Below are 57,671 nucleotides of genomic sequence, written 5' to 3' on the forward strand. Positions count from 1 at the left end.
CCGATAAATGTAGCAATACCCGTCGCTGGTGGGTAGATCAGAAACACAGATTCCGGGACTGGGTTCCGCTACAGACCAGGCTTCCGCCCACCTCGGCGTATCCAATTCCGGCAGACTCGGGCTCACTTGTAGCAAAAACGATCGTTTCCGGGTCAGAGTGCCAGTTGAGCCTCACGCACAAACTTGCGCTGCCAGGGGGTTTCAACCGCACGACGTCTGTAAGCAGTGCGGACCCACGCCACGGCCTCGTCGGCCGGTAAGCCGTCGTATCGGGCAAGGATGGCCAGAGCTGTTCCTGTTCGCCCTGTGCCCCCGTCGCAAGCGATTTCCACTCTCTCAGTCAAGGATCGATCGTAGGCATTTCGGAGGGCGGTCATTGCGTCCAATGGTTCTCTGGGTAGACGAAAGTCCGGCCACGCGACCCACTGCGACTGCCAGTCCTCCTGGTGCAGACGCAATGTGAGGTAGAGCCCGAAGTCGGGTGCGTCATCGTCGCCAATGGGACCGTTTCGCAGGCCGCGGCCGCGCACGAGTCGACCACTTGGGAGCGTCACTACGCCCCTTCGCTCGGCCGTCCACGGTTCCATTTCCCAATTATCTCATCGACGATCGGGCGTCAACACCGCCAAACAATGCTGCGAAATCCCGCCAAACGAAGTTGAGAGTCATACCATCGCTGCTGTGTCACAGGATCAGGTTCGATACTTATGAAACGTATTCCCGTTGGGTCTAAGATCTATTGGTACAGATTCCGGGCGAAGGGGTCTTTCGATGGCTGATCGGATCGGGACGCTCTTGAACCGTTCGGGTGATGGTGGCGAGGAGGTGCTCATCGTCAGCCGCGGGAGCGTGCGGACTCGGTTCCGTCGCCGCGACGAGTTGGGCTGGAACTTTCGGGTGGAGTCGACGGACTCGGAGAACATCATCGAGCGGAAGTCGCAGCCAAAGCCGGATCCGATGCCGGCTCGCCGGGCCTCGCGTCCTCGTGGGCAGCGGGTGGCGTACGTGCGGGTATCGACCGCGGATCAGAACGAGGCGCGTCAGCTCGAGGCGGTGGGGGAGTGCGACCGCATCTATGTGGAAAAGCAGTCCGCCCGCTCTCGCGCTGATCGCGTGAAGCTCGCCGAGTGCATCAGGTACCTGCGAGATGGTGATGAGCTGGTGGTCGCGTCGATGGATCGGCTTGCCCGTTCTCTGGTTGATCTCAAGCAGATCGTCGGCGAGATCACTGCGAAGGGCGCGAGCGTGGTGTTCGTCCATGAGCGGGCCACCTACGCTGCCGGCGCCCAGGATCCGCGAGCGGATCTGATGCTCTCGCTGCTGGGGGCGTTCGCCGAGTTCGAGCGGGCCATCATTCGCGAACGCCAGGCTGAGGGCATCGCCATCGCCAAGTCGAAAGGTAAGTACAAGGGGCGCAAGCGCGTCCTGACTGACGAGCAGATCGACAAGGCCCGTGCCCGCGTCGAAGCGGGGGAGGGGCCGTCGGCGATCGCCCGAGACCTCGGAGTGGGCCGATCGACGCTCTATCGGGCTCTCCAGAGAGCTGGCGAAGGGGCCACTCGTGTTACGCCGTAGCTAGACTGCTGGGAAGGTCGCGAAGTGTCGGAGAGCTTTACGACTCCGAGATCATGCGTACAAGCAGTTCTGCGCTCTCCGACCCCAGCGTGCCTGAGACAGCGGTGCTCAACGCATTGAGCTGAGCCCTGACCCACTCAAGGCCACGCCTAGGTCCGCGGCTCTCGATCGCCCCAATCTCCTCGAGCAGATCTTGTTTCTCGTCCGCCGGCAGGTCCGCGTCTTCAACGTGATTCCGGAACTGGCTCAGCGCCGCGAGGATGTCCTCTACCGACACCTCAGAGCCGATATGGGCAGTCATTGAGTGGCCCTGTCCGCCAATCGCCTGGTTCCCAATATGTTGGGTTCCATAGTTGTCAGCCGAAACGTTCATAGTCGTCATTCCTCCGGACAGTTGAACCTGGTCGAGACTCATCTGGTTTCTAAGGAGTCGCTGGCCCGCTGCGGTCAGACGCGCTCGGATCATTGATCCACCCCAGGCTTTGGTCCCCTCGAGGTAGCCGCCTGACTCGAGTTCCTCGACTGCCAGACTGACCTCTCGCTCGGAGAGCGACCCGGTGAAGTCCGCAGCGTTCTCACTTTTTATCAGCGCTTCTGGAGATGTCTCGGGATGGGCCGCCAACCACTCCAGGACCCGCCTTTGCGCAAGTGAAGAGCGGTAGCTTTCGCGCATCCGGTTGGCTTCTACACGGCCACGCGCAGTCAGAATGAAGTCGAACTGACCATCTAGGGTCAGGGTGGCGTGGACTAGATCGGCAAGTTGAAGCTCGCTGTAAACGGTCTCCGCGAGTGAAGGGGAAACCAGGGGCTGGTGCACGGGCAGGTGACATCTGATCTGACTTGCCCTGCCGGGCGGGCTGGAAGGATGCCAGCTGTGCCCAAGCCCTATCCCCCAGGAGTTCCGCGACGACGTTGTCCGCGTCGCCCGGAACCGTGAAGACGGTGCGACTCTCGAACAGATCGCTGCCGACTTCGGTATCCACCCGATGACCCTGAACATGTGGATCCGCAAGGCCGACGTGGAAGCCGGGATCAAACCCGGCACCACGTCGGCCGAATCGCGTGAGCTGCGCGAGGCCACACGGGCCCTTCCGGATTTAGAGTGCATTGATCCGGTCCTGAAGCTGGCCGGAGTGGATCAGTGGCCGCAAGATGTAGTGCCCCGAGGTTTCGGAAGCCCAGGGCGATTCCGCGGAGGTGTTCGAGGCGGCCATTGATGGCCTCGACCGGGCCGCCTGCAGGCGCCCACGTCGAAGTAGGCGAGGATCTCGCGATGCCGTTTCCACAGTGACCGGCCGAGCTGCGCGAGCTCCGGGAGTTCGGCGGGTACACCGGCCCGGATCGACTTGAGGAGCTTGTACATCGCGATCTTGCCCTCCCGCTTGCCGGAGGCTTCGTAGGCGGCGATGAGTCGCTGGTAGACGCCGTACGTGACCTAGCCCGCCGCGTGCGCATCGTTGGCGGTGAACGCTCTGAACAGGCGCACCTTCTGCTTGTCGGTCAGCAGCTCGGCTCGGGTGCGCAGGATGCGGCGGATCCCGTACAGCGGATCGCCCGTGCGGCCCCGGTGCCCGGTAGTGGCCTGCTGGACGCGTTGGCGGCACACGGTGAGCTTGTCGGCGGCCAGGTGCACGACGTGGAAGGGGTCCATCACCGTCCGTCCTGCCGGCACGGCCTTGGCGGCGGCGGCGTGGTAGCCGGCGAACCCGTCCATCGTGACCACCTTGACTCGGTCTCGAAACACCCGGTCACGGGCGTCGAGCCACTCGGTGAGCACCTTCGCCGAACGCCCCGGGACCATGTCCAACAGGCGAGACGGGCCGGTGCCGTCAACGACCGGGGTCAGGTCCACCAGCACGGTGACGAACGAGCTGCTGCCGTCACCGCGCACGTGCTTCCACTTGTGTTCATCGACCCCGAGGACACGGACGCCGTCGAAATCTCCGGGCTGGTCGTAGACCATGGCTCGGGTCTCAGAGGCTGCCAGGTCATTGACTAGATCCCACCCCAGCCCGAGGGCCTTCGCGACCGCGGACACGCTGGTGCGGTCGACCGCCAGACGCTGCAGAATCCAGCGGCTGCAGCGACGCGTGGTCTTGGCCCTCGGCTCGGCCAACGCCGGCATCCGCTGCTGGAAGATGCGCGTCTCGCATTCGATGTTGTCGCAGGTGAAGCGCGGTACCCGCACATGCAGTCTGGTGGGGTGACCGACGATCGGCAGATCGGTCACCTTCCGCTCGACGTGGTCGCGCAGGCACCCCGCCATCCCGCACCCGGGGCAGATCGGGTCCAGTGTGACCGGGGCGCAGAACAGGTGCGTGAACTCGTCAGCCACCGCGGCGTCGGTGATCGTCACCCCGAGCTCGACCGTGCGGCAGATGGTGTCGGCGAGCAGGCTGGCGGTAGCGCTCAAAGCGGGTCCTGGGGATGCGAAGTGCTGGTGTAGGAACTTGCATCTTCACACGCCCCAGGACCCCTACATCTGGTGCCTCACCGCATCACCGGCGAACCCCAACCACGCACTCCAAATCCGGAAGAGCCGGTAGACAGCCGCATCATCTTGCCTCCCACGGTCGATGAACCTGCTTACCACGAGACCCGCTTGGTACTGTTCCGAAATGGATCACCTTTCCTCAGTGTCCACCCACGTCCAGCCCGATGTCCGGGTGCGTGGTGCCCGCGAACACAACCTCAAGGACGTCGATCTCACGGTTCCGCGAGACGCGATGGTTGTGTTCACGGGCGTGTCCGGATCCGGGAAGTCATCCTTGGCCTTCGGCACGTTGTACGCGGAGTCGCAGCGGCGCTACTTGGAGTCAGTTGCCCCGTACGCGCGGCGACTGATCGACCAGGCGGGTGTCCCCGACGTCGACTCCATCACCGGGATGCCGCCCGCAGTCGCCTTGCAGCAGCAGCGCGGAGGGCGCAGCGCGCGCTCCTCTGTAGGCAGCATCACCACGCTGTCGAGTGTGGTTCGGATGCTCTATTCGCGAGCCGGTGAATACCCAGACGGTCAGCCGATGCTCTACGCCGAGGACTTCTCCGCGAACACCGTGCAGGGCGCGTGCCCCGAGTGCCACGGCATCGGGCGAGTGTACGCGGTGACCGAGGAGCGGATGGTTCCCGATCCCTCACTCACCATCCGGGAGCGCGCCATCGCCTCGTGGCCGACCGCCTGGCACGGCCACCAGTTGCGCGACGTGCTCGTCGCGCTCGGCTACGACGTCGACGTACCGTGGAAGGATCTGCCGAAGAAGGATCGGGACTGGATCCTCTATACCGACGAGACCCCCTTCGTTCCCGTCCACTCTCGACTCACACTCGCCGAGGCGCGCCGGGCAATCCGAGCAGGAATCGAACCGAGCTACTCGGGCACCTTCGTCGGCGCGCGGCGGTACGTGCTCGACACTTTCGCGAACACGAAGAGCGCGTCGATGAAGCGCCGCGTAGCCCAGTTCATGAGCGCGGCGGTCTGCCCGGTGTGCCATGGGAAGCGGCTCAAACCCGAAGCACTGACGGTGACGTTCGAAGGACTCGATATCGCGGACTTCTCAGCCTTGCCACTACGTGAATTGGCTGAGCTCCTCGAGTCCGTCGTCGCCGAGTCTGACCGCGAGGGCGAGACCTCCGGCGCCGTGGTAGACGTCGCGACTAGACGTGAAGCCGTCGAGCAGCGCGTTGCTGCTGGCGGCTCCGCGCACTCCGCTGCGCCGGATGTCCGTCGCACACCGAATCAGTCTGTCGAGAAGCGCGCCGCGGCAGCCCGCCTGGGCGCAGAATTACTGGACCGGCTGCGCCCCATTATCGATCTCGGACTCGGTTACCTCTCGCTAGGTCGCACTACGCCGACACTGTCCGGAGGGGAGCTACAGCGACTTCGACTCGCCACGCAGCTCACGTCGGAACTGTTCGGTGTTGTCTACGTCCTCGACGAACCGTCAGCCGGTCTCCATCCGCACGACGTCACCGCGCTGCTGGGTATCCTCGACGGGCTGAAGCAGCGCGGCAACAGCCTCTTCGTCGTGGAGCATTCCGTCGACGTCATGCGGCACGCGGACTGGCTGGTCGACATCGGCCCCGGAGCCGGGGAACGCGGCGGGCGCGTGATCTACAGCGGACCCACGGACGGGCTCGCGGAGGTCGACGAGTCGGTGACGCGCGGATACATCTTCGGGGGCAGCGGCCTTCCACCGCACCAGCCCCGTGCCGCCCACGACTGGTTGCAGCTGGAGCACGTCACGCGCAACAACCTGCGGGACGTATCTGTGGCGCTGCCGCTCGGAACGCTCACGGCTGTCACTGGCGTGTCAGGGTCGGGGAAGTCCAGCCTTGTCAGTCAAGTCCTGCCTGCCCTCATCGGCGCCAGGCAAGGGGACGCCCCTCGCGTCGAGGAGGAAAGCGCTGAGGCCGACGCCCTGCTCCTCACTGACGAGTCCGATGAACTCGGAGGGTCGGTCGAGGGCGATCTCACGACCGTCCGGCGTGTGGTGAGCATCGACCAGAAACCCATCGGCCGCACGCCCCGCTCGAACGTCGCGACCTACACAGGACTCTTCGATCATGTGCGGCGCCGGTTCGCCGAGACGTTGGAAGCTCGGACACGCGGATATAAGCCCGGTCGGTTCTCCTTCAATGTCGCAGGCGGCCGTTGCCCGACCTGTGAGGGTGAAGGCTCCGTGATGGTCGAGCTGCTCTTCCTGCCCTCGGTCTACACCGTGTGTCCCGACTGCCATGGCACCCGCTATCAATCGAGCACCCTGGAGATCACCTGGCGAGGGCGCAACATCGCGGGAATCCTCGCGATGAGCGTCGAAGAGGCTCACGAGTTCTTCGCCGGCGAGTACGACGTGATGCGCTCCCTCACCTCGCTGGTCGATGTCGGGCTCGGTTATCTGCGTTTGGGACAGCCGGCCACAGAGCTCTCCGGTGGGGAGGCGCAGCGTGTGAAGCTGGCCACCGAACTGCAACGAGCGCAGCGTGGCGACACTCTGTACGTGCTCGATGAGCCGACCTCCGGATTGCACTGTGCCGACGCAGACCGTCTAGTTACCCACCTTCAGACTCTCGTCGATGCGGGCAACACGGTCGTGATGGTGGAACTCGACATGCGTGTGGTGGGCGCAGCCGACTACGTCATCGATCTCGGGCCGGGAGCCGGTGACAACGGCGGCACAGTGGTCGCGTCCGGAACTCCAGCAGAGGTCGCCGCGTCGAGAAACAGCGCTTCGGCACCGTATCTCGCCGCCGCCCTCGCCGAGGCCGCGACGCTGACGTCAGGGGCATAACCTTCTCCCTCGAGCATGGGCCTATCGTCCCGCACCGCGTCCGTTGAGTTCGGACAGCTGCATCGGCAAACGGGCCATAATCGCTGGCCGCCGGGCTGGCACGATACGTGAGTCACCCGGCACGCCACGTGATAGACCCTGCCGATGCGCCGCGAGATTGTGGGATCAGCACCGGGATTCCCCCAGAGTTCTCGGGCCACGTTGAAAGGGACAGTTCAATGGCAAACGGAAACCGGGCCGTCGTATTCGCGAACCCGAGGGCATGCGTGCGGAATCCCTCGACTTCCCCAAACTCGAGATGCCCAATGGGGCTCTTCGCAGTTGACGGTGTAGTCGGGGTCGAGCGCGTCGGCGGCGGGTAGGGGCCGAGATCTCCCAGGATGGAGGTTCCTACGCCAGCCATCCTAGAGATACCTCGACGTGTTCCCCGCTACCTTCGCGACCCCTGACCTGACCACGTTCTGCCGCCTCGACGAGCTCGGCCTAGAAGTGGTCGGGCAGCGCCTCGAGCCAGATCGGACGGTGTTGGAGTGCCGACTGGCAGAGGCCGACCCGTGGTGCCGGGGCTGCGGCGCCGAGGGCGTTCCGCGAGGCACGGTGACGCGCCGGTTGGCGCACGAGCCGTTCGGTCACAAGCCGACGACGCTGCTGCTGCGCGTGCGCCGCTACCGCTGCTCACCGGGCGGGCGCACGTGGCGCCAAGACACCACGGCGGCGGCGCCGACGCGAGCGAAGCTGTCGCGCGGTGAACTGCGGTGGGCGCTGGAGGGGATCGTGATCGACCACCTCTCGATGGCTCGCGTCGCGGCCGGGCTGGGCGTGGCCTGGCACACGGCCAACGATGCGGTGTTGGCAGAGAGGCGGCGGCTGCTGATCGACGACCCGGCACGGCTGGAGGGCGTAACGACGCTCGGCGTTAGCGAGCACGTCTGGCGTCACACCAGGCACGGCGACAACTACGTGACGTCATCATGGACCTCACCCCGAACCGCGAGAAGACCGGCCCGGCACGCCTGCTCGATATGGTTCCTGGCCGCTCGAAGCAGGCGTTCAAGACGTGGCTCTCGGCCCGCCCGAAAGCATGGAGGGACGCGCTCACGGTGGTGGCGATGGATGGCTTCGCCGGCTTCAAGACCGCCGCCGCGGAAGAGGCGCCGGACGCGGTCGCGGTCATGGATCCGTTCCACGTCGTCCGCCTCGCCGGCGACGCGCTGGACGACTGCCGTAGGCGCGTGCAGCAGCACATCCACGGCCATCGTGGCCGCGAGGGCGATCCGCTCTACGGCGCCCGCCGCACCCTGCACACCGGGATGTGCTTCCTCACCGAATGGCAAGGCGAGCGACTGGACGCGCTGTTCGCCGACGAACGGCATAGCGCGGTCGAGGTCACGTCGGAGTTCTATCAGCGGCTCGTGACCGCCTACCGCGACCCCGACAGAGCCAAGGGGAAGCAGCTCATGCAGGCGCTCATCGATGCCATCGGCTCGCGCGTCCCGCAAGCGCTCACGGAGATCGGCAAACTCGGGCAGACACTGACACGACGAGCCACCGACGTACTCGCCTACTTCGACCGGCCCGGCACTTCGAACGGCCCGACCGAGGCGATCAACAGCCGCCTCGAGCACCTCCGCGGCTCCGCCCTCGGCTTCCGCAACCTCACCAACTACATCGCCCGATCGCTCCTCGAAACCGGAGGATTCAGACCACTGCTACACCCTCAAATGCGATGAGCCCCATAACCCGCTTCGTCTCCATTCCGCCTTGCGCGCTGCACGGTCGACACGTTTCGCCGCCGGGCGCTGCCCTTGGGTTCCGATACGCTTCCCGCATGACGAGTCGGCAGATGGAACGGCGCTTTAGTTGGCGAACGATTCGCACGGAGTCGGGTTCGGCTGTGCTCTTGGTCGTCGTCGCAGCGGCCGCCTTGCTCTGGGCGAACTCGCCACTCTCCGAGGCCTATTTCGGGCTGTGGGATGTCGAGATCGGGTTCGATGTCGGCGGGTTCGGACTGCACATGAACCTGCACCACTGGATCAACGACGGCCTCATGGTGGTCTTCTTTTTTGTCGTTGGCCTCGAGGTGCGACAGGAGTTCGCGCACGGGTCGCTCCGAGACACCAGCCGCGCGCGTCTCGCGTTGATCGCTGGCGTCGCTGGCGTGGCACTGCCCGCAGTTTTCTACATCCTGATCGTGGCCGCCGCGGGCGGCGACGGGCTCGGTGGATGGGGCGCGGTGGTCGGTACCGACACCGCGTTCCTGTTGGGTGCCCTCGCGCTAGTCGGCCCGAAACTCTCCGGCCAGTTGCGGGTGTTCCTACTCACCCTCACCGTCGTCGATGACTTCCTCGCCGTCTCCATCATCGGCTTTGTCTACAGCGACGAGATCCGGCTCGTTCCGCTGCTGATCGCAGTTGCCTGCCTCGCCGGGTTGTGGCTTCTGGGTCGTTCGCGGCAATGGAGCGCCACACCGTACGTGCTGATTGTCATTGTGCTCTGGTTCGCGACCGTTGATTCCGGAGTCCACGCCTCCCTCGCGGGCATGGTCGCAGGACTCCTTATCCCCGCCTACCCGACGCGTCGGCACAAGGTGGTCGCGGCTCGTCAGCTGTTCCGAGACTTCTGGCAGTCGCCGAGCGCGGCATCGGCCCGCGCAGTCGATCGAGGCTTGGCGCGAGGTATCTCGGTAAATGAACGCATGCACGAGGTCTTGCGCATGCCGACCGCGCTCGTCATCGTCCCGATCTTCGCCCTCGCGAACGCTGGCGTCGACCTGCGCGGCGGCCTGCTCGTCGATTCCTTCCAGTCCTCCGTGACGTGGGGAGTCATCGTGGGTCTCGTGCTCGGCAAACTTCTCGGAATCGGTCTCGCCACCTTCGTCGCTGTGAAGATTGGAGCCGGTCGGCTACCCGAGGGTGTCGGGATGGGCAGCGTGTTTGGCGGCGCGGCGCTTTCGGGGATCGGGTTCACCGTGTCGCTCCTGGTGATCGGCCTCGCGTTCGGCTCGACGTCCGACCTGGGTCGGCAAGCGACCGTCGGCGTGTTGGTCGCGATGGTGCTCGCTACCGCGCTTGGTTGGCTGATTTTCTGGGTTGCTGCGAAACGCTGGGGAGAGGAGACGGCAGATCTGCCGATGGTGCTCACACCACCCGTTGATCCTGAAGTCGACCACATCCGCGGACCAGAGGACGCCCAGCTCACGCTCGTCGAGTACATCGACTTCGAATGCGTCTATTGCGCGCACGCAACGGGTTCCTGGGAGGACCTTCGCAGCCGGTTCGGAGACGATCTCCGGTATGTCGTTCGCCAGCTGCCACATCACCCTCACGGCCCCATAGCCGCACGAGCGTCGGAGGCGGCATCGAATCAGGGGATGTTCTGGCCGTGGCTGGACTTCGTCTTCACGCGGCAAGATGCGCTCGAGCGCGAAGATCTGATCCACTACGCCGAAGAGCTGGGCCTGGATGTCGCCCAGTTCACGGCTGACCTCGATAGTGCCGCCGTGCGTGCCCGTGTGGAGCGGGATCTCGAAAGCGCCGATGCAAGCGGGGCGCACGCTACCCCGACGTTCTTCGTAGACGGCCGACGGTTGCTGGGTAGCTACGACGCTCGAACGCTCACCTCAGCCCTCGAAGCCAGCCGCCGAGGCACACGAACCCAGGAAGTGCGCTCCTAAGTCGTCAGACGTCGCGGGACCACCGTCGAGGCTCTGAACGCCGCAATCAACGAGCGCGTCGGCGAGATCAACACCGCCATCCGTCGGGCTGACGGCACCACCCGGTGGGAGCGGTTCGAATCCGACGAATACCCACTGCTGGCCGCCCTGCCCTACGACGCGTTCGCAACAGTCGAGTGAAAGCAGCTCAAAGTCGGCCGGAACTACCACGTCTCCTGCGACTCTCAGTACTACTCGGTGCCGTACACCATCTCCAGCCAGCTGCTGCGAGTCCGCCTGACCGCGCAATCGGTGACGATCTTGGGGCTGATGCACGGATAGGTGACACGGTTAGTCACGCGGCCTGAGCGGCCTCGTGGGTCATGATTGTCTCGTATTCGACGGGGGTCAATCGTCCGAGGCGGTCCTGCCGTCTACGGCGGTGGTAGGTGCGTTCGATCCAGTGCACGATAGCCGCTCGGAGCTCGTCTCTGGTGGCCCAGGCGTGTCGGTTGAGGACGTTGTTTTGCAGGAGCGAGAAGAAACTCTCCATGGCTGCGTTGTCGCCGCACGCACCGACCCGGCCCATCGAGCCGATCAGCCCGTGACGGGTGATTGCCATTTGCATCTTCTTCGAGCGAAATTGCGATCCTCTATCGCTGTGGAGGACGCAGCCGGTGACGTTGCCTCGCCTGGCAACGGCGTTGTTCAGGGCAGTCACGGCCAGGCGGGATTTCATTCTCGAGTCGATCGAATACCCGACGATTCGCCCCGAGTAGACGTCCTTGACCGCGCAGAGGTACAGCTTCCCTTCGGCCGTCCAGTGCTCGGTGATGTCGGTCAGCCACAGCTCGTTCGGGCCCTGGGCGGTGAAGTCCCGCTCGACGAGATCGTCGTGCACTGGCGGGCCGGCCTTACGGTGCCGACCCCGGCCTTTCTTGCTGATGGCGCTGGTCCAGCCGCCGGCGGAGCAGATCCGCCACGCCGTCCGCCGGCACATCCTCTCGCCTGCGGTCTCGGCTTCATCGGCGAGGTAGCGGTAGCCGAACTCCGGGTCCTCACGGTGGGCATCGAATAGAGCGTTGGCCCGGTAGGCCTCGGCTAGTTCGGCATCGGTGACCGGGTTCTTGAGCCACCGGTAGTAGGGCTGACGAGCAATTTCAAGTACCCGGCACGTTACCGCGACGGGGATCCCGTCAGCGGCGAGCTCCCACGCGGGCGGGTACCACCTTTTCCCGGCAAATTCGCCTGGGATAGGTACGCCGCCGCGCGGCGCAGGACCTCGTTCTCCTGCTCCAGCAGCCGAACGCGGCGTTTGGCCTCGCGCAGTTCCTGGGACTCCGCGGAGGTTGTGCCAGGCTTGATCCCGGCCTCCACGTCGGCCTTGCGAATCCACTTCTGCAACGTCATGGGGTGGATCCCGAAGTCAGCGGCGATCTGCTCGAGCGTCACACCGTCTTCGCGGTTCTGGGCGACGCGGACCACGTCGTCGCGGAACTCCTGGGGATAGGGCTTAGGCACAGCTGGCATCCTTCCAGGCCCGCCTCGCAGGGCAAGCCAGATCAGATGTCACCTACTCGTGCATCAGACCCTGCCTCGAGCGGTTGCCCTGTCTGGGGCGGTTGCGGTGGTGGCGTCTGTTGGGCGGCGTGAAAAGTTGCCTGATGGCCTCCATTCAGTTGACGCGGCATCGTCCCCGTGTGAGTGTGAGGAAGTCAGAGGTTTGCCAAGCACAACCATTGGAGACTCGCCATGAAGGCTGTCGTCTATCAGGGGCCCAGAGATGTCGCGGTCACGGATGTTCCGGACGCGAAGATCGAACGTCCCACCGATGTGCTGGTCAAGGTGACAACGACCAATATCTGCGGCTCGGACCTTCACATGTATGAGGGCCGTACCTCCTTCGAGCAGGGCCGCACGTTCGGCCACGAGAACATGGGGGAGGTGGTGGAGGTCGGTCAGGGCGTGGAGAAGGTCAAGGTGGGCGACCGGGTCGTGCTGCCCTTCAACATCTCGTGCGGGTTCTGCAAGAACTGCGAGCGCGGTCTCACGAATTACTGCCTGACCACGCAGCCTGACCCGTCGGCCGCCGGTGCGGCATACGGATTTGCAGACATGGGCTCGTACGGCGGAGGCCAAGCGGAGCTGCTCCGGGTCCCCTTCGGCGACCACAACGCGCTGCGCCTGGGTGAGGATGCGCAGGAGAAGGAGAACGACTACGTCATGCTCTCCGACATCTTCCCCACCGGTTACCACGCCACCGAGATGGCCGGTGTGATCCCGGGCGACAGCGTCGTGATCGCCGGGGCCGGACCGGTGGGGCTGATGGCTGCCCTGTCCGCGACGATCAAGGGGGCTGCGAAGGTCATGGTGGTCGATCGCCACCCCGACCGGCTCGCGCTGGCCGAGCAGATCGGAGCAATCGCCATCGACGACTCCAAGACTGACCCGGTGCAGGCGGTGCTGGACGAGACGATGGGGCTCGGAGCCGACCGTGGCTGCGAGTGCGTGGGCTATCAGGCCCATGATCCTCAGGGCAACGAAGACACGGCTGCCACCTTGAACATGCTCATCAACGCGGTGCGCTTCACCGGCGGAATCGGCACCGTCGGCGTGTTCGTCCCCCAGGATCCAGGTGCCAAGGACGACTTGGCCAAGCAGGGCAAGGCGGCCATCGACTTCGGCACCCACTGGTTCAAGGGGCAGACCATGGGCAACGGTCAGTGCCCGGTCAAGAAGTACAACCGCCGGCTCCGCGACCTGATCGCGGCTGACAAGGCGAAGCCGTCCTGGATCGTCTCCCACGAGATCTCGCTGGAAGAGGCCGCCGACGCCTACAGGAACTTCGACGCCAGGTCCGAGGGCTGGACCAAGGTCCTCATCAAGCCAGGTATGTCCAGCGGAAAGAAGGCGAACTGACGTGGCAGCAGATCTGCAGGGCAGGAGAGTCGCGATCCTCGCCGCGGACGGGGTCGAACGCGTCGAGCTCGAGCAACCCCGCGAGGCACTGGACCGGGCCGGAGCCCGGACAGAGATCCTCTCGGTCGGCGAGGGCGAGATCCAGGCCCGCGATAACGATCTGGATCCGGCGGGGACGTTCAGCGTCGACGGGCTGGTGGCCGAGGCCTCGGTGGCCGACTACGACGCCTTGGTGCTTCCGGGCGGGACGGTGAACCCCGACAAGCTCCGGGTCGAACAAGACGCTGTCGCCTTCGTCCGCGACTTCGTCGAGAGCGGTAAGCCAGTGGCGGCGATCTGTCACGGGCCTTGGACGTTGATCGAGGCCGGTGTGGTCACTGGTCGCACCCTGACGTCCTTCCCGAGCATCCGCACGGACCTGCGCAACGCCGGCGCCGACGTCGTTGACCAGGACGTGGTGGTCGACAAGAATCTCATCACAAGCCGCTCGCCCGATGATCTGTCGGCGTTCTGCGACGCGATCGTGTCCCAAATCGCGGGCACTTCGGTACAGGAAGAAGCACAGGAAGAGGTGTCGTCATGAGTGTGACAAAGGGACTGCTGGTCAGGTTCGACGCGTTGCCCGGGAAGGAGGACGAGGTGAGGGACTTCCTTGACAGCGGCCGTGGGCTTGTCGAGGGAGAGCAGGCCACCACCGCGTGGTTCGCGATCCGCCTCGGGCCGACCTCGTTCGGGATCTTCGACGTCTTTCCGGACGACGCCGGACGTGACGCCCACCTGTCCGGACCCGTGGCGGTAGCGCTCGGCGAAAACGCCGGCACGTTGTTCTCCGAACCCACGATCGAGAAGCTCGACGTCCTGGCTTCCAAGCTCCCCGCCTGACACCACGGATTCGGGGCACGAGACTCGAGCGGAGGGGTCGCTGCGCGGCGTCATGGGCTGACACAGCCCGCCCATGACGCGGCAGCGGCCCCTTCTCTGGGGCTTGTTGTCCGCGTACACCCTGATATGTCGGTTTGGGGACAGGATCACGTGTAGGTCGGTGTTCGGCGTTCCGAAGGTGTTTGCTGAGGTGGGTGGGCCACCCTGGGAGTCGTCTTCCGACAAGTTGACGATTTGCGCGGCTTCGCACTGCACGAATTGTCGATAGCACACCTCACTGGCCTGCTGCGGTGATCTCGGACGGTGGACCCTCCTAAAGTGAGGGGCCTACCGAAATGAGATCCAGCAGTGAGTGCATCACGCAGGCGGTTCAGCCAGGAGTTCAAGGATGAGCTGTGCCAGGAGGTCATCACGACCTCGAAGACGATCAAGGACGTCGCCGTGGCCTACGGCGTCGGCCCCGAGACGTTGCGGAACTGGTTGAACAAGTACCGCGAGACCCACGGCGGCACGGAGACCGAGGTGACGCTCGATGAGCGGGCGCGACTCAAGGAGTTGGAGCGGGAGAACTCCGAGCTCCGCGCTGAGACGGCGTTCCTGAAAAAAGCAGCGGCTTACTTCGCGCGGGAGCAGCGACCGTGAGCCGATACGAGTACATCGACTCCTGCAGGAACGACCCCGCCGAGACCAACCCGCTCTACAAGATGTGCGCCTGGCTGGCCGTCTCGACCTCGGGGTTCTACAACTGGCTCTCGCGCCCGACCTCGGCCACAGCTGCCCGCAGACAGGCGCTGACGGCCAGGGTGAGGCACTTCTTCGCCGCCACCGACGCCACATACGGGTACCGGCGGATCCACGCCGACCTGGTCGACGAGGGCACCGAGTGCTCCCCGGAGCTGGTGCGGCAGATCATGCGTTCTGAGGGCCTTATTGCCTGCCAACCGAGACCATTTCGGGTGACCACCGAGGCCGATGCCGCGGCTGCGGCCGACATGCCTGACCTTGTCGAACGCGACTTCACCGCCGATCGCGCCGGCGTCAAGTTCGTCGGAGATATTACGTACCTCCACACGTGGCAGGGGTTCGTGTACCTGGCGACCGTGATCGACTGCTACTCCAAGAAGGTCGTGGGCTGGTCGATCGCCGATCACATGCGCACCGAGCTCGTCGAGACGGCGCTGCAGAATGCTGCGGCGACGACGGTGATTGAAGGGTAAGTCCCGTGGAGTGGTGGGGTTTGGGGACCGGGGTTTCGGCTGGTGACGGAGTGGCGGCCCGCCAAGGGGGTGGGCCATCGCGTAGTGGTCAATGAGTTACCGCCAAGTAGCTCACAGTAAGGACACACCACGCGATGACCCATTCCCATTCTGGCGTACACGCCCAGCTCGATGCACTGCTGACCGCTGATCCGCAGGCGATGTTCGCCGAACTGGTCCGCGCCGGCCTGCAGGCACTAATCGAGGCCGAAGCCGCCACCAAGATCGGTGCCGACCGCTACGAGCGCGCCGAGGACCGAACGACCCACCGCAACGGCCACCGCACCAAGACGATCTCGACCCCGGTCGGAGACATCGAGGCCCGCATCCCCAAGCTGCGCTCGGGCTCGTTCTTCCCGGCACTGCTCGAGCGTCGCCGGCGGATCGATCGGGCCCTGTACGCGGTGATCATGCAGGCCTACGTGCACGGCGTATCCACGCGCGGGGTCGACGACCTGGTTCGCGCACTGGGAGTCGACACTGGTATCTCCAAGTCCGAGGTCTCCCGCATCTGCGCCGACCTCGATACCGAGGTCGAGGCGTTTCGCACCCGCACCCTGGCGCACACCCAGTTCCCGTACGTGTTCGCCGACGCCACCTTCTGCAAGGTCCGCATCGGTGCGCACGTGGTCTCCCACGCCATGGTCGTGGCCACCGGGGTCTCCGTGGACGGCACGCGTGAGGTGCTCGGCACCGCCGTCGGGGATAGCGAATCGTACGAGTTCTGGTCGGACTTCCTACGCTCGCTCAAGGCCCGCAGGCTCACCGGGGTGCACCTGGTCATCTCCGATGCCCACGCGGGCCTGAAAGGGGCCGTGGCGCAGCAGTTCGTGGGGGCTGCGTGGCAACGCTGCCGGGTGCATTTCATGCGCAACCTGCACGGAGCGGTCGCCTCCAAGCACGCTCCGGCGGTGACGGCGGCGGTCAAGACGATCTTCGCCCACACCGACCCCGCCGACGTGGCCGAGCAGTGGGACCAGGTCACCGACACCTTCGCCGCCTCGTTCCCCAAGGCCACCGCGATGATGAGGGAGGCCAAGACCGACGTGCTGGCGTTCACCGCATTCCCGCAGGCGCATTGGCAGAAGGTCTGGTCCAACAACCCGATCGAACGCCTGAACAAAGAGATCAAGCGCCGCGCCGATGTCGTGGAGATCTTCCCCAATCCCGCGGCGTTCCTGAGGCTGGCGACCTCGGTGGTGATCGACCAACACGACGAGTGGCAAGTCGGTCGCCGCTATCTCTCAGAGACCTCAATGGCCGAGCTGCGGCGCGTCATCGCCGCCAAGCAGCAAGCCCTCAACAGCGGTAGCGACTACACTCAATCAGGACTCGTTGATCACTGCGCCTGACCAGACGCCGATCCGAATCCCACCACCCCACGGGGCACTATCCTGGTCGACGGGAGCGCTGGCGAACGAAGTGATCAAAGCCGCCCGAGCACAGGGAGATTCCCGGATTGAAGCGTTCGAGGAGTGGTACCGCACCTACGGACAACCTGCTATCGACATGCGTAATGGCGTACTTCACGCCTGGCCGTACACGGCCGAGGATGGGCTCCAGGCGCTGGGGATGGGGCCACGCGTAGCCGGCAGAGCTCGGATCACCAGAGCCACCCTGGAGAGAGTTTCCGGAACGATCAGCCTGGCCTCTTGGCACCTGGACACAATCCGGTGTAGCCGCAATAACCAGAACGGACGCGGCTAGGACCAAGTAGTCCGGAGCGGGTTCGCGAACGTCACCGCTCGGCGGGCGCACGGAGGGCAACTGCCAGGGGCGGCGCGGGCCCACAGTCTCCGGGATGTGCACAGCCGCGTTCGGCGAGGACGGCAGTGCCCTCCTTGACGGCACTTGGATCAAGCGTGACGGGGCCACATGGCGACGTCTCGGTGATAGTACGTGTGCGCACGACTGCATTGGTGGCTGGAAAGATGCTGAGCGAACCCGGCCACCTTGCGAGCACGGCAATCCGGCCAGTGATTACCTTGGTCGGCGCCGTGCTGCCGAACTAGTTGGCGGCTGCGTACGCTTCCATCACTGAGGCGGGAATGCGGCCGCGGTCAGAGACGTCGTGGCCATTGGCGCGAGCCCAGTCGCGAATCGCCTTGGTGTCTCCGGATGCGGTTTTGGTCGTGGCCTTGCGCGCAGACTTGGACTTTCCGGTCACCCGCTGGCCGGCCTCGATGTACGGCGCCATGAGCTCACGGAACGTGTCAGCGTTCTCGTCGCTGAGGTCGATCGAATATTCTTTTCCATCGAATGCGAAGAAGAGAGTGTTCGCCTCGTCTCCCAGGTCAGAACCGTCGATATCATCGATGTACCGCATCTGAAAATGCTGTGCCATTGCTTCCCCCTATAGTGATGCCGTCAATGCTGAGTGACATTATGGACCAATCGGAGAAATTAGGTCCAATCACATTCCTGGCAAGCCTCAGGCGTCGATTCCGCTTGTGGTCGGCCCGGCGTCAAGGTGTCGATCAAAATCGACACGAGTTTTCGGACCCTGGTGGCCTGGCGAAACACGCTGGCACCGGGTGTGTCCCAAAACCGATCGTTATAGGATGCGCAACCTGCGTCAGGTCATGAGAGGTATTTTACCATGGGGAGAGACTTCTAAGGTGCCTGGCCCCGCGCCTCTCATGCTCAAGGAGATGAGAGACGGTAGTCGTGTTCAGCCGCGCTTCGTGCAACTGGCTCGCGCGTCATGACTTGTATGTCTGCGACCAGGGTCGCGGGCTGGTCGATCCGCTCAACGGGAAGGTTTCGTTAGAGGACCGTCAAACGCGACGTAGTGGTCACACACTGCGCAGTCTGAAATCCCTGGGGGCCTTCAACTGGGGGATGCCGAACTCGATCCTGAGCCTCTGGACTTCGCCGATCGCCATCATGCGCAGCGGTGACGACGCCGGCAGCAATCGCAAAAGATGCTCCCACATTTCAAGGTCCTCACACCCCCAGCGGGATCGCGTCCATGCCGTCAAGAGGTCAGGGTCATTGGACGCCATAATCGCGCTGCGAAGCTGGCGTTCGAGGCGATCTCGTTGTTCGTTGACGCCCGGGGCCTCCGAGTTCGGCAGCAAGGGTCCTCGGTACAGCATCACCGCGTCCCTGAGTCGGTGTTCTTCGACCGCGTTAGCCACATCAATCCAGTCGGATCGCGTTTCGACGCATAGTCGATAGGGTCGCGATTCAAGTGCGTTGGGTCCAAGAAGTGACCTCAACCTCACCATTTCAGCACGAAGCGTCGAGGGCTGAACGTCGTACTCGTACACGGCGAGGGCGAGTTGCTCGCCGGACATTCCTTCTGGATGGTCGGCGAGGACGCTCACGATGTCACTGTGCCGGCGAGACAGCCTGAGAGTCCCGTTAGGCATCTCTACTTGGCAGTCCGGTCGCCCAAGAGCCGTCAGGCGTAGCACATTTTGTACCGGTGAGGGCACGAGGAGCCCACCGTGGCGGATGCCTTGGACCATCATCAATCTGCCGATTTCCGCTTCCGCCATGCGTGCAGCCGCTCTCGTCATTGCGAGTGTCTGGGGTGATTCGACCTCTTTCCCTCCTGTGACATCCACGACGCCGATAACTCTGCCGGTGAGTGGGTCGTGGATCGGGGCCGATGCACACGACCACTTCTTGTTCTCGATGACAAAATGCTCAGACGCACTGATTTGCACTGCTGAATCAAGCCGGAGTGCGGTGCCCGGGGCGTTGGTGCCCACCGATGTCTCGTCCCATTGTGAACCCTCGACGAATCGGATGCTTTCGGCTCTTCGAACGGTGTCGCGGTCTCCGCATACCCACAGTAGAACGCCATCTGCGTCACCAATGGCCATGACGCTTTCACACGCTTCAGCGGCTCTGCCCAGCACATCGAAGAGCAGGGGGAATACGGTTGACAGGGCATGTTGCTCTCGTTGTTCGAGCAATTCAGTCCGTTCGAACAGGAACGGAACTTCGGTTGCTTCGGCGTTGACGCCAGCAGCAGCCGACCGCTCCCACGAATCAATGACCAGGTTTCTCATGTGAAGTCCGCCCCTGTTGTGCTCGCTTGGAATCCGGCCAGCCCTCTGCGGGTGTAGCGCAGCTCGAGGGCCCTCGCCGTTAGCTCTGGCTACGGTTGCTCGCCCACAGTACCTGTGTTTGAGGTCACATTGCACCGGCGTCGGCGAAGCGAGGTAGGGGTCGCGGTTGCAGCCTGCTCGCAACGTGAGGCGTGTCACAGTTTGCGTGTCTGGGGCGACGCACAGCTATCGCCTCAACCGGAATTTGATGACCCGCCGACGTGAGGGAGTTACTCATGACTGAACCACGACTCGATCCGGATGTGGATTACCCGCTGGGTGTCCACCGCCCTGAGCTGATTTTTACTCCCACCGGAAAGACGGTCGCCGACCTCACCATGGACCGAGTCATGGCTGGTGACATCGCAGCAGAGGACCTTCGGATTACGCCTGAAGTGCTGCGTCTACAGGCGGAAATTTCCGAGGAGGTTGGGCGGCCGCAGCTGGGCGCGAACCTCCGCCGTGCAGCCGAGATGACGGCTCTCTCCGACACGCGGGTTTTAGAGATCTATAACGCTTTGCGCCCGGGTGTTTCCACCCAAGAAGAGCTGCTGGCGATCGCCGAAGAGCTCGAGACAGAGTACTCGGCGGAACATTTGGCTGTGCTCGTTCGAGAAGCCGTCGACGTCTATGAACGCCGCGAGTACCTCGCGGTGCCCGAATGACCGATAGGAGCGACAAATGACTGCAACGACTAACCTGAACTCCGCAACCGCCGAATCGCAGAAGCGTCGTTCGCTTCGAACCGAGATCCTCGAGGCTCGGCCTGTCAACCTCGACGGTTTCGTCGAGGAATGGCCGGAAGTCGGCATGGTAGCGATGGACAGTGAGTTTGATCCTAAGCCCAGTGTTCGGGTGGAAAACGGCGTTATCGTCGAGATGGACGGCAAAGAACGTATCGAATTCGACTTCATCGATCAGTTCGTAGCCGATAAGTCGATCGATGTGACAGTCGCCGAGGCTGCAATGAAACTAGAACCAGCGCATATCGCTCGTATGATGGTAGACCCTAATGTGTCTCGCACGGACGTTCTAGCCGTTACTAAGGGCCTCACGCCGGCCATGCACCTCGAAGTTGCTAAGACGATGAACGTCGTCGAGATTATGATGGGTATGCAGAAGATGCGTGCTCGGCGGACTCCAGCGAACCAGGCACATTGCACTAGCGAACGCGACAACCCGCTGCAGGTCGTCTGCGACGCGGCGGAGGCTTCGCTGCGAGGGTTCGCCGAAATGGAGACCACCCTCGGTGTCGTTCGCTACGCACCTCTTGTCGCAATGGCACAGCAGATCGGCAGCCAGGTCGGAACGGGCGGACCGCTGACTCAGTGCGCGCTCGAGGAGGCTACCGAACTCGAGCTTGGGATGCGAGGCATCACTGGATACGCTGAAACGATTTCGGTATACGGCACGGAGAAAGTCTTCGTCGACGGCGCCGACACGCCTTGGTCAAAGGCATTCTTGGCCGCGGCATATGCCTCTCGCGGAATTAAAATGCGATTCACGTCGGGGACAGGTTCTGAAGTACAGATGGGTAATGCCGAGGGCAAATCCATGCTGTACCTTGAGATACGGTGCATCATGGTCGCGAAGGGCGCAGGTGTACAAGGCCTGCAGAATGGATCAGTCTCCTGCATAGGTGTGCCGGGTGCCGTCCCTGCCGGTATTCGTGCTGTCGCCGCGGAGAATCTCATCGCCGCGTGGCTCGATCTTGAGTGCGCCTCCGGAAACGACCAATCGTTCTCTCACTCGCCAATGCGGCGAATCGCCCGGATGATGCCGCAGATGCTGCCGGGAACCGACTTCATATGCTCCGGCTTCGCCGCCACGCCCAACTACGACGATATGTTCGCTGGTTCGAACATGGAGGCCGAAGACTTCGACGACTTCAACACTATTCAACGAGACATGCAAGTCGACGGCGGCCTCCGTCATGTCGACGAAGGTGAGATTCTTGAGGCTCGGGAGCGCGCAGCAAAGGCGCTTCAAGCAGTGTTTGGATACCTTGACCTGCCGCCTATTACGGACGAAGAGATCACTACCGCCGTGTACGCGAACGGGAGCAGGGATCTCATCCATCGAGATGTGCTCGAGGACCTGAAAGGTGCTCAGCAGGTAATGGATCGAAACGTGACGGGTTTGGACCTCGTCAAGGCCCTCGAATCCACTGGATTTTCCGATATCGCTGAGAACTTGCTGACCGTGTTGCGTCAACGGGTTTCGGGCGACCTATTGCAGACTTCCGCAATTTTGACGCGCGAACTTGAACCGCTGTCAGCTGTCAATGATCGGAATGACTACACTGGCCCGGCAACCGGCTATCGGCCCTCCGGTGAACGTTGGGAACAGATGAAGAAACTGCGCCATGTCACCAGCGCGTCTAACCCCGAGCAAGAACTCGGCTGAATCTGTGAGCAAGGAGCGCCAGGCTATGACCATCGATACAGCTGTTACGCAGCGGAAAATCACGTTCGAAGAAGTAGGCCCGGCCCTCCGGGGTACCCGATCTGACGAGGTGGTCCTTGCGATATCTCCCGCCTTCGGGGAATTTTTCAGCAAGACAATCGTCGACATTGCGCACGCCGATGTCATTCGTCAGCTTTTAGCCGGTATCGAGGAACAGGGCGTGTCGGTTCGTGTCATCCGAATACGACATAGTGCAGATCTGGCGCTCATTGCGCACACGGCGGCAAAGTTGTCTGGGTCCGGTATTGGAATAGGTATCCTCTCACGAGGCACAACGATGATCCATCAGCGCAATCTGCCGCGGCTGTCTAGCCTGGAATTGTTCCCGCAGTCTCCGATGATGACATTGGATACATACAGGAGCGTGGGCAGTAACGCCGCGCAATATGCGAAGGGCGAATCGCCCGCTCCAATTCCGACAAAGAATGATCCGATGGCTCGACCCAGATTTCAAGCAAAGGCGGCTCTGCTGCACTTGAAAGAAACTGAACAGATCGATAAGGGCGTCAAACCCATCGAGGTGGAATCGAAAATCTCCTCGGCGACGAGCAGTTGAGGTAAATTTAGTAATGGATCACGTAACTGGAGTTGTCGTCGGCGTTGACATCGGAAATTCCACGACGGAAGTCTGTGTCGCACGGATTGCTAGCGACGGATCGATCGACTTTTTTGGCAGCGCTCTGACTCCCACAACCGGTGTGAAAGGCACGATAAAAAACTCGAAGGGAGTCGTCGAAGCAGTATGCCGTTCGCTCCGTGATGCGCGGATTCCGCTCAGTGAAGTTGAAGCGGTACTCGTCAACGAAGCAACCCCCGTGATCAGTGGACTCGCCATGGAGACAATCACCGAAACAATCATCACCGAGTCTACAATGATTGGACATGATCCTCGCACCCCGAGTGGGTGCGGGCTGGGTATGGGCGTCACTACCCGCGTTGACGACCTCGATGAGGTCGCCGTCGATGCGGCTGTGGTGGTTGTGGTGCCTGCAGGTCGAGACTTCGAGGACACGGCAGCTTCCATTCGTGCTGCGCAGGCTCGTGGAGTCGATGTGCAGGCTGCTATTTTATGCAGTGACGATGCGGTCCTTGTGACCAATCGGTTGCTTCACTCCATCCCCGTCGTTGACGAAGTCTCTCGTATCGAAGCAGTTCCCGTCGGAATGTTGGCCGCTGTCGAAGTGGCAGCACCTGGGCGAAACATCCGAACCTTGTCTAACGCCTACGGGCTGGCTACGTTGTTCGATCTTGATCCCGACGAAACGAGAATGGTGTCGCCTGTCGCGCGAGCGCTCACCGGGAATAGATCGGCTGTAGTCGTACGCACGCCGGCCGGTGATGTGACCGACCGAAGTATCCCCGCCGGGTCGCTTGAGCTGATCGGGGAAAAGAAGCGCATCACGATCGATGTCGGAACTGGCGCGGACGCGATCATGGAGGCGGTTAACAGGGTCGCGCCTCTTTCTGACGCCATCGGCGAGTCTGGCACAAACGCCGGGGGCATGATCGCAAACGTTCGACACAGCATGGCCGAGCTCTCGAACCAATCCACTGACGACGTCCATATCCGCGACCTCCTTGCTGTCGATACCACGATCCCACAAGAAGTTCGCGGTGGGCTCGCTGGCGAGGTGGCGCTCGAGAACGCGGTGGCACTCGCTGCGATGGTGCGGACCAAGGACAGCGGGATGCAGCAAGTCGCTGACGCGATCCAACGTAATTTGACCGACGTCGGGGGCGAGAACCTCCGAGTGATTATCGGGGGTGTCGAAGCGGAGATGGCTACACGCGGAGCATTGACAACGCCCGGCACCGATAAGCCATTGGTCGTTCTCGACCTCGGTGGTGGTTCGACAGATGCTGCGCTGATCGAAATGTCCGGCGACATCACTGCGACCCATATGGCCGGTGCCGGTGACTTGGTCACTAAACTAATTTCCTCAGAGCTGGGTATCGATAATATTGAGGTTGCCGAGGAAATCAAACGGTGCCCGCTTGCTAAGGCTGAGAGCTTCTATCACATCCGACTGGAGGACGGCACGGTCCAGTTCTTCACCAAACCGCTGCCCACCAACACGTTCGCTCGAGTCGTGACGTTGAGCGAGAGTGGCCTCGAACCTATTGCCACTCGACACAGCCTCGATAAGATCAGAGATGTGCGGCGGTCGGCAAAACATCGTGTGTTCGTCGTCAACGCGCTTCGTTCTTTGGCGACTGTCTCACCGAACAGAGATTTGCGGCAGGTCGGTTTTGTCGTCCTCCTCGGCGGTTGCGCCCTCGACTTCGAAATACCGGACATGATCGCTGATGCCCTTGCGCCCTACGGAATCGTATGTGGTACTGGCAATGTTCGTGGCACGGAAGGCCCTCGTAACGCTGTTGCGTCGGGCCTCATAGCAGGCCACGTAGAGTCATTCAGATCCGAAGCCCTCACCGTGCCGGAGGCGGCGAATGCGTGAGAGTGGAAGCGTCGAGAGCCCGACCATCGTCGTGATTTGTCCTTCGCAGACTCCCCTGCTCCGTGAGGTGTTGGCTGGCATCGAAGAGGAGGGGGTACCCTACTCGACTACAGCGCTATCGGTCGCTGTGTCGCCGCCACAAGATGCTGTAGTGCTTGCGCATCATGCCGCACAACGTTCGCCACTGGATGTCGGTGTGGGAATCGATGCTTCTGGTCAAGTCTGCGTACACCATACGAAGCGTCCCGAGGCCGATCCGATCGAGCTGTCAAGGACGAACGTTGAGTTGGGCGATGCGCGGCGCTTTGGCCACAACGCCGCCCGCGTGGTAGTCGGTGTTCCATTGGACTTGGTATCGGAAGATAAATCGGTTGGCTGACTCAGCCTCGATCCACCGATGTCGAGCGTGACGCGGTGTGATTCATGGCGGAGAGCCGGCATAGGCATCCGCATGGTGATGGACATATCTGCACCGGTGGCGAGGGCGGCGCTCCTTAGACAAGAAGTATCTTTCCAAGTGGCGTCAAGTAAAAGCAGGAGGCGGACGCAGGCGCAGACGCCTCCGGGCAGTGCGAGGTCGACTTAGCGCCCGTTGCGAACCCCGCGGTTTCAGCCCGAAAACCGCTAAACACCGATGGTGGGGGCGCGAGTGGGCTCGAAATACGCGGGATGTCCTCTTGATCGCCCCCGCCGCAGCCTGGCTGCATCCGAACGCTCAACGGTGGTTCACCGATTCCGACGGCAGGAGGCTCACTGCGTCCGCAACAAGCACTTGCGGAGGCCAGAGCCTGCAACTGGAGGTCCGTCATCTCAGGCGCTGCCCGCGTCCGGGGGATCCGGCAGAATCTCCCCTCGGCAACCGGCTCACGCGACTTATCCGGCCGATGAAACCTCGAGGTTAGGGCCATCGTACGGTCTTCTTTGAGAAGTGCGGCGGGTACTTGCCAGAGCCGCTAACAGCCGCACACGATGGTCCTTCACCTACCGTCAGGCCGGGCTGGGATTACACCGCCCGAGGGGACGCCCCCGAGCCGCCGGTGATCAACTAGGGATAATTAGTGTTGGTGATCGCAATTTCTAGCGGCATTTGGCGGTCTGAACTGGAGGGTAGCCAGGTGGTTGCGGAGAACGACGAGGCGGGCCGCGCGCGCGGTCGACCCGTCGCCCAGGGCGGTCGTGCTGGCACGGGTTTGGGTCGGCGCGCCGTCCCTATCGCTGTCGGTTTTGCCCTTGACCGTCTTCTCGGTGATCCCGGCCGCCTTCATCCGGTGGCCGGGTTCGGCCGGGTCGCACTGCTCGCCGAACGCCGTCTCCTGAACCGCTGCCGGACGCCGGCAGGCCAGCGCGCGGCGGGACTGCTGTTCACCGGGGCCCTCGTGGGCGGCACCGTCGCTGCGACGGCTGTCGTCGGGCGTCTCGCCTCGCGCAGCGTTCTCGGTTCTTCGGCCTGGGGCTCCCTGGTCGTGTGGTCCTGTCTCGGTGGGTCCTCGCTGTTGTCCGTGGGGAAGCGACAGGGTGAGTTGCTGGAGCGGGATGACGTCGCCGGTTCCCGGGAACTGTTGCCGTGGCTGTGTGGTCGCGATCCACAGGCGCTCGGGCCTGAGGCTCTCGCCCGCGCCGTCGTTGAATCGGTGGCGGAGAACACCACCGATGCAGCCATCGCGACGCTGTTCTGGGCAGCGGTCGCGGGGCCGCCCGGCGCCGCGGCGCACCGCGCCGCCAACACGCTCGACGCCATGGTGGGACACCGCTCAGATCGACATCAGTACTTCGGGACACCCGCAGCACGTCTCGATGACGTCATGGGGTTCATCCCGGCCCGGATCGCCGGGGCACTGGCGGTGGCGTGGGCGGGGACCGTCGCAGGAAGCCCGTCCGAGGCGGTGCGGGTGTGGCGGCGCGACGCCCGGGCGCACCCGAGTCCCAACGGTGGCGTCGTCGAGGCGGTCTGCGCGGGGGCACTGGGGATCCGGCTCGGGGGACGGACCCCCTACCCCTATGGCGTCCAGCAGCGTGCGGTGCTCGGTGACGGCCGCGAGGTTCGGGTCGGGGACATCGACCGCGCTGTGCGGTTGCATTCCCGGGTCCAGGTGGCCGCCGCCGTTCTCGCCGTCTTCGCGCTGGTGGCGGCTGAGATGGCCAGCGGGCGATCGCTCCTCGGTACTGTTGCCTCGCGTGATGGTTGAGGACCTCCGCGCTCTGCGGATTCATGGGGACGTCCAGACCCAGTCCGGTGGTGTCGACTTCGCGGTCAACGTCCACGGTGACCGCCCGCCCGGGTGGCTGACCCGCAGATTGCGCGCCCGGATCACGGATCTGGCCGCGTACCCGTCCGTCGCGGACGACCTCCGCGCCCGCCGGGCGGTCGCCGAGTGGCATGGCACCGACGAGAAGAGCGTGCTGCCGCTGGCCGGATCCGCCGAGGGCTTCCATCTCCTGGCCAACCACGCGGCGCGGCACGGGATGCGGGCGGCGGTCGTGCATCCGTCGTTCACCGAACCCGAGGTCGAACTGCGCCGCGCACGCGTCCCGGTCACCCGGGTAGTGCTGCCGGAGCCGTACGCGTTCGATACCGCGCTGGTGCCCGAGGAGGCGGACTTCGTGGTGATCGGCAACCCGACCAACCCGACCTCTGTCCTCCACCCGCGTGAGTCGATCGCGGCGCTCTGTCGGCCCGGCCGAGTCACGGTGGTCGACGAGGCGTTCTGCGATGTCCTCGACGACGAAGCCGACTACTCCCTCGCCGGGGCTCGGCTTCCTGGGCTCGTGGTGCTGCGGTCGATCACCAAGACCTGGTCGTTGGCGGGCCTGCGGGCCGGATACGCGGTGGGGGATCCGGCGGTGCTCGCGGACCTGGCCGCGCACCGGGTGCACTGGCCGGTCGGCACGTTGCAGTTGGAAGCCATCACGGCGTGCTGCTCTGCCGAGGCGGCCGGCCATCTCGAGCGGATACGGGACCGGATCCGACGCGACCGGTCGAGGATGTGTGAGCTGCTCGCCGCAGCGGGTATCGAGGTGGCGGTGCCTCCCTCTGCCCCTTTCATCCTGGCCAGGGCCCCTGCCGGCCTCGACCCGACCGGATTTCGCCACCAGCTCCTTGAGCGGGGGTTCGTCGTACGTCGCTGCGACACCTTCCCCGGGCTCGACGCCGGGCACGTCCGCCTGGCGGTGCGGGACTCCGACACGGTGCGTGGACTCATCGCAGCGTGGAAGCAGGTGGCGGCCACGGCCGGTCCAGTCCATCGCTGATCGCGACGCCGGCCGGGGAACGAGCGCGTTTAGGGGGATGTTCGTCCGAGGAGTTCGGCGTGACGGTCCTCGGGGGTGCGGCGCGGACAGCTGACGCATTTGTCCCCGGCGGTCGCCACGTAGATCAGACAGCAGGAGCCGCGGTGGACGAACCGCCGGGTGTGCTCAGGTCCTTCGATGTCGATGTAGCGCACCGGTAGTAGCGGGGGACGCGAGACGGCACGGGCCAGGTCACAGCCGCGCTCGGGGTCGCCGCCGGCACGACCCGCCTCCAGTGCGCGGTTACCGATCGAGTCGGACGCGATCGCCCACAGCGCCCGCGGTGCCGCCCCGGAGACCTCCGCCAGTGAGGCGATTACCGCCTCGTGTGCCTCGCGCAGCCCCTCCGCGAACTCGGTCACCGAGCGCAGCAGTCTGTCCGATCGCGCGGCCCGAAGATAGCCGTTGGTCTGGAGGGACACGGTGAGCCGTTCCGGACGGGGGTCGGGTGCGACCCCCCCGGACAGCAGCATCGCCAGCGGCGCGGCGGCCAGAGTGGAGCTGGCCGAGTACCACCACAGGGTGGCGTTGACGCGCGGATCGTCGTGCAACCAGCGCCGGCCGGTGTCCGCTATCCGCCGGTCGAGCCACTGAAGGTCCGTCAGCACGGTCCCGGGGAGGACCTCGGGACCGTGCTCGATGGTCCGGGCGAACTCGCCGAGCGGGGTCGTAATGTTCGCGTACGCGGCGGCGACGGGCTCAGGCATCGGCGAGTCCCCAGACGTCGAGGGTCCGGCCCCCGGCCGGCCCCGGCCGCACCTCCCCGCGGACCCCGAACACCTCGGCGAGCAGCGCGGAGTCGAGCACGTCCTCCGGCGCGCCGGTCGCCACTACCCTCCCACGCTGGAGGACTGCCATCGCGTCGCAGTACTCCGTGGCCATCCGCAGGTCGTGAAGAGTGAGCAGGACTGCGAGGCCACCGGCCGCCAGTTCCCTTAGCAGCATCAGAACGGTCAGCTGCTGATGCAGGTCGAGGTGGTTGGTGGGCTCGTCCAGAAGGAGCACCTCGGGCTGCTGGGCCAGCGCACGTGCGATGGACACCCGCTGCCGCTCGCCGCCTGACAGGGCCAGGACGTCACGGTCTGCAAGGTCCGTCATCCCCACCCGGGCGAGCACGTTCTCCACGACCGCCGTGTCGTCGGTCCCGAACGACTCGAAGAGTCCGCGCTTGACCGCCCGGCCGAGTCCCACCGACTCGCGGACCGTGATGCCGCCGAGGGAGACCGGTTCCTGAGTACTCACACCCACTGCGCGGGCCAACGTCCGGCGTCGGAGCGAGGAGATGTCGGCATTGTCGAGGGTGACCAGCCCCGCCGAGACCGGCAGTGCGCGATAACAGGTGCGCAGTAGCGTCGTCTTGCCGCTGCCGTTGGGCCCGACGAGTGCGGTGACCCGGCCGGGTGTGATGGACAGGTCCACCCCGTCGAGGATCTGCCGGCCTCCCAGCCGGGCCGAAACGTCGTGTGCGGTCAATGTGGTCATCGCGCGGCCTTCCCGTAGCGCCGCCACAGCATGAACAGGAACACCGGCCCGCCGACGACCCCGGTCACGACACCCACCGGTAGTTCCGCACCATCGCTCACCGCGCGGGCGGTGATGTCGGCCAACACGAGCGCGACAGCGCCGAGCATCGCGGCGGTGGGCAGGAGGCGCGCCGACGTGCGACCGGTGAAGTACCCCGCCAGGTGCGGGATGAGCAGGCCTATGAACCCGATGGTCCCGGACACCGCCACGGCTCCCGCGGTGAGCAGCGACACCAGCAGCAGCATGAGGATGCGAAACCGGGGAACGTTCATTCCCATCGCGGTGGCGCCGTCGTCGCCGGTGAGCAGTAGATCCAGATGCCGACTGCACAGCATCACGACTGTGCCGGCGACCGCAAGAATCGTGACCGGGGCGAGCAACATGGTCCAGCCGGCGTCACCGAACCCGCCAGCGAGCCAGCGCATGACGGTGCCGAGCTGGTGGTCGTCACCCAGCACCAGCAGGGTGAACGTGTTGAGTGAGCCGAAGACCATCGTCATGGCAGCGCCGACCAGCACGATGGCCGTGGTGTCGTGCGCGCGACGCGCCACCAGGACGACGCCGGCGAGCGGCAGCAGGGCGCCCAGGAAGGCCGCCATCGGGAGGGTGAAGACGCCCCACACTCCGGCCCCCACGCCCAGGACGGTGAGGATGACCACGCCGAAACCGGCGCCGGAGGAGACGCCGAGCAGAAAGGGGTCGGCCAGCGGGTTGCGTGTGACGGCCTGGGCGACGCCACCTGCCACCGCGAGGGACGCGCCCACCGCCGCCGCCATCAGTGCTCGGGGCAGCCGGGACTCGATCACGATCGCCTCCCGGGCGTCCGTCCACCACGGGTCGAACGAGCCCGGCACAAGACGGTGGGCGACGATCGCCCACACGTCCCCGATCGGGATCGACACCGAACCCAACGAGACGCCAGCGGCGATCGACACTGCGAGCAGCCCCAACAGCGGGGTAAGGATCAGCCAGAGCGGCCGACGCCCCGCTGGCGGGGGCGCGGGGGCGTCACCGCGTACTCGCTCCCCGGCCTCGTCGATGACGGTCGTCACGTCACTCCCCGAACGCCTGTGGGTGCAGTTCACGCGCGATGGTGTCGATGGAGATCGTCATGCGCGAGCTCTCGAAGAAGTCCGAGAGCGGTACCACCACGATGCGGTTCTCCCGGATAGCCGGCGTGGTGGACATGATGGGTTGATTGCGCAGGTAGGCGACCTTATCCTCGGCGCCGGTATTGCCGTAGTCCAGCACCACGATGGCCTCCGGGGCCCGCTCACCGAGGATCTCCCACGTGGTCGTGGGGTAGGGCTTGTCGCCCTCGGAGAAGATGTTGTCCGCGCCCGCGTACTCGCTGATCAGCTGGCCCACGCCGACGCCGCCGATCGTCGTGGGCTCCGCCTCGCCGCTGTCGTAGAAGAAGGTGGGGATCCCGGTGACGCCCGCTGCGTCCAGCTTCGCGCGCACCGCATCGGCCTCACCGGTGATCCGGTCGGTGAGATCCTCCGCGCCGTGTTCGACGGCGAGGATACTGCCGAGTTGCGAGAAGTCGGTCTCGAGCATCGACATGTCGGGGAATCCCTCGCCGCAGTACTCGGAGAACAGGAAGGTGTCGATGCCGGCGGCCTCCAGGGCGTCGCGGCTGCGGCCCTCCTTCTCGTCGAACGCGCTGCGCATGCCGGCCACCACCAGGTCCGGCTCCAGATCGACGATCTGTTCCCAGGTGGGGTATTCCTCGGCGAGAGAGGGGATGGTAGCGAACTGCTCGGCGACCTCCGGCAAGGTGTCGTTCTGTTCGCCGTAGCCCATCCCGACGATGCGATCGCCTGCGCCCATTTGGATGAGGGTTTCGGTGACATGGTCGTTCATCGAGATGATGCGCTGTGGCGGTGCCTCGTAGGTGGACTCGCGCTCGCAGTTGGTGATGGTCACCGGCTCGGGGAACGCCTCCCCGGCGGCGGGACCTTCCTGCGTCTCATCGCGGGAGCAGCCCGCGACGGTGACCCCCGTGATCAGAAGCGCGGCGAGTGCAGTGGTGGACTTTGACTGGCGTCGGAACATGATCAGACCTCAGATCGTGTCGTGTATCCACGAACACATAAGACCCGCAGGTGAGCTAGGCCTCGACGACGCCACGCCACCGTGCAAGACTCCGGATCGCAGACCGCGGCGATGGACGGAAGTCGCAAACCCCTTGGCAGGTAGCCGGGCTCATCGTCACCGAGGTGACGACACACCGTTGCGGGTCAGCGCCGGGATCTCACCGGTCTTCCCCTGCGCTCTTCGGAGATCAGCGATTCGCGTTGCCAGTATGCACCCCAGCGGCGGCCAAGTTGCCGGTATCTCCCGAAGCTGCACCCCACGCCACCCCTGTCAACCGCCACCTCGCCCAACCTCGCGCAGGATCACCGAAATCGGCCAGGGCAGTCGAGTCGAACGCGAGTGCCTGCGGCGGCGCGGCTAGGATCGATCCTCATGGCCGCATCCCTTCTCGTCGCCGGCACCACGTCGGACACAGGCAAAACCGTCGTGGTCACCGCCCTGTGCCGCGCGTTCGCCCGCCGCGGGCTGCGGGTTGCGCCGTTCAAGGCGCAGAACATGTCCAACAACTCGATGGTGGTCGACGGTCCCGCCGGCACCGGGGAGATCGGCCGCGCGCAGTGGATCCAGGCGCTCGCGGCCCGGGCCGCGCCCGAGGTGGCGATGAACCCGGTGCTGCTCAAACCCGGTGGCGACCGGCGTAGCCACGTCGTGGTGATGGGCCGGCCCGCCGGAACGGTGTCCTCGCGCGACTTCATCGACGGCCGCGCGCACCTAGCCGCCGCGGCGCACGCCGCGTACGACGACCTCGCCGCTCGGTACGACCTCGTGATCTGCGAGGGTGCGGGCAGCCCCACCGAGATCAACCTCCGCGCCGGGGACTACGTCAACATGGGACTGGCTCGGCACGCGGAGATGCCGGTCGTGGTGGTGGGGGATATCGACCGCGGAGGAGTCTTTGCCGCGCTCTACGGCACTGTGGCACTGCTGGAGTCCGCCGACCAGCGGCTGGTGGCCGGTTTCGTCGTCAACAAGTTCCGCGGTGACCCGTCGCTTCTCGGGCCAGGCCTGGACCACCTCGAGCAGCTCACCGGCCGGCGGGTCCACGGCGTGCTCCCCTGGAGCCCCGACGTATGGCTGGACTCGGAGGACGCGTTGGACATCGGCGGCCGCCGCACCGCTGCCGACCGGGCGATCCGGGTCGCCGTGATCCGGTTGCCGCGCATCAGCAACTTCACCGACGTCGACGCCCTGGGCCTGGAACCAGACGTCGACGTGGAGTTCGTCACCGATCCCCGATCCGTCCGGGGCGCGGACCTGGTGGTTCTTCCCGGGACGCGGGCGATGATCGACGACCTGGCCTGGCTGCGCGCCCGCGGCCTCGACCGCGCGGTGACCGACCACGCCCGCGCGGGGGGCTCGGTGTTCGGGATCTGCGGCGGGTTCCAGATGCTCGGGCGTGCCGTGCGCGATCCGCACGGGGTGGAGGGGCCCGAGGGTGCTGAGGTCGAGGGACTGGGTCTGCTGGACGTGGAGACGGAGTTCGGACCGGAGAAGGTGCTCCGGCTCCCCACCGGCGCGGCGCTCGGTCAACCGGCCGCCGGGTACGAGATCCACCACGGCCGCGTGACCGTCGGCGCGGACGAGGAGTTCCTCGGGGGCGCGCGGCGCGAGGGCGTGGCGGGCACCATGTGGCACGGCAGCCTCGAGTCGGACGCCTTCCGGGGCGCATTCCTCGCCGAGGTCACCGCCCGGGTGGGCCGCACCCGCGAGCCCTCGGGGGTCGACTTCGCGGCCGCGCGTGAGCGGCGGCTGGACCTGCTGGGGGACCTGGCAGAAGAGCACCTCGACCTGGACGCGCTGCTGGGCCTGGCCCGGGAGGGCGCGCCGGACATGCCGTCCCTGCAGCCGGGCGCCAGGCGATGATCCTCGTGCTGGGCGGGACCGCCGAGGCCCGGGAGCTGGCCGTCCTGCTGCGGGACGCCGGACACGGCTTCGCCTCGTCCCTGGCGGGGCGGGTGGCGAGACCGCGGCTGCCCGTCGGGGAGGTGCGAATCGGGGGTTTCGGGGGCGCCACCGGTCTGCGCGCGTACCTAGGCGACCACGCAGTGCGTGCGGTCGTCGACGCCACCCATCCCTTCGCGGCCGGAATCTCGGCGAACGCCGCGGCCGCCTGCTCCGGGGCCGGGGTTCCGCTGCTACGCCTCGAACGGCCGGGCTGGGCCGTCGCGCCCGGGGCCGACCGCTGGCATTGGGTCGATGACCATGACCAGGCCGCGGCCACCGCCGCCCGGCTGGGCCAGCGCCCGTTCCTCACCGTCGGTCGGCAGTCGCTGGGCCGCTTCGCCGGGCCGCTCGCCGGGCACGACGCGCTGGTCAGGGTGGTCGACCCGCCGGGGCTGGAACTCCCCGCGTGCTGGCGGCTCCTCCTCAGCCGGGGACCCTACTCGGCCGAGGGCGAGCGTGAGCTGTTCACCGGGCACGGGGTCGACCTGTTGGTCACCAAGGACTCGGGCGGCGATCGCACGTGGTCCAAGATGGCCGTGGCCGGTGAGCTCGGGGTACCGGTGGTCGTGGTCCGGCGCCCGGGGGTCGCGCCCGGCGTGGAAGTCGTCGACGATGCGGCCTCCGCTGCCGAGTGGGTCGACGCGCCGGTACGAGACTGACGATCGCCCGAGCGGGTCAGCTCCGAGCCACTCGGGCAACAGACCCAGCTGGTCCAGGAAGCCGAGTTGGTCGAAATACAGGTGCTCGGAGGGGAGCTCGTCCCCGCGCACCTGGTACGACGCGCTCCACTGGAACGTCCCTGGCTTACCGGAGGGCGGCACCTCGCCCCAGGGCTCTGCAGCACGCCGTCGTGGATCCCGGAGGACAGCTCTCGACCGAGGCGCGGTCGCCCTCGACGATCCACGAGTTCACCGTCAGTGCGCCGTTGGAGAACGCTCCCTGGAAGACCCCGAAGAATCCGAGGATGCCCTCACGGCCGGTGAATTTTCCTCCCGGAGTCGTCAACTCAGCGTCCTGCGACCACGGTACGGACTCGGCGTCCTGGTCATTGAATGCACGGATGTTCTGCTCGATCACGCTGCGCGTGGTGGCCATGGCGGTGTCCCAATCGGGAGCCAGCCCGGTGGCGTCACCGGGGGTTGGACGAGACACTACCGAGGTGTGGCGCCCAGCGCCATGGCTTGTGAAAAACGGTTCACATTGGCGGCGAACCTCACGGCGAACCCGGGGTGCCCGGCCCAGTGGGTGTGCAGGTACGACGCATGGACCGAGCCGGTGACGAATCCCTCCGGCCCGGCGGGACCGGTCCAGGCGGGAGCCGCGCCGGAGGCCGGGGTGACCGTGGTGCGGTGGAACTCGTGCCCGGTGATCTCGGTGCCGGCCGCGGCGAGGACACTGTCGGCGGGCGCGGTGGAGCTGCGGTAGGCCAGTGTGAGGCGCGGGGCCATAGCGGCGTCGGCATCGATCGCTCCCACCATCGGGGCGCCGTCGAGGCTACGACAGAGGTAAAGGAGTCCGGCACATTCGGCGACCGTCGGCATCCCCGCCGACGTCGCCGCACGCAGAGCGCGCAGCATCGGGGCGTTCCCGGACAAGGCCGGGGCGTGTACCTCAGGGAATCCACCACCGAGGTAGATGCCAGCGGTGCGCGCGGGAAGGTCCGAGTCGGTGAGGGGATCGAACACGGCGACCTCGCACCCGGCGGCCTCGAGCAGTTCGATGGTCTCGGCGTAGCGGAACGTGAACGCCCGCCCGCCGGCCACTGCGACCACGGGTCTGCCCGGGCCCGCCGCAGGGCCGGGGCCGCCGGTGACCGGACCGCCGGCGAGTTCTTCGGCGTCCCCAGATACGTGACCACCGCCTGCACCGACCAGTGCGGTATCCGGTGACCACGGTGACCCTGCCAGCGGCGGCGCCTCACGGGCGATCCGCATCACCGCGTCCAGATCGATCGATGCGGCCACCTTGCCCGCCAGATGGTCCAGCGACCGCGCGGCCTCCGGGCGCTCCGCCACCGGCACCAGGCCGAGGTGGCGGGACGGGGCCGTCACCTCGTCGTCGCGCTGGAGGACGCCGAGCACCGGGATCCCGAGTGGTGCCAGCGCCCGTCGCACTTCGTCCGAGTGCCGGAGGGATCCCGCTTTGTTGAGGATCACGCCGCTGATGCGGATGGAGGGGTCGAACGTCGCCATCCCCAAGACCACGGCCGCGATGCTGCGCGAGGCGTGGGAGATGTCCACGACGAGCAGGACCGGGGTGTCGGTGAGGCCGGCCACGTGGGCGGTGGAGGCGAATCCGTCGCCGCCGATGTGGCCGTCGTACAGTCCCATCACGCCCTCGATCACGGCCACCTCGGCCGGGCTCGGCCCGGTCTGGGCGCCGTGCAGCAGGAGGGGGACGATCGTGTTCTCACCGACCAGGTGCGGGTCCAGGTTGCGGCCGGGCCGCCCCGTCGCGAGCTGGTGGTAGCCCGGGTCGATGTAGTCCGGCCCCACCTTGTGGCCGGAGACCGTCAGCCCCCTGCGCCGGAGGGCGGCCATGAGCCCGGTGGCGACGGTGGTCTTGCCGTGGCCCGACGCCGGGGCCGCCACGACGAGCCGGGGCAGGTGCGTCACCATTCGATCCCCCGCTGGCCCTTCTGGCCGGCGTCCATCGGGTGCTTGACCTTGGTCATCTCGGTGACCAGGTCGGCCGCGGCGACCAGCCGGGGGTCGGCGTCGCGTCCGGTGATCACCACGTGCTGGCGACCGGGACGTGACGCGAGCGTGGCCACCACGTCGTCGACGTCCACCCAGCCCCACTTCATGGGATAGGTGAACTCGTCGAGCAGGTAGAGGTCGTGCCGCTCGTCGGCGAGCCGACGCTTGATCTCGGCCCAGCCCTCGGCGGCGTCGGCGGCGTGGTCGTCCTCGGTGCCGTCCTTGCGCGACCACGACCAGCCCGAGCCCATCTTGTGCCATTCGACGGGACCGCCCTCGCCGGTCTCGGCGTGCAGGCGCGCGAGGCGTTCCATGACCGTCTGCTCGCCGATCCGCCACTTGGCGGACTTGACGAACTGGAACACCCCGATGTCCCAGCCCTGATTCCATGCGCGCATCGCCAGCCCGAACGCGGCCGTCGACTTCCCCTTGCCGGGGCCGGTGTGGACCATGAGCAACGGCTGGTTCCGGCGTTGCCTGGTGCTCAGCCCGTCGTCGGGCACGATCTCCGGCTGTCCCTTGGGCATCAGGCCACCTCTCCCTCGGGTCGCGTCGGTTCGTCTCGTGCGGAGTCGTCTCGTGCCGGACCGCGTGTCCCTGCGTTGGTGTAATCGGTGCGGGCGCGGACGGTGTCGGTGAGGCCCTCGGCCGTCACCTCGCCCAGGGGGATGTGTTCGGCGCCCAGGTGGGTGGCGAGCTCGGAGGCCAGGCCCATGCGGAACCGGCCGGTCTCGCAGTCCACCACCACCGACGCCACGCCCAGGGAGGCCAGCCCGGCCGCCGCGGCGCGGGACCGGGCGAGGGCGTCGCGGCCGTGGGTGGCCCGGCCGTCGGTGACGACGACGACGAGGGGTCGCCGCTGCGGATCGCGGACCCTCTCGATGCGTAGCACCTCGGCGGCGGTGAGCAGCCCCTCCGCCAGTGGGGTCCGGCCCCCGGCGGGCAGCTCTGCCAGGCGGGCGGCGGCCACGTCCACTGAGGAGGTGGGCGGCAGTGCCACCTGCGCGCCGGACCCGCGGAAGGTCACCAGGCCCACTTTGTCGCGTCGGCGGTAGGCGTCCAGCAGCAGGGAGAGGATGGCGGTCTTGACCTGCTCCATGCGGGTGCGCGCGGCCATGGATCCCGAGGCGTCCACGCAGAAGAGCACCAGGTTCGCCTCCCGGCCCTCGCGGACCGCCGAGCGCAGGTCACGGGAGTTCAGGAGCAGTCGCCCCCCGTCGCGGCCACCCTTGCGACCCCGGGCGGCCTGCCGGGGCGCGGCGGCGCGGATCGTGGCGGGCAGGTGCACGTCGGAGCCGGTGAACCCGCCTGAGCCGGTGCGCCGGCCGGTGGTCGTGATCGCGCGGGACCGGCGGCCGGAGACCCCGTTTCCCGTCCCGGTGACGGTCAGCATTCGTGTGCGGTACGGCGCAGAGGCCGCCGCCACCGTTCCCGGAGCGGTCGCGGCGCCGCCAGCCTTGCCGTCCTTCTCGACCCCGCCGTCCTGCTCGGCCCCGTCGCCGTCGGGCCGCGGGTCGTCGGCGTCGGTGTTGGTGTTGGTGCGGTCTCCCTGCTCCGGCCCGCTGCCGGAGTGGGGGTCTGACTGCTCGGGTGCCGTGGGCGCGTTGTCCCCGGGCGGGGGCTCGTGGCCCTCGGTGTCTCCGGCGTCGCCGGTGTCGGCTGACGCGCCGGAGCCGGCGTCCTGCGGGCCGGCCGAGTGGTCGCCCGTGTGGTCGTCGTCGCCCTGGTCGCCTTCTGGGCCATCCGTGCCGGGCCCGCCGTCGCGCGGATCGGGCTCGTCGTCGTCCCCCAGGAGCCGGTCGAGGAGCTCCTCGTCCAGGCCCGGGGCGTCGAACGGCGCGCGCCGCCGGCGGTGGGGGAGCGCCATCCGCGCGGCGACGCGGATGTCGGCGCGCGTGATCCGGTCCCGGCCCTCCCACGCCGCGTGGGCAGCGGCCGTTCGCGCGGTGACGATGTCGGCGCGCATGCCGTCGACGTCGAAGCCCGCGCAGACGGTAGCGATCTTGTTCAGCGCCCAGTCGGTGGGCTCGATGCCGCCCACGCGCTCCCGGGCGGCGACGATCTGCTCGCGCAGGGCCTGCTCGTCGGCCGCATAGGTGGCGCAGAAGCCCTCGGGGTCGGAATCGAAGGCGACCCGGCGGCGGATCACCTTCGCCCGCAGCGATGGATCGCGCGGGGCTGCCACCTCGACGGTGAGGCCGAAGCGGTCGAGCAGCTGGGGCCGGAGCTCGCCCTCCTCCGGGTTCATGGTGCCGATCAGGACGAAGCGCGCCGCGTGCTCCACGGACACCCCGTCGCGCTCCACGGTGACCCGGCCCATGGCGGCGGCGTCGAGGAGCTGGTCCACCACGTGGTCGTGGAGCAGGTTGACCTCGTCCACGTAGAGGATTCCGCGGTGCGCACGGGCCAGCAGGCCCGGCTCGAACGCGGTGACGCCCTCGCTCAGGGCCTTCTCCAAGTGCAGGGACCCGGCGATGCGGTCCTCGGTCGCGCCGAGCGGCAGTTCTACCAGGCGGACCGGCCGGCGCTCGGTCGGCGCGTCCAGCGGTAGGGGCCCGTCCGGGGTGTCGGTGCCGCGGTCGTCCGGCGCGCTGGAGAACCTGTCGCCGGTCACGACCTCGATCTGCGGCAGGATACCGGCGAGGGCGCGGACCATGGTGGACTTGGCGGTGCCCTTCTCGCCGCGGATCAGCACGCCGCCGACCGACGGCGAGACCGCGGTGAGGGCCAACGCCAGCGCCATGTCGCCGGAACCGACGACGGCGCTGAAGGGGTAGTGCTGTGGCATGGGGGCTCCCGCTCTCGTCTGCCAGACTAGTCAGCGCGAGGCCGGTCTCCCGGACTTCCCGGCTCATTCGGCGCTGGCGTCGAAGGCGCGGGTTACCGTAGCGGGCCCTGTGCCGGATTCTCACCGGCTTCCCAGATTCTCCCCTCCGGCCGCCGGAGCGGCCGTGGGACACCTCGTGCTGTTGGGGTGAAGTTGTGGTTCAGTTTCGAGACTACTCAGCGTCCTGGGGATCTGGGCGGCGGGGCTCGGCGGTAGGGTTCCGCGTCATGAACGCACGGGTGGTCGTGGTGGGGATCGGCGGTGACGGCTGGGCGGGGCTCGACGAGGCGCGCCGTCGCACCGTCCGCGAGGCCGACGTGCTGCTGGGCGGGGAGCGTCATCTGGCGCTGGTTCCAGGTGACGTGGCGGCCGAGCGCGTGCCCTGGCCGCGGCCGCTGCGGGCCGGGTTTCCCGAGGTTCTCGAGCGGTTCCGCGGGCGGTCGATTGTCGCCCTGGCCTCAGGTGATCCGCTGGTGGCGGGGGTGGCAACGACGCTGATCGACCTGCTCGGTGCGGAGGCGGTGGAGGTGCTGCCGGCGGTGTCTTCGGTCGCGCTGGGCCGTGCCCGGATGCGGTGGCCTGCCGCCACGGTGGCAGTGGTGCGCGACCACCGGGTCCTCGCCCGCGAGTTGGCGCCAGGGCGTCGTCTGCTCGTGCTCTCGGCCGACCGGTACACCCCTTCGGAGGTCGCCTCGATGCTGACCGGCGCGGGCTTCGGGGGGAGCGCGCTGACCGTGCTCTCCGATCTTGGGAGCCCGTCGGAGGCGCGCACGAGCTGCCGGGCGCGAGACTGGGAGCCGGGTCGCGAGGCGCCTGCCCTGCACGTTCTGGCCGTTGAGTGCGTGGCCGGCGCCTCCGCGCGCCCGCTCGGCCTGGCCCCGGGCCTGCCCGATGACGCCTTCGAGAACGATGGCCAACTGACCCGCCGGGATCTGCGGGCTTCCGCCCTGTCCCGGCTCGCGCCCTCTGCCGGTGAATTGCTGTGGGACGTGGGCGCGGGCGCCGGGTCGGTGGGCATCGAGTGGATGCGGGTGCATCCGTCTTGCCGGACGATCGCGGTCGAGGCTGATCCCGAGCGGGCGTCGCGCATCGAGCGCAACGCCCGCACGCTGGGGGTTCCCTCTCTGGAGCTCGTCCACGGCTGGGCGCCGCAGGCTCTCGACGGGCTCCCGGATCCCGATGCCGTCTTCGTCGGCGGCGGCAGCACCGCGTCGGGACTGCTGCGGCAGTGTTGGGACGCGGTGCGTCCCGGTGGCAGGCTGGTCGCCCACGCGGTGACGCTAGAGACCGAGCGAGTACTCGTGGACGCCCGCGCCGAGTTCGGCGGCGAACTGACCCGGCTGCAGGGCGAGCGGGCCGACTCGATCGGCAGGTTCACCGGCTGGGCCCCCGCGCGGGCTGTGGTGCAGTGGGCTGCAGTCAAGCCCTTTTCGGAGCCGATGGAGGAGACCTCGTGACCATTCACTTCGTCGGAGCCGGCCCCGGCGCCGCCGACCTGCTCACGCTGCGTGCGGTGGAGGCGCTTCGGACCGCGGACGTCTGCCTGTACGCGGGTACGTATCTCGACGAGGGAGTGCTCGACCACTGCCGCCCCGACGCCCGGCTGGTGGACACCCAGCACCTGGATCTCGACGGGATCATCGCCGAACTGGCTGAGGCCCACGCTGCTGGCCTCGAGGTGGTCCGGCTGTGTTCGGGCGACCCGTCGCTCTACTCTGCGCTCGCCGAACAGACCCGCCGCCTCGACGCGGCGGGTGTGCCGTGGGATGTGGTCCCGGGCGTCCCGGCGTACGCAGCCGCAGCTGCGGAGCTGGGTGTGGAGCTCACTGTTCCCGAGCTCGTGCAGTCGGTGGTGCTCACCCGAGTCCAGGCCCGCTCCACCGCGATGCCGTCGACGGAGTCGCTGGAGAACTTCGCCGCCACCGGCGCCACGCTGGTGCTACATTTGGCGATCACCCGGATCCGTGAGATCGCAGAGCGGTTGGTGCCCACGCATGACGCCGATTGCCCGGTGGCGGTGGTCTCCAACGCCAGTAGGCCCCACCGCGTGGAACTACGAGGCACCCTTGCCGACATCGCGGATGCGGTTGAGGGCGCAGGCCTGCGCCAGGCCGCGGTCATCCTGGTCGGCCGCGCGCTGGAGCGGCCGGGCACGGCGGAGTCCTGGCTCTATGCCTCAGACCCCGAGCGTGAGGCCAAGCGCCGTACGCTAGATCCAGTCGACCGGCAACGGTGAACGCCGTTCCCAGCCGACGGTCTGGAGCAGTGGCTCCTTGAGGTCCAGGGCCGGATGACCCAGGCACAGGTATGCCAGGGGACGGGCGTCCTCCGGCAGCGGAACGCTCTCGGAGAGATGGGTGGGGTCCACGAGGCTCACCCAGCCCATTCCCAGGCCCTCGGCCGTCACTGCCAGCCACAACAGGGTGATCGCGGCGATCACACTGTACTCGGTGGCCGCGGGGACGCTGGTGGTTCCCAGGACCGGCCCCCCGGGCGGGACGTGACTGATCACCAGTCCTCCGGGCGCCTGGAGGATGCCCTCGAGGCGCAGTGAGTTGTACAGTTCGCGGCGCTCGCCGTCGAACCGCTGGGACTCAGCGGCACGGACTGAGCGGAAACCCTCGTGGACGGCCTCGCGGATGTCCCGGTCCTGAACCACGGTGACGTGCCAGGGCTGGCTCAGGCCGACGCTCGGGGCCACGGCGAAGACCTCGAGCAGCCGCTCGATGGTCTCGCGCGGGACCGGTGTGGGGTGGTAGTGGCGGTGGTCGCGGCGCGTGGCGAGAATTCGCCACAGGGCGTCGCGGTCGAAATCCTCGCGGTCGAGATCCCCGCGGTCGGGAGCCTCGCTGTCGCCACGGCTACCTTCGTCGTTGCTGTCGTCCCCCAGGGAGTCGAGGGTCATGACCGCACGAACCGCGGACTCCACACCCGTCCCGAGTCGGTGACCCGGGTCCCGGAGGCGCCAACGATGAGCAGGCATTTCATGTCCACCGAGTCGCAGTCGAGCTCGGCGAGAGTCGTGATGGTCAGTGATTCCTCGGCCCGGCCCACGTCGCGGCCCACGATCACCGGCGTGGCCGGGTCCCGGTGTCGCAGGAGGACGTCGCGGGCGTCGGCGACCTGGCGCGTTCGCGAGCGCGAGGCGGGGTTGTAGACCGCCAGGACCAGGTCCGCGGCGGCGACCGCCTCCAGCCGCCGACAGATCACATCCCACGGCTTGAGCCGATCGGACAGGCTCATCACGGCGAAGTCGGCGCCGATGGGAGCCCCCGCCCGCGCGGCGACCGCCTGGACTGCGGAGACGCCGGGAACGACCCGCACGTCGATCCGGGAGTACTGCGGGTCCTCGGCGGCCTCGAACACCGCCGAGGCCATGCCGAACACTCCCGCGTCACCTCCGGAGACCACCGCGACGCGTTCGCCGGAGCAGGCGAGGTCCAGTGCGAGTCTGGCGCGGTCCACCTCGACGGTGTTGCCGGAACAGTGCCGGGTCAGGCCAGCGCGCTGGGGCACACGGTCGACGTAGGGCGCGTACCCGACCACGTGGTCGACCTCGGCCAGCACGCGCCGGGCCTCCGCGGTCAGCCAGTCGTCCGGTCCGGGCCCCAGACCGACCACGTGCAGCTCCCCGCCCGCGCCGACACCGTGGATGGCCGTGTCGCCCAGTGGCGGGGGGCGTCGCCCGAACGGGTCGTCGTGCTGGGAGTCGCCGGGCACGACGATTAGTGAGAAGTACGGCACCGACTCGGGGTCGACGTCCCGCACCGGGTGGTGCAGTTCAGCGGCGGTGGAGGCCCGCTCGACGTACACGGCACCGTCGAGCCGGCCGGCGGCGGCGAGCGCGCGGCGCACCGCCGGGAAGTTGCGTCCGAGCTTCATGATGATCGCCCCGTCGGTGTCCGCGAGGCGGCGCGCCAGCTCGGGCTCCGGCAGGGTCCCGGGCAGGACGGTGAGGACGTCGGTCTGGCGGACCAGGGGCGTGGCCGCGGCGGCGGTCGCGGCGGCGAACGCCGGTATGCCGGGCACGATCTCGGTGACGAACCGGCCCGAGAGCTTGTCGTGCATGTACATGAAGGAGCCGTAGAACAACGGGTCCCCCTCGGCGAGCAGGACCACGTCCCGTCCGGCCGCGAGGTGCTCGGCCAGGCGCTGCGCGGCGCGGTCGTAGAAGTCCGCGATCGCTCCCGCGTACCCGCCGGGGTGGTCGGTGAGGCCGGTAGTCACCGGGTACTCCAGCACCTCCTCGACCGCACCGGCGGGGATGAGGTCGGCGGCGATCCGCCTGGCGTTGGAGGCCTTGCCGCGGCCGGCGTGATAGGCCACCACGTCGGCGGCTCCGATCAGGCGGGCCGCCTTGAGGGTGATCAGCTCGGGGTCGCCGGGTCCCACGCCGATGCCGAACAGCCGGCCCAGCCTGTCGCCGACTGCTGCGCCCGCCGGACCGGTACTCACTCGGCCACCTGCGCCAGAGCGTTGACCGCCGACGCCGTCATCGCGGATCCGCCGCGTCGGCCGTGGACGGTGACAAACGGGATGTCGATACCGTGGTCGTCTGCCAGGGCGGCCAGCGCTGCCTTGGATTCCGCGGCGCCGATGAACCCGACAGGGCACCCGACGATCGCGGCGGGCCGGGGCGCGCCGTCGAGCAGCATCTCTAGCAGGTGGAACAGGGCGGTGGGGGCGTTGCCGATCGCCACCACGGCGCCGTCCAGGCGGTCACCCCACAGCGAGAGGGCGGCGGCGGAGCGGGTCGTGCCCATCCGTCGGGCCAGCTCGGGGACGGCCGGATCGCTTAGCAGACACACCACGTCGTTGTCCCGGGAGAGCCTGGCCCGGGTGATGCCGGAGGCGATCATGTGGGCGTCGCAGAGGATCGGCGACCCGGCGTCGAGCGCGGACCGAGCGGCACCGACCAGCCCAGGATGGACCTGCAGGTCGTTCACGAGGTCGGTCTGTCCGGTGCCGTGCACCATCCGGACGGCGAGCCGCTCGGCGTCCGGCGGGATCCGGGACAGGTCGGTCTCTCGCCGGATCGTGGCGAACGAGTCGAGGTAGATCGCCGGCCCGTCGTCGACGTAGTCGTATCGGCGCGGGGGCCGGTGAGCAGCAGGCATGGAGTCCTCCTCGGGGTTCTCGCCCCGGTCAGAAGTCACAGGCGGCGCGGCAGGAAGCGCGCCGATCCCGCGGCCAGTTTCTGGCTTGTCGACCCGCATGTCGGGCCTCACAGTGGCGGAACCGCCCCGGACTCGCACCGGGTTCCTCACCGTGGGACAGCAGGTATCCTACGCGCGCACGATGAGCACGCCACGCCACGGGGTGACCACGAGCTCGTCCGGAGCCGGGTCGGTGAGCCGGGCGATCAGCGCGCGGTCGAGGATCCCGTCCGGTGCCTCGACGTGCTCGAGCGGTCCTGTCGAGCCGGGAACCGGCCCGTACGGCAGGGCGGGTGAGGGGCTCGGGACCCGACCGTCGCCCGGGCGTGGGGCGACGAGGGGCTCGGAAAGTTCCCGCACGTGCCAGGGGGCATCGGGGCCGTCGCCGCGGGCGCGGGCGAACTCGCGCGCCAGGCCGAGCAGATGGTCGGCGGCCTCGTCGACGGGCACCACCCTGGACCAGTGCTCGCCCACCCGAAGTTGCACGGTGTCGGAATCGAGCACCGCGAGCCCCAGATCGGCGGCACGGTCCACGAGATCGCCGCGGCCGTCGTCGAGGACGAACAGGAAGCGACCCGACAGCCCGGCCAGTCCGGGATCCGCGCGGAGCCCGGCGTCGAGGCGCTCGGTCACCGGGCGCAGGTCCGCCCGACCGCCCGACAGCCCGGTGAGGGGGGAGACGAGAATGTTCCGGACGAGGTCGTGCGTCGGCGCGGGTAGCAGGCCGGTGGCGGCGATCGCGGAGATGACCCGGGTGTCGAGTTGCCCGTCCGGCCCGGTCGGCAGGGCACGCAGTTGCAGGTTCGCGCGGGCGGTGACGTGCACGTCGTCGTCGCCGTATCGCGCCGCGACCCCGTGCAGCGCGGCGAGGGCCGTCGGCGATATGCGCCCGCCGGGCACGCGCAGCCGCACCAGGGCGCCGTCGTCCGCGGGCCAGGGGCGCAGCACTCCCGGGCACATGTCCGTGCGGGTGCGGCGGGTCGGTTGGCTGGCACTCACGGACACAGTGTGGCAGCCGGGCGTGGTCGGGGTCGCGGTGAGTCGACGCCCGAGCGCCGCCGGAGTCCCGGGGCCGGATAGGCTCGCCGGTGCCGTGGTGCTCGGGAAGCCGGAGGAGAAGCCGGCGCGGCCCTCGCCACTGTAGTCGCGGAGCCATGCACTCCGAGCCGTCCCCGAACTGGCCGGAGGAACCGGGTACCTCACCCGGGGACATCGAGCATGGCGTCGACGCGAAAGCCAGGAGACCGGCCACGGCGACATGTTCCACGAGGTTTTGGAGAAGAACATGCGCCATGACCGGCGTTCGGCGTCCCCTGATGACGCCTCGGCACCACCACAGGCACCACGCATCACCCTGCTGTCCACCTCGGACACGGATCTGCTGTCCGCGCGGGCCTCGCGCGCCGAGTGGACGCTCGGCAACCCGTCCCGGATCGACGTCGAGGAGGACCTGCCCGGTCTGCTCGCCGGCGCCGACCTGGTGGTGGTCCGGATCCTCGGTTCGCGGCGGTCGTGGGAGTCCGGGTTCGCCGCGGTCCTGGCCTCGGGGAGGCCGGTGGTGGTCCTGGGCGGCGAGCAGACCCCGGACGCCGACCTGATGGAGCTGTCCACGGTGCCGATCGGTATCGCGGCCGAGGCGCACCGCTACCTCGCCGAGGGTGGGGAACGGAACTTCGCCCAGCTCCACGCCTTCCTCTCGGACACCGTGCTGCTCACCGGTGCCGGCTTCGAGCCGCCGGAGAGCGTGCCGGTGTGGGGGGTGCCGCCGCGCCCGGGAGCCGACGGCCACGGCGCGGGCGACGGCGCGGGCCTGGGCGCGGGGAACGACCAGAACGACCGGATCGACGAGGACAACGCCGGCGACCGCGACGACTCCCGCCCCCGCGTGGGAGTGCTCTACTACCGAGCCCACGAGGTCAGCGGCAACTCCGAGTTCGCGCACGCGCTCGCCGACGCGATCGACGCCACCGGGCACGCCGTGGGAGTGCCGGTCTTCGCCGGATCGCTGCGCTCGGCGCCCGACGAGCTGTTCGACGCGCTCGGCACGCTCGACGCCCTGGTCGTCACCGTGCTGGCCGCCGGCGGCACCACTCCGGGCGCGGTGAGCGCGGGTGGCGAGGACGAGACCTGGGACGTGACGCGCATCGCCGCCCTGGACATCCCCGTCCTGCAGGGCCTGTGCCTGACCTGGAGCCGGGAGGACTGGGCGGCCTCCGACGACGGCGTGAACCCGCTGGACTCGGCCAACCAGATCGCCATCCCGGAGTTCGACGGCCGGATCATCACCGCACCGTTCTCGTTCAAGGAGATCGACGTCGACGGCCTGCCCCGCTACGTGGCCGACCCCGAGCGGTGCGCGCGCGTCGCCGGGATCGCCGTGGCCCACGCGCGGCTTCGCCACGTGGCGCCCGCCGACCGCCGGGTCGCGCTGGTCCTGTCGGCCTACCCGACCAAGCACTCCCGCATCGGCAACGCCGTCGGCCTGGACACCCCGGTCTCGACCATCCGCCTGCTGCGCCGGTTGCGCGACGAGGGCTACGACCTGGGCCCGGACGACGGCCCCATCGCCCGGTTCCTGGACACCGCCAGGGACTACGCCGACGACACCGGGTTCGCCGACGACACCGCCGCCGGCGACGCCCTCATCCACGCGCTCATCGCCGCGGGCGGTCAGGACGAGGAGTGGCTCACCAGCGCCCAGCTCACCGACAGTCACGTGCGGATCTCCACCGAGGACTACCTGCGCTGGACCACGGACCTGCCCGAGACGCTGCGCGCGGAGATGGTCGAGGCGTGGGGGCCGGCGCCGGGCGAGCTGTTCGTCAACGACGCCGGCGAGATCGTCCTGGCCACCATCCAGGCCGGCAATGTCGTCCTATTGATCCAGCCGCCCCGCGGCTTCGGTGAGAACCCGGTCGCGATCTACCACGACCCCGAGCTCGCACCCTCCCATCACTACCTGGCCGCCTACCGCTGGCTGGCCCGCGGCTTCGGCGCGCACGCGCTGGTCCACCTGGGCAAGCACGGCTCGCTGGAGTGGCTGCCGGGCAAGAACGCCGCGCTCTCGGCCGGGTGCGCCACGGACGCCGCGATCGCCGACATGCCGCTGATCTACCCGTTCCTGGTCAACGACCCCGGCGAGGGCGCCCAGGCCAAACGCCGCGCGCACGCGACGATCGTCGACCACCTGGTCCCGCCGATGGCGCGCGCCGAATCCTACGGCGACATCGCCCGACTCGAGCAGCTGCTGGACGAGTACGGGAACATCGCCTCGATGGACCCGGCCAAGCTCCCGGCCATCCGCGCGCAGATCTGGACCCTCATGCAGTCCGCGCACATGCACGAGGACCTGGGGCTCGAGCAGCGGCCCGGCGACGAGGAATTCGACGACTTCCTGCTGCACGTCGACGGGTGGCTCTGCGAGATCAAGGACGTCCAGATCCGCGACGGCCTGCACGTCCTGGGCCAGGCGCCGGAAGGGCAGGCGCGGGTCAACCTGGTGCTCGCCATCCTGCGCGCCTCGCAGGTCTGGGGCGGCGAGTCCGGGGCGGTCCCGGGCCTGCGCCGCGCGCTCGGCCTGGCCGAGGGCGCGCCGACCGAGGAGGTCGACCGGGTCGAGGCGCTGGCCAAGGCGCTAGTCGAGGGGATGGACGCGCGGGATTGGGACGTCGCCGCGGTGCCCGACGTGATGAACGAGGTGAGACCGGCCGCCGAGGGCCTCACCGCGGGCGGGGCCGGCGCGGGTGGCGCGGGTGACGGACTCGACGACGACGACGACCACGACCACGACCACGACGACGACAACGACGACGACGAGGTCGCGCAGGTGCTGCAGTTCGCCGCCCGCGAGGTGGTGCCGCGCCTGGCCGCCACGGTCGACGAGCTGGACGCCATCCTGCACGCGCTGAACGGCGGTTTCGTCCCGGCCGGGCCGTCCGGTTCCCCACTGCGGGGCCTGGTCAACGTGCTGCCCACGGGGCGGAACTTCTACACGGTGGACCCGCGCGCGATCCCGTCGCGACTGGCCTGGGAGACCGGGCAGGCCATGGCGGACTCGCTGCTGGAGCGGCACGTCGCCGAGACCGGCCAGTACCCGTCCTCGGTCGGTCTGTCCGTCTGGGGGACCTCGGCCATGCGCACCTCCGGGGACGACATCGCCGAGGTCCTGGCCCTGCTCGGCGTCCGGCCCGAATGGGACGAGGCGTCCCGCCGGGTCAACGGGCTCGAGGTGGTGCCGGCCGACGAACTCGGGCGCCCCCGCATCGACGTGACGGTCCGCATCTCGGGCTTCTTCCGCGACGCCTTCCCGCACGTGATCGGGATGCTCGACGACGCCGTCCGGATGGTCGCCGAGCTGGACGAGCCGGACGACCAGAACTACGTGGCCGCCCACACCCGGGCCGACCTCGCCGAGCACGCGGACCACCGCCGCGCCACCACCCGCATCTTCGGCTCCGCGCCCGGCTCGTACGGGGCGGGCATCCTGCAGACCATCGAGGCGGGCAACTGGCGGGACAGCAGCGACCTGGCCGAGGTCTACACCCGCTGGGGCGGGTACGCCTACGGCCGCGGCCTCGACGGCGTCCCCGCCGCCGACGACATGCGCACCAACTACCGGCGCATCGCCGTGGCGGCCAAGAACATCGACACCCGCGAGCACGACATCGCCGACTCGGACGACTACTTCCAGTACCACGGCGGGATGATCGCCACCGTGCGCGCGCTCACCGGCGCCGAACCGCGCGCCTACGTGGGCGACTCCACCACTCCGGACGCGATCCGCACCCGGTCGCTGGCGGAGGAGACCACGCGCGTGTTCCGCTCGCGCGTGGTCAACCCGCGGTGGATCGCGGCCATGCAGCGGCACGGCTACAAGGGCGCCTTCGAGCTGGCGGCCACCGTCGACTACCTCTTCGGCTTCGACGCGACCGCCGGGGTGGTGCACGACTGGATGTACGACACGCTGGCCAGAGAGTACGTCCTGGACCAGACCAACCAGGAATTCCTGCGCCGCTCCAACCCGTGGGCGCTGCGCGGGATGATCGAGCGGCTCTCGGAGGCCGCCGACCGTGGGATGTGGGCCGAGCCGGACGCGGAGATCATGGACCGGATGCGGCAGGTCTACCTCGACGTGGAGGGCGACCTCGAGGAGTCCCACGATGACTGAACCGGCGACTGAACCGGTGACTGAGCCACAGCGCCGGCGGGTGCGGGTGGTCGGCATCGGCTCGGGCGGCCTCGATCAGATCACCGTCGAGGGGATCGCCGCCCTCCGCGCGTCCGGGTACGCCCTCGCGGCGGTCAAGGGGCCGGATGACCCCTTGGTCGACCTCCGCCGGCGACTGCTCACCCGGCATGCTCCGCGGGTGGAGTTGGTGGGCGTGGTCGATCCGGAACGGGACCGCTCGTCGTCGTCGACCTCCTCCCCGCTCGGCTACCGCGGCGTGGTCCTCGACTGGCACGAGGCCCGCTCCCTGGCCTGGGAACAGGTCCTGGCGACCCGTCCCGGCGACGTGGCGATCCCGGTGTGGGGCGACCCGGCCTTCTACGACTCGACCCTGCGGATTGTCGACCGGATCCTGGACCGCGGTCGCCTCGATTTCCGGGTAGAGGTGGTGCCCGGCATCTCCGCGCTGCAGGTCCTGGCCGCGCGCCACCGTCTGGTCCTGCACGAGATCGGGGGAACGATCACGGTGACCACCGGCCGCCGGCTCCGCGAGGTAATCGATGCGGGCGCGGACAACGTGGTGGCCATGCTCAACTCGGACCTGCCGCTGGACGACCTCGCCGACTGGCACATCTGGTGGGGCGGCAATCTCGGGGACGAGGGGGAGTGCCTGGTCTCGGGCAGGGTCGGCGACGTGCTGGCGGACCTGCGCGCCCATCGCGAGCGACTGCGCGCCGAGCACGGCTGGGTGATGGACGTCTACCTGCTCCGCAGGCCGGACCCACATTCGGTGTGGGAGCGGATGGAGAGCCCGTTACGGTGAAGTTCGCGGGCGCGGCGGAGGCCGCCGCGTTGCCTGATTCCGGTCAGGCATCGGCGAGTCCGTCAGAAATTGAACAGTATGAGCGCGGTCGTGGTCGCGCGATCAACTGAGAGCGAGTGTCGATGTCGTTCCCGCTTCGGGGGGGTCGGTAAAGTACACATTGGGCCACTCGGGAAGTCGATATGAGTCCGACACGCCCGGGAGCCCTCACGGCCAGCTCACCGAGAATCAGATCGTGTCATGCGCGATGTCGGTGGATCGAGCCTAACTCCCAACGGTCTCAACCACCTTGACAACTTCCGCTTCACTGCACTCGCATGGGTATCCAAAGTTCGGTGATAGAGCCATTTGCAGCTGTCGGGTTAACCAAGCCCGGCATAGACCACAGGCGGACCGCCTCACGAATGACGTCTCCGTGGGTGACAACAACGACGGGCCCGCCGCCCTGACCCAGCTCCACTGCCGCCCGTCGAAGCCGGTCGGCGACATCTGTGCGCGACTCCCCGCCGGGGAGGGGGTCATCCCGCCCGAGGCCGACCTCGGCGCGCTGACCCTCGCCGACGGGTCGGCCCTCGAATCCACCCCAATGGCGCTCACGCAACAACGACGATCTCTCGACCGGGAGCCCGGTTACTCCCGCGATAATTTTCGCGGTGTCGAACGCGCGCTGCAGGTCTGAACTCAGGATTCGGACCGGTTCGTAGTCAAGGAGGTCCCGGGCCGCCTTGTGTGCCTGGTCTTTTCCGAGGGGTGTCAACGCTGGCCACCGCGACTGACCCTGCATCCGACCCGCTCGGTTCCACGTGGATTCGCCGTGACGCACCCAGAGAGTATTCGGCCTGCACCCCGAGTCGACGAAAGTTGGCGGGTTCATAACAACGTGTACGAGGAACTTAGCCGCCTGCGACGGGTGACGAGCCCGACCAAAACCGAGTCGGCAAGCCGGCGACCGCACCTATGACGGTGATCGCGGGCGGCTCTATCCCCGCGTCCGCGACGTCGTGAGCGATGCTGGCCAACGCACTACGAATGACGCGCTGGTTGGGCATCGTGCCGTTCGCCACGGCTGCGGCCGGAGTATCACCGGGCAACCCATGTCCGAGGAGTTCGGTGACGATGGCATCGAGATTCCTCACCGCCATCAGTAGAATCAACGTAGTTCCCGATCTCGCCAAGGCACCGTAATCGATTGTCGATGCGGGACTTTGCGGTGGAACATGCCCGGACACCACTGTGACGCCCTGCGTGAGACCCCGGTGGGTGACCGGAATCCCGACGAGCGCCGGCACCGCCAGCGCTGAGGTGACACCAGGGATCACTGAAACCGGAACACCCGCCTCTGCGCAGGCGAGCAATTCCTCCCCGCCTCTACCGAACAGGAAACTGTCCCCGCCTTTGAGACGGACGACGTTTCGGCCACGCTTGGCGTGGTCGACGATAATCCGATTGATCTCTTCCTGCTGGGTCGCTCGGCCGAACGGAACCTTGCCCACATCAACGACTTCCACATCGGACGGAAGGTCGCCGAGAACCGCAACGGGCGCGAGTCGATCGGTGACCACCACGTCGGCGGCACGGATCGCTTCCAGTCCGGCCACGGTCAGCAGGCCCGGGTCACCCGGACCACCACCGACGAGAACAACCTGGCCGGTTCGACCACCTTCGCGAACCGAGGACCGCTCACGCACGCACCAGAGGCGGCGGTCCTCACACGCCGCCTCAATTCGGTCATCCAGGGTCGAGAGCCCCGTCGCGGCTGCGACCAGCCACGCGTCGTCAAGGTCACTATCCTCGAACCCCCGCTTGTTCCAGGTGATCACCGACCCGTCCGCCAAGTCGCCCAGCGTCGCGCCAACCTCGGGTGCCACGAGCGTGACGCGGGCGCCGCCCCGGAGCATTGCAGCGACATGCTTCAGTGCCGCTTCGCTACCTCCGATCACCACGGTTGCTCGGCCGCGGATCGGCAGCGCCGGACGGTATAGAAGTGAGTCGCCCGGGTCGTCCGAATCAGTCATTCTCAACCGGGACCCGACGGGTTCGTGCTCCATTACTTCTCCTCCACAGGCATGCGCCCATCTCTCGACACCCACGGTTCGTGGGCGGTCAGCGGACGTCCCGAATAGGTCACAGCGGCGCTGGCGAACCGTGGGTCTGTTCGGCTCATCCACGACATTAACGCGAAACACTAAAAGTTGTGGAACTCGGGTCCGAGCCTTCATCGAGGGCTGGAACGACCGGTCCCGCCCCTTCGGCTGGACCAAAACCGAAGAAAAGATCCTCAGAAAGGCCAGCCGTCCAACAACTTCAACTCCATGCCACTAGAACGTTCGGTCGCCGCCCGGGAGCCACTTGATATCGCCGTTTGGATTCTCTACGCGAGCCAGGATGAACAGCAAATCCGACAGACGATTGAGGTAGCGCAGAGCGATCCTGTTGATGTCGGAGGTCTCGGCAGCGAACCAAGCGCTTCGTTCCGCGCGCCGAGCTACCGCGCGGGCATTGTGGAGGAGAGCACCGCCCGCCGTTCCGCCCGGGAGAATGAAGCTGTCCAGCTTCGGGAGATCTACATTGAACTTGTCGCAATGCTTCTCCAAGCGGTCGACCTGTTCCTGGCCTACCCGAAGGGGTGAATGCTTAGGATCATTGGAGATCGGCGTGCACAGGTCGGCTCCGACATCGAAGAGATCATTCTGAACAGTGCGGACTACTGCGCTCACCTCGTCGCTAAGATTCCCCAGCGCTATGGCCATTCCCAACGCGGCGTTGGCCTCGTCACAGTCCGCGTAAGCTCCAACGCGGGGGTCCACTTTGAGGACCCGTGACATGTCACCAAGAGCGGTGGTTCCTTCGTCGCCAGTTCTGGTGTAGATGCGAGTCAAACGGACTGTCATGCTAGGCCACTTTCGAATACATATAGAAGTGCGGAAGGCTGCGCTAAAGTCGCATCCCCGCAAGTTACCGTGTCACACGTTGCATAACTTGCAGCGTCAGGCGAGGGCCAGGTACAAGAGAGCTGCTGCGGAAGCGCCGAGCACTGGCCCCAGCACTGGGACCCACGCGTAGCCCCAGTCGGGGCGCGCTTTGCCGCGGATCGGCAGCAACCAGTAAGCGATTCTCGGGCCGAGGTCTCGGGCGGGGTTGATGGCGTAACCAGTGGGCCCGCCGAGGCCAACACCGATTGCGACTACTACGGCAGCGACCCCACCGTAACCGAGAGCGGCGTTGCCGGGAGGATCGGCGAGAATCCAGAAGATTAGAACAAAGGTAGCGATGGCCTCGGTGATCGTGTTCCAAAAACGCTTTCGTTCGCCAGGAACCGTGCAGAAGATTCTACGGGTATCGGAGTTGTCCACGCTTGAATCGAACTGCAGCTTGAAGACGACCCAGCACAAGATTCCGCCTATGATCCCTCCAGTTAATTGTCCGAGCGCGTATATCGGCAACTCTGACCAGGCGGTGCTTCCCGTTATGGCTAAGGCAAGCGTCACGATTGGGTTGATGTGACCACCGGTTGGGGAAGCAATGCTTGCTCCTACGAACACGCCTAAGCCCCAACCAAACACTATTACTAGCCAGTTGCCGCCGCCGCCGAATGCCAGCGAGCCCTTTAGCAGGACTGTGGCAACCGAACCAGTACCGATGAGAACGAGAGCGGCAGTCCCGAGCAGTTCCCAAGTGAAGATTTCCATGTAAGACAATGATCGCTCCGTCGCGTTGGATGGCGAGGCGTTCCGGGGGTGGAGAACTCGACGCCGAAATGGTGTGACCGGCAGTATGTCTTAGTGGGTTCAGATGCAGGAGGCTTCGGCGACCGGCCTAACCAATTACTGGCCGTCGCAGCGGGGAGCACCGACGGTCCCTAGCCGAGTGGCTAGTGTCTTGTGATAAGTTTGGATAGGTTTCTGCCTAGGATAAGAAATTCCTCTACGCTGTTTTCGTCATCTCGGGTAGTATGAATCCGTACGTCGTCCGTAATGAATGAGAGGTATGGAATGACAAGCAAGTTGACCCTTGATCAGGCGACTGAAGTTATCTCCGCCGCAAAAGCGAAGGCGGCGGAACTTGGCCAGCCGATGAATATCGCCGTAGTGGACGATGGAGGCCATCTCGTTGCTTTTGTTCGGATGGATGGTGCTATCAAGGCGAGTATTGACATCTCCACTCGAAAGGCGCAGACCTCGGTGATGATGAATGCACCTACCAGCGCACTGACCGACCTGGTCCAGCCAGGTGCCGAACTCTACGGACTGGGTCAGCTGTCTGGCGGAATGGTGACGTTCGGTGGGGGTGTTCTGCTGAAAGTGAAGGAAGAAGTAGTCGGCGCGGTGGGGGTTAGCGCGGGCTCTGTAGTGGAGGACATATCGGTCGCAGTGGCCGGCGCCGAGGCTCTCTAATTTGAGTCAAACGACCCCCATTCGTAGAGCGATTGCCACCACTTCAGCTCGGCGGCGCACCGAAAACTTGTCCATAATATTTCGCAGATGGTATTTGACGGTCGCCTCGGTGATGAACAACTCGGCTCCAATCGCTTTATTGCCGAGTCCGCTCACTACCAGTGAGAGCACGTCCCGCTCTCTCAAAGTGAACGCTGGGGTGTGCGCTGTGACACCAGAACGCAGTGTTCGCAAAACTGAATTGGTGTGAAATTTATCAAGAGCAATATCACCCGATAGGACGCTTCGAACCACCGCCAGTATCTCATCCAAGGGGGAGGTCTTAGACATCACTCCGTCAATTCCGCGGCGAACGACATCAAGTGTATCGGCATCGGTCAACGAGTTCGTTAGTAGTATTATGCCGATTTCGGGATTAGTCGCCTTCAGTCGGTCGACGAGTAACAATCCGTCCTTGACGCCGGACCCGAGATCGGGATCAAGTATTACTAACGTTGCATGGGTTCGGACTATCTCGTCCAATATATTTTTGTTTGACCCCAAATGAGTGACTATCGACACGCCGGGTTCGTCAGTCAAAATGCGGATGAGCCCTTGACGGACGAGTTCCTCCTTATCCACTATCACTGTTCGGCGACATGTCGGTGTTTGGCAGGGTGGCGGTGCTGGCTTCCTGACTGCGGAAGAGCTCAACCATGCGAGTGGGCCGGACTGAAGTTCGGCCAATGCAACGCTATTCATCGTTTCTGCTCCTGTCGAAGGGCGTGCGCGATGAGCCAAGTGTTACCCAGGTCACGCTGCAAGGGGGTTGCAAGCGGCTGCCTGCGGTTTCGCACTGCCAAGGATCAGGAGCCGCGCGGTGTCCGCTCGGCCAGAACGCAATCGCCGCATAGGCCAGCGCGGGGAAGCTGGTAGAACAAGCAACAATTGTTTCGAACGAATCGCGGCCGGATATCGCCAGCAGAAACAAACCTACATGTTGTTTGGAGGCATCCGTGGTTAACGATCTCACGCATGAGGCCAAATGCACGGTCCGTAACGTTGGGGAGCTGTGCACTAAGTACTGAAACCGCCCCGTTGAACGACGAAGCGATGTTGCCCGATAGTACCTTGCTCGACAGTCCGGTGGTCCGATGAATCGCCTCGCTTAAAGGTCTCAGCGCGCCGTCTAGTAAGTTGGCGTGGAGTTTCTCAGGGAGATCCTCATCAGGAATCTCGGTCAATCCGATGTACGAAACGAGACCTACATCAAGTGAGTGTTTCGGTCCTGGGCGCCAAGCTAAGTTGCCTGAGCCGAAATCCGGCAAGGTTCCAGACAAAACTACACAACCGAAGACGGGTGATATCAGTTTCGCGATGGTCGCGAGTTGAAAGGATGATGCGGCGACCCGATGCTCTATTGTATTAATGGCGACGTTCTGTGATTGTGCAATGGCTGCGCGAGTGCGATTTACGTACTCATTAATGGTCGGAACGGACTCAGTTAACTCATCGAATGCTCGCCAGTCGGTGCCGTCGACGAGGGGGATATCAAAGTACCCACCGATGCGTCGACTCTCGTTGATCGACGCTTCGATTCTGGAACTTGGGTTTGCTCTCATGAGAGTAAGTGTGACACGAGCTCATGGCACTTCATGACTGTTCGCCCCAGCTTGGCGGGCATCGGTGCCCTCGGTGGCGATGCTCTGCGACCGTGGACTCGTCTCGCTAATTCACGATTGTGCTCGTGTGGAGAGGGTCGGGACGCGTCCAGGGGGACCCACGGAAGTAGACGAGATCCACCTCCTCTCATTTTCCAGACGTTCGCTCTTTGGCGGCTCACACACCTCTGGAGGGGCTTCAACGGCTAGTCCATTGAGGGGCAGACTGCGTCGAGCACGACGTCGGTGGATCGAGTCTTAACGAAACAGCGACGCCGGGTGCAACCTCGGTGCAACAACAAGACACTTAGTGTCTTGCATCACAGGACGGCCGCGTTGGCCGGTGCCTGTTGTCGAGAGGAGTTGTCATGGTTGTCTACGCCCAGCCGGGGTCATCCGATGCGGTAATGAGCTACGAATCCCGGTACGAGCACTGGATCGGCGGACAGTGGACCCCGCCCGCCAAGGGGCAGTACTTCGAGAACGTCACCCCGATCACCGGTCAGGCGTTCTGCGAGGTGGGCCGCGGCACCGCCGAGGACATTGAGGCCGCTCTAGACGCCGCGTGGGCCGCCGCTCCCGCCTGGAACGCCGCCTCCGCCGCTGAGCGTTCGCTAGTCCTGCTGCGGATCGCCGACCGGATGGAGCAGAACCTCGAGAAGCTGGCGCTGGCCGAGGCCTGGGACAACGGCAAGGCGATCCGCGAGACGCTCAATGCCGACATCCCGCTGGCGATCGATCACTTCCGCTACTTCGCCGGCGCGATCCGCGCCCAGGAGGGCGGCATCTCAGAGATCGACCGGGACACGGTCGCCTACCACTTCCACGAGCCGCTCGGCGTGGTCGGGCAGATCATCCCGTGGAACTTCCCGATCCTCATGGCGGTGTGGAAGCTCGCGCCGGCCCTGGCCGCCGGCAACTGTGTGGTCCTTAAGCCTGCCGAGCAGACCCCCGCGTCGATCCTCTACCTCATGTCCGTCATCGGCGACCTGCTCCCGCCCGGCGTGGTCAACGTGGTCAACGGCTTCGGCACCGAGGCCGGCAAGCCGCTCGCCTCCAACCCGCGCATCCGCAAGGTTGCGTTCACCGGTGAGACCACCACCGGCCGGCTGATCATGCAGTACGCCTCCGAAAACCTCATCCCCGTCACCCTCGAACTGGGCGGCAAGAGCCCCAACATCTTCTTCGAAGACGTCATGGACGCCGACGACGACTACCGTCAAGCCTCGCTCGAGGGCTTCGCAATGTTCGGCCTCAACCAGGGCGAGGTGTGCACCGCCCCGTCGCGCGCGCTCGTGCAGGAGTCGATCCTCGACGACTTCACCGAGCTCGCGATCGAGCGCGTCAAGAAGATTAAGCAGGGCAACCCGCTCGACACCGAGACCATGATGGGAGCACAGGCCTCCACCGATCAGTTGGAGAAGATCCTGTCCTACATGGACGTCGGCAAGCAGGAGGGCGCCGAGATCCTCACCGGTGGTGGCCGCGCCGAGCTCGACGGTGATCTAGCCGGCGGCTTCTACGTCCAACCCACCGTGTTCAAGGGCAACAACA

Annotated in this window: 45 protein-coding genes, 4 pseudogenes and 4 riboswitches (1 of these 53 running past the window's edge); of the genes and pseudogenes, 25 read left to right on the plus strand and 24 right to left on the minus strand. The window is 66.4% G+C overall.

Going from position 1 to position 57,671, the window contains the following annotated elements; translation table 11 throughout:
• Window positions 1-152: 152 nt before the first annotated feature.
• On the minus strand, window positions 153-587 hold the full coding sequence (locus R4P08_RS17060) for a protein-tyrosine phosphatase family protein (RefSeq protein ID WP_317815069.1): 435 nt from the start codon (window positions 585-587) through the stop codon (window positions 153-155).
• 184 nt (window positions 588-771) lie between these two features.
• Here R4P08_RS17060 and R4P08_RS17065 point away from each other — a divergent pair, with 184 nt between their 5' ends.
• On the plus strand, window positions 772-1,575 hold the full coding sequence (locus R4P08_RS17065) for a recombinase family protein (RefSeq protein WP_317815070.1): 804 nt from the start codon (window positions 772-774) through the stop codon (window positions 1,573-1,575).
• Window positions 1,576-1,612: 37 nt separating this feature from the next.
• Here the strand turns inward: R4P08_RS17065 and R4P08_RS17070 are convergent, their stop codons facing one another.
• Both R4P08_RS17070 and R4P08_RS17075 read right to left on the minus strand, forming a co-directional pair.
• Window positions 1,613-2,392: a hypothetical protein gene (locus R4P08_RS17070; protein WP_317815071.1), complete on the minus strand. Its 780-nt coding sequence runs from the start codon at window positions 2,390-2,392 to the stop codon at window positions 1,613-1,615.
• A 280-nt stretch (window positions 2,393-2,672) separates the two neighbouring features.
• Window positions 2,673-3,988 (minus strand): annotated as a pseudogene (locus R4P08_RS17075) (ISL3 family transposase).
• A gap of 205 nt (window positions 3,989-4,193) precedes the next feature.
• On the opposite strand from R4P08_RS17075, the gene R4P08_RS17080 reads away from it, so the two are divergent.
• The 4 genes and pseudogenes from R4P08_RS17080 to R4P08_RS18575 all read left to right on the plus strand — a co-directional run.
• Window positions 4,194-6,860, plus strand: a complete 2,667-nt coding sequence (locus R4P08_RS17080) for an excinuclease ABC subunit UvrA (RefSeq protein WP_317815072.1) — start codon at window positions 4,194-4,196, stop codon at window positions 6,858-6,860.
• A gap of 420 nt (window positions 6,861-7,280) precedes the next feature.
• A pseudogene (locus R4P08_RS17085) lies at window positions 7,281-8,590 on the plus strand (ISL3 family transposase).
• 113 nt (window positions 8,591-8,703) lie between these two features.
• Entirely contained in the window at window positions 8,704-10,533 is a 1,830-nt protein-coding gene (gene nhaA, locus R4P08_RS17090) for a Na+/H+ antiporter NhaA (protein ID WP_411741235.1), read from the plus strand.
• Between the two features lie 195 nt (window positions 10,534-10,728).
• Window positions 10,729-10,854: pseudogene (locus tag R4P08_RS18575) on the plus strand (Mu transposase domain-containing protein); the annotation flags it as partial.
• 13 nt (window positions 10,855-10,867) lie between these two features.
• On the opposite strand, the gene R4P08_RS17095 reads toward R4P08_RS18575, so the two are convergent.
• A protein-coding gene (locus tag R4P08_RS17095) for an IS3 family transposase (protein WP_317815074.1) occupies window positions 10,868-12,033 on the minus strand; the annotation gives its coding sequence in 2 pieces (ribosomal slippage) (window positions 10,868-11,746 and window positions 11,749-12,033; 1,164 coding nt in all).
• Window positions 12,034-12,264: 231 nt separating this feature from the next.
• On the opposite strand from R4P08_RS17095, the gene R4P08_RS17100 reads away from it, so the two are divergent.
• From R4P08_RS17100 to R4P08_RS17120, 5 genes and pseudogenes are all read left to right on the plus strand, one after another.
• Window positions 12,265-13,431: a glutathione-independent formaldehyde dehydrogenase gene (locus R4P08_RS17100; RefSeq protein ID WP_317815075.1), complete on the plus strand. Its 1,167-nt coding sequence runs from the start codon at window positions 12,265-12,267 to the stop codon at window positions 13,429-13,431.
• A 1-nt stretch (window position 13,432) separates the two neighbouring features.
• Window positions 13,433-14,014, plus strand: coding sequence for a type 1 glutamine amidotransferase domain-containing protein (locus R4P08_RS17105; protein ID WP_317815076.1), 582 nt, complete (start codon window positions 13,433-13,435; stop codon window positions 14,012-14,014).
• Window positions 14,011-14,313, plus strand: coding sequence for a putative quinol monooxygenase (locus R4P08_RS17110; RefSeq protein WP_110473072.1), 303 nt, complete (start codon window positions 14,011-14,013; stop codon window positions 14,311-14,313). The genes R4P08_RS17105 and R4P08_RS17110 overlap by 4 nt, the downstream gene beginning before the upstream one ends.
• Window positions 14,314-14,661: 348 nt before the next feature.
• Window positions 14,662-15,524: pseudogene (locus R4P08_RS17115) on the plus strand (IS3 family transposase); the annotation flags it as partial.
• A 140-nt stretch (window positions 15,525-15,664) separates the two neighbouring features.
• Window positions 15,665-16,921, plus strand: a complete 1,257-nt coding sequence (locus R4P08_RS17120) for an IS256 family transposase (protein WP_317815077.1) — start codon at window positions 15,665-15,667, stop codon at window positions 16,919-16,921.
• A gap of 656 nt (window positions 16,922-17,577) precedes the next feature.
• On the opposite strand, the gene R4P08_RS17125 is transcribed toward R4P08_RS17120, so the two are convergent.
• Both R4P08_RS17125 and R4P08_RS17130 read right to left on the minus strand, forming a co-directional pair.
• Window positions 17,578-17,913: an Lsr2 family protein gene (locus R4P08_RS17125; protein ID WP_317815078.1), complete on the minus strand. Its 336-nt coding sequence runs from the start codon at window positions 17,911-17,913 to the stop codon at window positions 17,578-17,580.
• 451 nt (window positions 17,914-18,364) lie between these two features.
• On the minus strand, window positions 18,365-19,591 hold the full coding sequence (locus R4P08_RS17130; protein WP_317815079.1) for a GAF domain-containing protein: 1,227 nt from the start codon (window positions 19,589-19,591) through the stop codon (window positions 18,365-18,367).
• Window positions 19,592-19,866: 275 nt separating this feature from the next.
• Between R4P08_RS17130 and R4P08_RS17135 the strand changes: the two genes are divergently transcribed.
• The 7 genes from R4P08_RS17135 to cobC all read left to right on the plus strand — a co-directional run bounded on the left by R4P08_RS17135 (window position 19,867) and on the right by cobC (window position 27,804).
• Window positions 19,867-20,295 carry a diol dehydratase small subunit gene (locus tag R4P08_RS17135; RefSeq protein WP_317815080.1) on the plus strand — a complete coding sequence of 143 codons (429 nt, stop codon included), beginning with the start codon at window positions 19,867-19,869 and terminating at the stop codon, window positions 20,293-20,295.
• Window positions 20,296-20,311: 16 nt separating this feature from the next.
• On the plus strand, window positions 20,312-22,036 hold the full coding sequence (locus tag R4P08_RS17140) for a propanediol/glycerol family dehydratase large subunit (RefSeq protein ID WP_317815081.1): 1,725 nt from the start codon (window positions 20,312-20,314) through the stop codon (window positions 22,034-22,036).
• Window positions 21,996-22,652 carry a propanediol/glycerol family dehydratase medium subunit gene (locus R4P08_RS17145; protein WP_317815082.1) on the plus strand — a complete coding sequence of 219 codons (657 nt, stop codon included), beginning with the start codon at window positions 21,996-21,998 and terminating at the stop codon, window positions 22,650-22,652. Before R4P08_RS17140 ends, R4P08_RS17145 begins: the two co-directional genes overlap by 41 nt.
• A 13-nt stretch (window positions 22,653-22,665) precedes the next feature.
• Window positions 22,666-24,555: a diol dehydratase reactivase subunit alpha gene (locus tag R4P08_RS17150; protein WP_317815083.1), complete on the plus strand. Its 1,890-nt coding sequence runs from the start codon at window positions 22,666-22,668 to the stop codon at window positions 24,553-24,555.
• On the plus strand, window positions 24,548-24,934 hold the full coding sequence (locus R4P08_RS17155) for a glycerol dehydratase reactivase beta/small subunit family protein (RefSeq protein ID WP_317815084.1): 387 nt from the start codon (window positions 24,548-24,550) through the stop codon (window positions 24,932-24,934). The genes R4P08_RS17150 and R4P08_RS17155 overlap by 8 nt, the downstream gene beginning before the upstream one ends.
• An 811-nt stretch (window positions 24,935-25,745) precedes the next feature.
• Window positions 25,746-26,741, plus strand: coding sequence for an adenosylcobinamide-phosphate synthase CbiB (gene cbiB, locus R4P08_RS17160; RefSeq protein ID WP_317815113.1), 996 nt, complete (start codon window positions 25,746-25,748; stop codon window positions 26,739-26,741).
• Window positions 26,734-27,804 carry an Rv2231c family pyridoxal phosphate-dependent protein CobC gene (gene cobC, locus R4P08_RS17165; protein ID WP_317815114.1) on the plus strand — a complete coding sequence of 357 codons (1,071 nt, stop codon included), beginning with the start codon at window positions 26,734-26,736 and terminating at the stop codon, window positions 27,802-27,804. Before cbiB ends, cobC begins: the two co-directional genes overlap by 8 nt.
• 29 nt (window positions 27,805-27,833) lie before the next feature.
• Here the strand turns inward: cobC and R4P08_RS17170 are convergent, their stop codons facing one another.
• From R4P08_RS17170 to R4P08_RS17185, 4 genes are read right to left on the minus strand one after another with little or no spacing between them, the layout of a single operon-like run.
• Window positions 27,834-28,550 carry a (2Fe-2S)-binding protein gene (locus R4P08_RS17170; protein ID WP_317815085.1) on the minus strand — a complete coding sequence of 239 codons (717 nt, stop codon included), beginning with the start codon at window positions 28,548-28,550 and terminating at the stop codon, window positions 27,834-27,836.
• On the minus strand, window positions 28,543-29,325 hold the full coding sequence (locus R4P08_RS17175) for an ABC transporter ATP-binding protein (RefSeq protein ID WP_259852314.1): 783 nt from the start codon (window positions 29,323-29,325) through the stop codon (window positions 28,543-28,545). Before R4P08_RS17175 ends, R4P08_RS17170 begins: the two co-directional genes overlap by 8 nt.
• The gene (locus tag R4P08_RS17180; RefSeq protein ID WP_411741233.1) at window positions 29,322-30,419 is read right to left on the minus strand and encodes a FecCD family ABC transporter permease; all 1,098 of its coding nucleotides are present in this window, start codon (window positions 30,417-30,419) and stop codon (window positions 29,322-29,324) included. The genes R4P08_RS17175 and R4P08_RS17180 overlap by 4 nt, the downstream gene beginning before the upstream one ends.
• A gap of 1 nt (window position 30,420) precedes the next feature.
• Complete coding sequence (locus tag R4P08_RS17185) at window positions 30,421-31,425, minus strand: ABC transporter substrate-binding protein (protein WP_259852313.1); 1,005 nt, start codon at window positions 31,423-31,425, stop codon at window positions 30,421-30,423.
• Between the two features lie 117 nt (window positions 31,426-31,542).
• A riboswitch (cobalamin riboswitch) is annotated at window positions 31,543-31,690 on the minus strand.
• A 149-nt stretch (window positions 31,691-31,839) separates the two neighbouring features.
• Between R4P08_RS17185 and R4P08_RS17190 the strand changes: the two genes are divergently transcribed.
• Both R4P08_RS17190 and R4P08_RS17195 read left to right on the plus strand, forming a co-directional pair.
• On the plus strand, window positions 31,840-33,330 hold the full coding sequence (locus R4P08_RS17190) for a cobyric acid synthase (protein ID WP_317815086.1): 1,491 nt from the start codon (window positions 31,840-31,842) through the stop codon (window positions 33,328-33,330).
• A complete protein-coding gene (locus R4P08_RS17195) occupies window positions 33,327-34,070 on the plus strand; it encodes a cobalt-precorrin-6A reductase (protein WP_317815087.1) in 744 nt (247 codons plus the stop codon). Before R4P08_RS17190 ends, R4P08_RS17195 begins: the two co-directional genes overlap by 4 nt.
• A 145-nt stretch (window positions 34,071-34,215) precedes the next feature.
• Here the strand turns inward: R4P08_RS17195 and R4P08_RS17200 are convergent, their stop codons facing one another.
• The 4 genes from R4P08_RS17200 to R4P08_RS17215 are packed head-to-tail and all read right to left on the minus strand — an operon-like array spanning window position 34,216 to window position 38,898.
• Complete coding sequence (locus tag R4P08_RS17200; RefSeq protein ID WP_317815088.1) at window positions 34,216-34,563, minus strand: nuclear transport factor 2 family protein; 348 nt, start codon at window positions 34,561-34,563, stop codon at window positions 34,216-34,218.
• Window positions 34,563-36,029, minus strand: a complete 1,467-nt coding sequence (locus R4P08_RS17205; protein ID WP_317815089.1) for a cobyrinate a,c-diamide synthase — start codon at window positions 36,027-36,029, stop codon at window positions 34,563-34,565. Before R4P08_RS17205 ends, R4P08_RS17200 begins: the two co-directional genes overlap by 1 nt.
• A complete protein-coding gene (gene cobO, locus R4P08_RS17210) occupies window positions 36,023-36,637 on the minus strand; it encodes a cob(I)yrinic acid a,c-diamide adenosyltransferase (RefSeq protein ID WP_317815090.1) in 615 nt (204 codons plus the stop codon). The genes R4P08_RS17205 and cobO overlap by 7 nt, the downstream gene beginning before the upstream one ends.
• Window positions 36,637-38,898, minus strand: coding sequence for a VWA domain-containing protein (locus R4P08_RS17215; protein ID WP_317815091.1), 2,262 nt, complete (start codon window positions 38,896-38,898; stop codon window positions 36,637-36,639). The genes cobO and R4P08_RS17215 overlap by 1 nt, the downstream gene beginning before the upstream one ends.
• Window positions 38,899-38,919: 21 nt before the next feature.
• Window positions 38,920-39,089: riboswitch (cobalamin riboswitch) on the minus strand.
• A gap of 75 nt (window positions 39,090-39,164) precedes the next feature.
• Here R4P08_RS17215 and cbiT point away from each other — a divergent pair.
• Both cbiT and R4P08_RS17225 read left to right on the plus strand, forming a co-directional pair.
• On the plus strand, window positions 39,165-40,394 hold the full coding sequence (cbiT, locus tag R4P08_RS17220; RefSeq protein WP_317815092.1) for a precorrin-6Y C5,15-methyltransferase (decarboxylating) subunit CbiT: 1,230 nt from the start codon (window positions 39,165-39,167) through the stop codon (window positions 40,392-40,394).
• Window positions 40,391-41,173 (plus strand): cobalt-precorrin-4/precorrin-4 C(11)-methyltransferase, encoded by a 783-nt coding sequence (locus R4P08_RS17225; protein WP_317815093.1) that lies wholly within the window; start codon window positions 40,391-40,393, stop codon window positions 41,171-41,173. The genes cbiT and R4P08_RS17225 overlap by 4 nt, the downstream gene beginning before the upstream one ends.
• Here R4P08_RS17225 and bluB read toward each other — a convergent pair.
• The 4 genes from bluB to R4P08_RS17245 all read right to left on the minus strand — a co-directional run bounded on the left by bluB (window position 41,147) and on the right by R4P08_RS17245 (window position 45,092).
• Window positions 41,147-41,842 carry a 5,6-dimethylbenzimidazole synthase gene (gene bluB / locus R4P08_RS17230; RefSeq protein WP_317815094.1) on the minus strand — a complete coding sequence of 232 codons (696 nt, stop codon included), beginning with the start codon at window positions 41,840-41,842 and terminating at the stop codon, window positions 41,147-41,149. The two genes, R4P08_RS17225 and bluB, sit on opposite strands and share 27 nt — an antisense overlap.
• Complete coding sequence (locus tag R4P08_RS17235; RefSeq protein WP_317815095.1) at window positions 41,839-43,392, minus strand: precorrin-2 C(20)-methyltransferase; 1,554 nt, start codon at window positions 43,390-43,392, stop codon at window positions 41,839-41,841. The genes bluB and R4P08_RS17235 overlap by 4 nt, the downstream gene beginning before the upstream one ends.
• Window positions 43,389-44,054 carry a precorrin-8X methylmutase gene (locus tag R4P08_RS17240; protein WP_317815096.1) on the minus strand — a complete coding sequence of 222 codons (666 nt, stop codon included), beginning with the start codon at window positions 44,052-44,054 and terminating at the stop codon, window positions 43,389-43,391. Before R4P08_RS17240 ends, R4P08_RS17235 begins: the two co-directional genes overlap by 4 nt.
• A gap of 53 nt (window positions 44,055-44,107) precedes the next feature.
• Window positions 44,108-44,223: riboswitch (cobalamin riboswitch) on the minus strand.
• Complete coding sequence (locus tag R4P08_RS17245; protein WP_317815097.1) at window positions 44,223-45,092, minus strand: nitrite reductase; 870 nt, start codon at window positions 45,090-45,092, stop codon at window positions 44,223-44,225. (Overlaps the previous riboswitch by 1 nt.)
• Window positions 45,093-45,170: 78 nt before the next feature.
• Window positions 45,171-45,361, plus strand: a riboswitch (cobalamin riboswitch).
• 17 nt (window positions 45,362-45,378) lie between these two features.
• Between R4P08_RS17245 and cobN the strand changes: the two genes are divergently transcribed.
• Window positions 45,379-49,260 carry a cobaltochelatase subunit CobN gene (gene cobN, locus R4P08_RS17250; protein WP_317815116.1) on the plus strand — a complete coding sequence of 1,294 codons (3,882 nt, stop codon included), beginning with the start codon at window positions 45,379-45,381 and terminating at the stop codon, window positions 49,258-49,260.
• A gap of 16 nt (window positions 49,261-49,276) precedes the next feature.
• Window positions 49,277-50,083 carry a precorrin-6A synthase (deacetylating) gene (cobF, locus tag R4P08_RS17255; RefSeq protein WP_317815098.1) on the plus strand — a complete coding sequence of 269 codons (807 nt, stop codon included), beginning with the start codon at window positions 49,277-49,279 and terminating at the stop codon, window positions 50,081-50,083.
• 304 nt (window positions 50,084-50,387) lie between these two features.
• Here the strand turns inward: cobF and R4P08_RS18580 are convergent, their stop codons facing one another.
• From R4P08_RS18580 to R4P08_RS17275, 4 genes are all read right to left on the minus strand, one after another.
• Window positions 50,388-50,957 carry a histidine phosphatase family protein gene (locus R4P08_RS18580; protein ID WP_411741234.1) on the minus strand — a complete coding sequence of 190 codons (570 nt, stop codon included), beginning with the start codon at window positions 50,955-50,957 and terminating at the stop codon, window positions 50,388-50,390.
• A gap of 19 nt (window positions 50,958-50,976) precedes the next feature.
• Entirely contained in the window at window positions 50,977-52,131 is a 1,155-nt protein-coding gene (gene cobA / locus R4P08_RS17265; protein WP_317815100.1) for a uroporphyrinogen-III C-methyltransferase, read from the minus strand.
• Window positions 52,132-52,401: 270 nt separating this feature from the next.
• Entirely contained in the window at window positions 52,402-52,974 is a 573-nt protein-coding gene (locus tag R4P08_RS17270; RefSeq protein WP_317815101.1) for a cob(I)yrinic acid a,c-diamide adenosyltransferase, read from the minus strand.
• Window positions 52,975-53,070: 96 nt separating this feature from the next.
• Window positions 53,071-53,781, minus strand: a complete 711-nt coding sequence (locus R4P08_RS17275; protein WP_317815103.1) for an MIP/aquaporin family protein — start codon at window positions 53,779-53,781, stop codon at window positions 53,071-53,073.
• Between the two features lie 294 nt (window positions 53,782-54,075).
• On the opposite strand from R4P08_RS17275, the gene R4P08_RS17280 reads away from it, so the two are divergent.
• Complete coding sequence (locus R4P08_RS17280) at window positions 54,076-54,477, plus strand: heme-binding protein (RefSeq protein ID WP_317815104.1); 402 nt, start codon at window positions 54,076-54,078, stop codon at window positions 54,475-54,477.
• A 6-nt stretch (window positions 54,478-54,483) separates the two neighbouring features.
• Here R4P08_RS17280 and R4P08_RS17285 read toward each other — a convergent pair whose 3' ends face one another.
• Both R4P08_RS17285 and R4P08_RS17290 read right to left on the minus strand, forming a co-directional pair.
• Complete coding sequence (locus R4P08_RS17285; protein ID WP_317815105.1) at window positions 54,484-55,098, minus strand: response regulator transcription factor; 615 nt, start codon at window positions 55,096-55,098, stop codon at window positions 54,484-54,486.
• A gap of 224 nt (window positions 55,099-55,322) precedes the next feature.
• Window positions 55,323-56,078 carry a (2Fe-2S)-binding protein gene (locus R4P08_RS17290; RefSeq protein ID WP_317815106.1) on the minus strand — a complete coding sequence of 252 codons (756 nt, stop codon included), beginning with the start codon at window positions 56,076-56,078 and terminating at the stop codon, window positions 55,323-55,325.
• Between the two features lie 407 nt (window positions 56,079-56,485).
• Between R4P08_RS17290 and R4P08_RS17295 the strand changes: the two genes are divergently transcribed.
• On the plus strand, window positions 56,486-57,671 hold the 5' portion of the coding sequence (locus R4P08_RS17295) for an aldehyde dehydrogenase family protein (RefSeq protein ID WP_317815107.1). Its footprint extends 338 nt past the window's final position; the window shows 1,186 of its 1,524 coding nt (coding positions 1-1,186); its start codon is at window positions 56,486-56,488; the stop codon falls past the right edge of the window.

It is taken from the genome of Rhodococcus sp. IEGM 1408 (genome assembly GCF_033142235.1).
Lineage (GTDB): Bacteria > Actinomycetota > Actinomycetes > Mycobacteriales > Mycobacteriaceae > Dietzia.

Coding starts and splice junctions, on each gene's coding strand:
- R4P08_RS17060 (WP_317815069.1), bottom strand. CDS start 587: ATGGAACCGTGGACGGCCGAGCGAAGGGGCGTAGTGACGCTCCCAAGT.
- R4P08_RS17065 (WP_317815070.1), top strand. CDS start 772: ATGGCTGATCGGATCGGGACGCTCTTGAACCGTTCGGGTGATGGTGGC.
- R4P08_RS17080 (WP_317815072.1), top strand. CDS start 4,194: ATGGATCACCTTTCCTCAGTGTCCACCCACGTCCAGCCCGATGTCCGG.
- nhaA (WP_411741235.1), top strand. CDS start 8,704: ATGGAACGGCGCTTTAGTTGGCGAACGATTCGCACGGAGTCGGGTTCG.
- R4P08_RS17100 (WP_317815075.1), top strand. CDS start 12,265: ATGAAGGCTGTCGTCTATCAGGGGCCCAGAGATGTCGCGGTCACGGAT.
- R4P08_RS17110 (WP_110473072.1), top strand. CDS start 14,011: ATGAGTGTGACAAAGGGACTGCTGGTCAGGTTCGACGCGTTGCCCGGG.
- R4P08_RS17120 (WP_317815077.1), top strand. CDS start 15,665: ATGACCCATTCCCATTCTGGCGTACACGCCCAGCTCGATGCACTGCTG.
- R4P08_RS17125 (WP_317815078.1), bottom strand. CDS start 17,913: ATGGCACAGCATTTTCAGATGCGGTACATCGATGATATCGACGGTTCT.
- R4P08_RS17130 (WP_317815079.1), bottom strand. CDS start 19,591: ATGAGAAACCTGGTCATTGATTCGTGGGAGCGGTCGGCTGCTGCTGGC.
- R4P08_RS17135 (WP_317815080.1), top strand. CDS start 19,867: ATGACTGAACCACGACTCGATCCGGATGTGGATTACCCGCTGGGTGTC.
- R4P08_RS17140 (WP_317815081.1), top strand. CDS start 20,312: ATGACTGCAACGACTAACCTGAACTCCGCAACCGCCGAATCGCAGAAG.
- R4P08_RS17145 (WP_317815082.1), top strand. CDS start 21,996: ATGTCACCAGCGCGTCTAACCCCGAGCAAGAACTCGGCTGAATCTGTG.
- R4P08_RS17150 (WP_317815083.1), top strand. CDS start 22,666: ATGGATCACGTAACTGGAGTTGTCGTCGGCGTTGACATCGGAAATTCC.
- R4P08_RS17155 (WP_317815084.1), top strand. CDS start 24,548: ATGCGTGAGAGTGGAAGCGTCGAGAGCCCGACCATCGTCGTGATTTGT.
- cobC (WP_317815114.1), top strand. CDS start 26,734: ATGGTTGAGGACCTCCGCGCTCTGCGGATTCATGGGGACGTCCAGACC.
- R4P08_RS17170 (WP_317815085.1), bottom strand. CDS start 28,550: ATGCCTGAGCCCGTCGCCGCCGCGTACGCGAACATTACGACCCCGCTC.
- R4P08_RS17175 (WP_259852314.1), bottom strand. CDS start 29,325: ATGACCACATTGACCGCACACGACGTTTCGGCCCGGCTGGGAGGCCGG.
- R4P08_RS17185 (WP_259852313.1), bottom strand. CDS start 31,425: ATGTTCCGACGCCAGTCAAAGTCCACCACTGCACTCGCCGCGCTTCTG.
- R4P08_RS17190 (WP_317815086.1), top strand. CDS start 31,840: ATGGCCGCATCCCTTCTCGTCGCCGGCACCACGTCGGACACAGGCAAA.
- R4P08_RS17195 (WP_317815087.1), top strand. CDS start 33,327: ATGATCCTCGTGCTGGGCGGGACCGCCGAGGCCCGGGAGCTGGCCGTC.
- R4P08_RS17205 (WP_317815089.1), bottom strand. CDS start 36,029: ATGGTGACGCACCTGCCCCGGCTCGTCGTGGCGGCCCCGGCGTCGGGC.
- cobO (WP_317815090.1), bottom strand. CDS start 36,637: ATGCCCAAGGGACAGCCGGAGATCGTGCCCGACGACGGGCTGAGCACC.
- R4P08_RS17215 (WP_317815091.1), bottom strand. CDS start 38,898: ATGCCACAGCACTACCCCTTCAGCGCCGTCGTCGGTTCCGGCGACATG.
- cbiT (WP_317815092.1), top strand. CDS start 39,165: ATGAACGCACGGGTGGTCGTGGTGGGGATCGGCGGTGACGGCTGGGCG.
- bluB (WP_317815094.1), bottom strand. CDS start 41,842: ATGACCCTCGACTCCCTGGGGGACGACAGCAACGACGAAGGTAGCCGT.
- R4P08_RS17240 (WP_317815096.1), bottom strand. CDS start 44,054: ATGCCTGCTGCTCACCGGCCCCCGCGCCGATACGACTACGTCGACGAC.
- cobN (WP_317815116.1), top strand. CDS start 45,379: ATGCGCCATGACCGGCGTTCGGCGTCCCCTGATGACGCCTCGGCACCA.
- R4P08_RS18580 (WP_411741234.1), bottom strand. CDS start 50,957: ATGAACCCGCCAACTTTCGTCGACTCGGGGTGCAGGCCGAATACTCTC.
- cobA (WP_317815100.1), bottom strand. CDS start 52,131: ATGGAGCACGAACCCGTCGGGTCCCGGTTGAGAATGACTGATTCGGAC.
- R4P08_RS17270 (WP_317815101.1), bottom strand. CDS start 52,974: ATGACAGTCCGTTTGACTCGCATCTACACCAGAACTGGCGACGAAGGA.
- R4P08_RS17280 (WP_317815104.1), top strand. CDS start 54,076: ATGACAAGCAAGTTGACCCTTGATCAGGCGACTGAAGTTATCTCCGCC.
- R4P08_RS17290 (WP_317815106.1), bottom strand. CDS start 56,078: ATGAGAGCAAACCCAAGTTCCAGAATCGAAGCGTCGATCAACGAGAGT.